Raw genomic sequence first — 55845 nt, forward strand, 5'->3', positions numbered from 1 at the left:
CGAATCATTCGACTCACGGTTCCGCAAACAAAAAAACACGCCAGATCACATAGATTCACAGCCTCTGAGGTGCGAGCGCAGCGAGCCTCGAAGGATGGGCAGCACCGGTGCTCGCAGCCATCCTTCGAGGCGCGCTGCGCGCGCACCTCAGGATGACGTCAGCGTATGTGGCTAGTTACCGTTAGGGCCCGCAACCCGATTGCTTCCGGACCCTGCAGCGGACAAAATAGCCGCCAATCGCTCCCCAAAAAAATACGGAGGACCCCATGGGAACCAGCATCACTTTCAAGCGTCCCGACGGCAAGGACGCGGCCGGCTATCTCGCCAATGCGGCGCGCGGCAACGCGCCGGGCGTGGTCGTGATCCAGGAATGGTGGGGGCTGCAGGACCAGATCAAGGGCATGTGCGACCGCTTCGCGGCGGCCGGCTTCGACGCGCTGGCGCCGGATCTCTACAAGGGCACGGTGGTGCCGTATCACGACACCGATGCCGCCGGCAAAGAGATGAACTCGCTGGATTTCATGGACGCGACGACGCAGACCGTGCGCGGCGCCGCGCAATATCTCGCAAAGAACGGCGCCAAGGTCGGCCTGACGGGCTTTTGTCTCGGCGGTGCTGTCACCATTATCGGCGCCACCAAGATTCCGGAACTCACGGCCGGTGTCGTGTTCTACGGCATCCCGCCGGAGCAGGCGGCGAAACCGGCGGATGTCAAAATTCCGCTGCAGGGCCATTTCGCCAACAAGGACGACTGGTGCACGCCGGCGCTGGTCGACGGTTTCGAAAAGGCGATGAAGGAAGCGGGCAAGTCGCTGGAGCTGTTCCGCTATGACGCCGAGCACGGCTTCGGCAATGAACAGCGCCTGTCGGTGCACGACCGGCAGTGCGCGGAACTCGCCTGGGGCCGCGCGACGGAGTTTTTCAGGAAGCATCTGGGGTAGGGTCGAGAGCGGCTTCCTCGTCATTGCCTGCGACAAACGCAGAGCGTTTGCGCGAGGGAGCGTAGCGACGAAGCAATCCATCTTGCGTCCCCAGACACTGGATTGCTTCGCGGAGCCTGTCATCGGGCGCGCATCCGCGCGACCCGTTGGCTCGCAATGACGGTGGAGTTGTAAATGAAAATCTTCTGCACAGGCGCGTCCGGTTATATCGGCGGATCGGTGGCCGCCCATCTCGTGGCCGCCGGACATCAGGTCACCGGCCTGGTTCGTTCCCCGGAAAAGGCCGATGCGGTGCGCGCCCGCGGCATCGAGCCGTTATCGGGAACGCTGGATGACGCGGAAATCCTCGCGCAGGCGGCGCGCGCCGCCGACGTCGTCATCAATGCGGCCAGCGCCGATCACACCAAGGCGGTGGACGCCCTGCTTGGCGCGCTCGCCGGAAGCGGCAAGCCGTTCATCCATACCTCGGGTTCGAGCATCATCGGCACGCAATCCAAGGGCCAGCGCTCCGATGCGGTATTCGATGAAGACACACCGTTTACGCCATCGCCTGCGCGTGCGGCGCGGGTCGCGCTGAACGAATTCATCCTCTCCTATCGCGACAAGGGCTGCCGTCCCGTCATCATTTGCCCGAGCCTGATCTACGGCATCGGCCATGGGGCGGGACGCGACAGCGTGCAGGTACCTTTCCTGATCAAGCTCGCGAAAAAACGCGGCAACGCGGCCCATGCCGGTCCCGGCGAGAATGTCTGGTCGAACGTTCATATCGACGATCTCGTGACGCTCTACGCGCTTGCGATCGAGAAGGCGCCGGCCGGCGCGTTCTACTTTGCCGAGAATGGCGAGGGTTCGATGCGTGAGGTTTGCGAAGCCATCAACCGCATGCTGGGTTTTGCTGGACCGCCATCGGCAATGTCGATGGAAGAGGCGGCCGCCGAATGGGGCGAGGGCACGGCTGAAAACACGATGGCTTCGAACAGCCGCGTGCGCGCCGTCCGCGCACGGCAGCTCGGCTGGAAGCCGCAGGCGCGGGGTTTGATCGAGGAGATTGAACAGGGCTGTTATCGGTAGCAGGCGAGCGGGTGTCGATCGGAGTGCGAATTCGAATGGTGCCAACTATCCAGCCAGACCAGGAACTGATCGCGGTCGGCGAAGGTGCGTTCGCCGTGCCGCAAGCGCATCGGTCGGCGGTGCTGGAAGGACTTGGCGAGGCCGAGCGCGGCGAATGCGTGAGTGACGAGGAGATCGCGGCACGTTGGAAGAAGTGTGGTGTAAAAAGACTATAGCACTGTCGTCCCTGCGAACGCAGGGACCCATACGCCGCGGCCTATCGTTTGGGAAAATGCTGTTCGACGACTTTGCGCGACGATTACTCCCTGTGGTTATGGGTCCCTGCGTTCGCAGGGACGACGCGGGTCGTTAGGCGACACTGCTGGCCGTTTAACCCTTCCCGCTCACCCCGTCCCACCACGCGCAGGTGCCCGACATCAGCTGGTAGTTACCCTCCATCACCTGCACCGGCGCGCGCAGGCCTTCGGTCGCGGCTTGCATTCGCATTTCGCGCGCGGTCTCGCGGTCTTTTGGCGGCAGCCAGACCCGCTCGTGTCCCCACAGGCTCGGGCCGTGATGCATTTCGACCGGCTGCCATGTCGCGGGATCGATCTCGCGGCCGCCCCAGCCGCATTCGATCATGAAGGCCGACGGTGTCTTGGCGTAGAACGAGGTCATGAAATCGTTGGTGTGGCGGCCGAGCGTGACGCCGACGCGGTCCGGCTGCATCATCGCGATGTCGTAGGATTGCCCGACATCGTCGAGCGAGAACAATTCCACCATCAGATGATGCATGCCGTTCTTGCCGGTCTCGATCAGCGCGAGCGAGTGATGCCGGGCGTTGACGTGAAAGAAATAGGCGCGGAACGGCTTTTCGATGTAGTCGGAAAGCCCGAAGCCGAGCACGTCGACATAGAACGCCATGACAGGATCGATGTGCTCGACGGTCAGTACGGCATGTCCGAGGCCGAGCGGACCGGTGCGAAAACCCGAGATCGAGCGGCCCGGACTGAACGGCGTCTCGTCGATCTCGGCGCCGTAAAACGCCTCGAGCCGGTTGCCGCCGGGATCGCGAAACGAGATCAGGCCGCGCACGCGCCGGGCATCGGCCAGCGTCGTTGGCTCGGCCGTGACGTTGACGCCGGCTTGTTCGAGCCGGGCTGCAAGCTGGTCCAATGCCGCAGCATCAGCGACTTCCCAGCCGAAGAAGCGCGCGCCTTCCCCCATCGCGCGGTCGATCACGATGCGCTGCTTGCGGTCGTCCATCCGGAAGGCCAGCAGCGAGTTGCCGCGCTCGACCGCCTGCAGGCCGACCAGGGAGGTTCCGAACTGGCGCCAGTCCTCCAGCGCATCCGACCCGAAGCCCGCATATCCCAGACCCAGCAATGCCATCCCTTGCCTCCGCCTGCCTGTTGTTTTCGGGCGTTGTTGCCGCCGCCGCTTGGGCCGGATGCTACGCGGATTTTGGCCGTTTCAAACCCCAAAAGATGGCCGGCGGGCTAGGCACGGGGAGGTCAGGGCGCCGGGGCCTCCCTTGACATCGCTCGCGGCGGATGGTGATTAAGCGCCATGAGCACCGCCGTCCGCCCATCCCGTCTTTGGTGGCGCACCTCTTAAAGAGGTGGCCGGTGCGATTTCATTTTAACAATCGTCGAAGGTCGCCATCGCAGTGCGACCGGCGGTTTGTTTATTTGCCCTTCGTTTGTCCTGTGTGGCGTTCCCTCACCAAGTTTCGTAAGAGGATCACATGAACAGGACCGTCTTCTCCCTGCCCGAGCACAGCGAATACCGGACCGCCAGCGGTCTTGCGATCTCGCGCACCGTCGAGCAATTTTCCGGCGACGCCAAGCGGCTCGATGACCTGATCGACCTGCTCGACCGCCGCCGTGGCGTGGTGCTGTCTTCGGGCACCACGGTGCCGGGCCGCTACGAGAGCTTTGACCTCGGTTTTTCTGATCCGCCGCTGGTGCTGGAAACCGAGGGGGCGAATTTCGCGCTTAGCGCGCTGAACGGGCGCGGCGAGGTGCTGATCGCCTTTCTCGGCGACGTCCTGCGCGAGCCTTGCGTCGTCGTCACCGAGCAGAGCGCGTCGCGGCTCGCCGGCCATATCATCCGGGGCCCCGCGCCTGTCGATGAAGACCAGCGTACCCGACGCGCCAGCGTGATGTCGCTGGTGCGCGATCTGGTCGCAAGCTTCACCGCCAATGACGATCCGCTGCTCGGCCTGTTCGGCGCCTTCGCCTACGACCTCGTATTCCAGATCGAGGACCTCGTGCAGAAGCGCGCCCGTGAGGCCGACCAGCGCGACATCGTACTGTATGTGCCGGATCGCCTGCTCGCCTATGACCGCGCCACCGGCCGCGGCGTGGTGCTGAGCTACGATTTCGCCTGGAACGGCAGATCCACCGCCGGCCTTTCGCGCGACACCGCCGAGAGCGTCTACGCCAAGACGCCGCGGCAGGGTTTTGCCGATCACGCGCCCGGCGAATATCAGGCGACGGTTGAGACCGCACGCGCCGCATTCGCGCGCGGCGATCTGTTCGAGGCGGTGCCCGGGCAGTTATTCGCCGAGCCGTGCGAGCGTTCGCCCGCCGAAGTGTTCCAGCGGCTCTGCCGCATCAACCCGTCGCCCTATGGCGCGCTGATGAATCTCGGCGAGGGTGAGTTTCTCGTCGCCGCCTCGCCGGAAATGTTCGTGCGCTCCGACGGACGGCGGGTCGAGACCTGCCCGATCTCGGGCACCATCGCGCGCGGTGTCGACGCGATCGGCGATGCCGAGCAGATCCGGCAATTGCTGAATTCGGAAAAAGACGAATTCGAACTCAACATGTGCACCGACGTCGACCGCAACGACAAGGCGCGCGTTTGCGTGCCGGGCACCATCAAGGTGCTGGCGCGGCGCCAGATCGAGACCTACTCAAAGCTGTTTCACACCGTCGACCATGTCGAAGGCATTTTGCGCCCCGGCTTCGACTCGCTCGATGCGTTCATGACCCATGCCTGGGCGGTGACGGTGACGGGCGCACCGAAATTATGGGCGATGCAGTTCGTCGAGGACAATGAGCGCTCGTCGCGGCGCTGGTATGCCGGCGCCATCGGTGCTGTGAATTTCGACGGCAGCATCAACACCGGGCTTACCATCCGCACCATCCGGATGAAGGATGGGCTCGCCGAAGTGCGCGTCGGCGCGACCTGCCTGTTCGATTCAGATCCCGCCGCCGAAGACCGGGAATGCCAGGTCAAGGCGGCCGCCCTGTTCCAGGCGCTGCGCGGCGATCCGCCAAAACCGCTGTCGGCGTTTGCGCCCGATGCGACCGGTTCGGGCAAGAAGGTGCTGCTGATCGATCACGACGACAGTTTTGTGCACATGCTGGCGGATTATTTCCGGCAGGTCGGCGCGTCCGTGACCGTGGTCCGGCACGTTCATGCGCAGCAGATGCTGAACCAGAAGAACTGGGATCTGCTGGTGCTGTCGCCGGGGCCGGGCCGGCCTGAGGATTTCGGGATATCGAAAACCATTGGAACGGCGCTGGAGAAGAAGCTGCCGATCTTCGGCGTCTGCCTCGGCGTGCAGGCGATCGGCGAATATTTCGGCGGCCAGCTCGGGCAACTCGGCCAGCCCGCGCACGGCCGGCCGTCGCGGGTCCAGGTGCGGGGCGGGCGGCTGATGCAGAACCTGCCCAATGAAATCGTGATCGGCCGCTATCACTCGCTCTACGTCGAGCGCGACAGCGTTCCCGACGTGCTCACGGTCACCGCGACCACCGAGGACGGGGTTGCGATGGCGATCGAACACAAGACCCTGCCGGTCGGCGGCGTGCAGTTTCACCCGGAATCGCTGATGTCGCTCGGCGGCGAGGTGGGTTTGCGTATTGTCGAAAACGCGTTCCGGCTGCATGTTACGAATTGAACGGGGACGTCATTGCGAGGAGCACTTGCGACGAAGCAATCCACCCCTTGGCCAGCCACGGATTGCGTCGCGGAGCCTGTCATCCGGCGGCGCTACGCGCCGACCGGGTGGCTCGCAATGACGAAGAGGAAAAGAGACACCGATGACGTTTGACCATGACTTGAAGGCCACCGTCCGCACCATTCCGGATTACCCGAAGAAGGGCATCCTGTTCCGCGACATCACCACGCTGCTCGCGGATGCGCGCGCGTTCCGCCGCTCGGTCGATGAACTGGTGCAGCCCTGGGCCGGTAGCAAAGTCGACAAGGTCGCCGGCATCGAGGCGAGGGGGTTTATCCTCGGCGGTGCGGTGGCGCATCAGGTCTCCGCCGGCTTCGTGCCGATCCGCAAGAAGGGCAAGCTGCCGCACACCACGGTGCGGATCGCCTATTCGCTGGAATACGGCCTCGATGAAATGGAGATGCATGCCGACGCCGTGCAGCCCGGCGAGCGCGTCATCCTGGTCGACGATCTCATCGCCACCGGCGGCACCGCGGAAGGTGCCGTAAAACTGCTGCGCCAGATCGGCGCCAATGTGGTCGCGGCCTGCTTCATCGTCGACCTGCCCGATCTGGGCGGCGCCGACAAGCTGCGGGCGATGGACGTGCCGGTGCGAACGCTGATGGCGTTCGAAGGGCACTGAGTTTCCCGTCGTCCCTGCGAACGCAGGGGACCCATACCGCGTTGCTCGCGCAATTGGCGCGAGACGGCTGACATCTTGCATAAACAATTACCGACGGTGGCTATGGGTCCCTGCGTTCGCAGGGACGACGGTGAGATCAAACCGCCTGGGCGCAAAGTTGCGTGCGCCAATGCTTCAGGCGCTCTTTCAACAGCGCGTCCCTGATGTAGGACGTCTCTTCCTCTTCCAGCCGCTCGCATTCCGCGAAGGTCAGATTTTCGGGCCCATGCGTGGTCCATGCCGCCTGCAGGCTGCGGCAGGTGTGGCTGCCTTGGCGCAGCGAAAACCAGATCCGGTTCTGGATTTTTTCGAGGTCAGGGGCCTGTCCGACCCATTGCTCGGCGGAAGCCTTACTGCGGATCATGAAAATCCCCGCGATGGTCTTCCGCTCCTTGTAGGCGGCGATGGCGGCTTTTCTGTCTGATGTCACCGGAGGCCTCGGACGGGGTTGCTGTCGGGGAAGGCGATAGCAGCCAGATGAGATCAGGTCAATATTACCCGGGTAATATTGTTGAGGCCAGCCTCACGACCTTTGCAGGATCAGGCTGAGTTCCAGCTCCCGAAAACTGGTGTAGTTCCTGCGGATCCATTGATGCAGTTCGGTCGAGGAATCCTTCTCCTGGCGCAGATAGCCGGTGAAGGAGAAGGTCAGCCGGTCGATATAGGTCTTCAGGAACACCGGCAGCGCCGATATCCGCAGCACGCGTCCCCGTTCCATCGCGGCGGGCAACTCGCCGCGCACCACGTGCTCATTGTCGATCGCGATCAGGGCATTCGCGGGAATTTGCTGTTTCAGCATCTGGTAGGCCGTGGCCGAGGCGCGGTCGGTATCGGCCACGAACAGGATCACCGGCGCGACGCCGCGGCGCACGGCTTCCTTCATGAAGCCGATCTCATCGGTCATCTTGAAGAACTCGTCGAAGGCGTGGAAACCGAGGTCGATCACCTTGGCGACGCTGTCATTGACGATCAGGCGGTCCATCAGCTGCATCTTGCCGAAGGTGTCGATGACGTCGGCCGTCTCGGTGGTGCGCGGCAGATATTCCAGCAGCGACGGCTCCTTCAGATTGATGTCGAAGGAGATCACCGTGCCGTTCTTCAACAGCAGGAATTCGCTGAGCAGCCGCGCGATCAGCGTCTTGCCGACCAGCGGGCGGGGCGAGCAGATGATGTAGACGGACGTGGGGCTCATCACGCGCTATATCAGGCGATTTTTCCGCCTAATCCAGCCCCATCGCGCGCCTGGCGCGATTATTTTTCGCCGCTGCGGGTGCTCGATTTGCCGCCGCCGCCGCCGACCAGGTCGGTCAGCTTGATGCGGTCGAACTCGCTCCAGACATTGGCGAGCCAGTGCCGGACATAGCCGCGCAGCACGAACGAATAGTTCGCGGCCTCGTCGTTGGTGCCCTTGTTGGCGACGAATTTGAGGAACGGCACCGAGGAGACCTCGACCTGCTCATAGGCCATTTCGTTGAGCTTGGGGATCGTCAGCTCGGTGGCATCCTTGATGCGGTGGAAATAGGAATTGTAGGTCGCCTGGTCCCACTGGAAGAACTGGGTATCGTTGATGAAGTTCTTCACCAGGTAGTATTTGGCGCCCTGCATGAAATTCGCGGTCTCGGCGATTTCGTCCAGCGAGGCGATCGAGGGGCCCAGGATATGGAACACGGCAAAGGTGATCTGGCCGGCCTTGGCGGCATCGAGGAAACCGATGTCGCGGAGCGAGGCCAGCGCCGGCGAGAGCAATCCGGCTCGGACGTCGATCACGGTCACCGAGGTTCCGGCATTGAGCGTGTCGAAGATCTTCATCTGGTCCGCAGTCGTCGTCATATCGACGATCTGGGTGATTTCGGGGTGGAAGCGCTTCAGCGTGCCGCGCGGCGACTCCGTATCGAACGCCCTTGTGGGCACGTTGTTGGCGCTGAAATAATCCAGGAGCGTTCGTGACACGGTCGTCTTGCCGACCCCGCCCTTGTCCGCGCCCACCACAATCACGACTGGCTTTGCCATGGAATTTCCTACTACGCGCCCCCGATCGCGGGGAGCGATCGGCAGGTCCCCATATACCTGTTTGGGCGCGAACATGGCAGAAACAAGGGAGAATTCAATTCCTTGAGCCCGCACCGGCTTTATTCGTAGGTAATTCGTTAATGTCGCCGTACCGAGGGCTCAGCTGTGCCGGCCCCAGGGTCCCCAGCCACGACCCTGTCGGGCGCCCGGCCGCTGACCTTGCGGCAGGCCCGCGGGCGCCGCGGCATCGCTCCACGGACCGTGGGTGACCGGGGGCGGCAGTTGATCCGCCGACTGCGGTTCCGCCTGATCCTCCGGCTCTTCGTCGGCCTCGTCAGGCAGGGCCAGCGGACCGGGATCGCGGCCACCGGCATACTGCACCAGCGCCTTGACCCGCGAATCCACCGACGGATGGGTCGCGAACAGATCGGCAAATCCCTCGCGGGGATTGTCGAAGCACAGTTCCATCACAGCCGAGGTGGCGCCGGGAAGCTCGCCGCGATTCTCGATCTTGCGCAGCGCCGTGATCATGGCGTCCGGATTCTTGGTCAGTTCGACCGAGCCGGCATCGGCCAGCAATTCGCGCGACCGCGACAGTGCCAGTTTGACCACCTGCGACAGCAGCCAGGCCAGCAGGATCAGCGCGACCGCGATGATGACGACGATGATCGCACCGCCGCCGGAGCTCTTGTTGTCGCTGTCCGAGGACGAGGAGGACGACGAACGCGAGGACGAGGATGACCAGGATCCGCCGGACGAATTCCACGACAAATTGGTGAACATCCGGAAGAACAATTCGCCGAAGAAGCCGACCACGCCGGCGATGATGACCGCGATCACCATCAGCTGCACGTCGCCGTTGCGGATATGGGTCAGCTCATGGCCCAGCACCGCCTCGATCTCCTGATCGTTCAGCGTCCGCAGCAGCCCTGTCGTGACGGTGATGGCGTATTGCCGGCGGTTGAGGCCGCTCGCGAAGGCGTTCAGCGCCGGGCTGTCCATCACCTTCAGTTTCGGCATCGGAAGGCCGCGCGAGATGCAGAGATTCTCCAGGAGATTATAGAGCCGCGGCTGCTGCTTGCGCGTCACGTCCTCGCCGCCGGTGACGGCGTCGATCATGTTCTGATGGAAGAAATAGGCGATCACGATCCAGAGCGCGGCGATGCCTGTCGCATAGGGAAAGGCCGTGACCAGATCGCGCCCCGCAGCCCGCAAATAGTAATCGACCGAGCGGTCGCTGCGGATCACGACTTCGGCGAGCAGCGCGCCGGCATAGACCAGCACGTAGATCAGCAGGAACAGGCCGGCGAGCAGCAGCATCGAACGAAACTTGTTCGATGCAATATGCGTGTAGAGCCCGTACGCGGCCATGATGTGCTGCTTCTCGCCGGAATGTTGCGGCCGTTAGAATTTTACGGTCGGCACGACCTCGACTTCGGTGCGGCTGGCGCCGAGGTCGAAGAATTCCTTTTTGGTGAAGCCGAACATGCCGGCGAACAGCGCGGCGGGCAGCTGCTGGATGCCGGTGTTGTATTCCTGAACCGCGTTGTTGAAGAAGCGGCGGCTCGAGGCGATCTTGTTTTCGAGGTCGGACAGTTCGCTGGCGAGCTGCTGGAAATTGGCGTTGGCCTTGAGGTCCGGATAGGCCTCCGACAGCGCGATCAGGCGGCCGAGCGCACCGCTCAGCTGGTTCTCGGCGGCGCCGATCTGCGCCGGCCCTTGCGCCGACATCGCGGAGTTGCGGGCCTTGATCACGTCGTCGAGCGTGCCGCGCTCGTGGCTGGCGTAGCCCTTTACGGTCTCGACCAGGTTCGGGATCAGGTCGTGGCGCTGCTTGAGCTGGACGTCGATGTCGGCAAAGGCCTGGCCGACACGCTGGCTTAGCGCGACCAGGCGGTTATACGCGCCGATGGCGAACAGCACGAGAATGACAATGACGCCGATAACGATCCAGCTCGTCGACATGGCAGACAACTCCTGATGTGGCGAAGAAAGTGTGGAACCTAGACGAAAACCGGGGCGTGCGGCAGCCCGCCGCGACGTGGGGGCTTTGTTTAGTCGAAACCAGGGCGGGATAAGTTCATGGCGTACGTGTCCCGGACGCGATGCGGTGCGCAGTACCGCTTCGCAGAGCCGGGACCGCGGGATGGACCCCGGATCAGCAGCGCACCACGCCAAGAGGCGCGCTGCGCAGCATCCGGGGAGCGGCCACTAAGTGTCTTGGACCACCGCATCGCCCCAGCGCCAGCGCCGGGCAATGGCATAATCCGCCTTCGCGCGTCGGGGCGTCCGGCTGAGGACGAGACCGGCCGGGGTGCAGAGCTTGGCGGTGACTTCGACCTTGGAGACGGTCGGCTGGGCCAGCACCCGGGCCGGCCGGACTTCCAGCGGCGCACGCGTCAGCGCCACGTAGGCAAATCGTTCGTCCTCAAATGGCAGCTCGGCGCCCTTGACCTGCTTGTGCGCGCGCGAGCGTTGCAGGCGTTGGGTGAAGTGACACCAGTCCGGGGCGGCAAGCGGACATGTTCCGTCGTGCGGGCAGGGGGCGGCGACATGCGCGCCGGCCGCAATCAGGCGTTCGCGCAGCGCGATGATCCGCGCATAGCCCGCCGGCGTGCCGGGCTCGACCACCAGCAGCGTGTCGCGGGTCTTTTCCCACATCAGCACAGCCAGCGCGTTCTGTTCGGCGGCGCTGAGTTCACCGATCATGTAGCTGGCGACGACGAGGTCGGCGGCATCCGCCTTGATCAGGGCGTTGCGGGCTTCGCCCCGCTCGTAATGGAGTTCGCGCAGGCGAAAACTCTCGCTGACCAGATCGAGCGCCAGCTTGCGCAACGCGTCGTTGGCGTCGAGCAGGGTGAAGTGTTGCAGCGAGGCAAATGCTTCCGCCGCCGCCCAGCTCGCTGTGCCCGGCCCGGCGCCGATATCGAGCAGGGTTTTGGGTGCAAAATCGGGGCGGATTTCACCGAGCGCATTCAGGCTGGCGGTCACCGCGGCATAGGTCGCCGGCATCCGCGCCAGCGCATAGGCCAGTGCATCGGTCTCGGACCGGATCGTGCCGGAGCCGCCGCCATCGCGGTAGTTTTTCGAGATCAACGCCGAGCGTTCCGCCGCGTCGCTCCGCGAAAAACCGCGCAGCTTGGCGTCAAGCGCGGCTTTCAGTTCGGCGGGGAGGTCGGGTGAGGTCATCGCTTTTGTCGTGCCCGCGAAGGCGGGCACCCAGTACGCCGGGAAGGTTGAGGGTCTTACAAACGGCGCGGCGTACTGGATCATCCGCCTTCGCGCATGATGACGTCAACCGGGTGGCGTGAGCGATCTCACGCCACGTGCTGGTCGAGGATCTTCACGGCATCGTCGAGGCCGACCGAGACCAGTTGCGAGACGCCGCGTTCGGCCATGGTGACGCCGAACAGCCGGTTCATCCGCGCCATCGTGATTGGATTGTGCGTGATGATGATGAAGCGGGTTTCGGTCGACGACGTCATCTCGTGCAACAGGTTGCAGAACCGCTCGACGTTGTGGTCGTCGAGCGGCGCGTCGACTTCGTCCAGCACGCAGATCGGCGACGGGTTGGTGAGGAACACCGCGAAGATCAGCGCGAGCGCGGTCAGCGCCTGCTCGCCGCCCGACAGCAGCGAGAGCGTCTGCGGCTTCTTGCCGGGCGGTTTGGCGATGATTTCGAGGCCGGCTTCCAGCGGATCTTCGCTCTCGATCAGGTGCAATGCGGCCTCGCCGCCGCCGAACAATTCGGTGAACAGCCGCTTGAAGTGCTCGTTGACGGTTTCGAACGAGGTCAAGAGCCGCTCGCGCGCCTCCTTGTTGAGGCTCTGGATGCCCTGGCGCAGCCGCTTGATGGCTTCCACGAGGTCGTCGCGTTCGGTGGTGAGTGCCGTATGCTGAGTCTCGACCTCACGCAGCTCTTCCTCGGCGCGCAGATTGACCGCACCGAGACGCTCGCGGTCGCGGCGCAGCTTTTCGAGGTTTTCCTCGATCTCGGCGAGCGGCGGCAATTCCGCGCCCGGCTCGATCTCGGCGAGACCCGCCACAGCATGCGGCTCGACTTCGAGCATGTCGTGGATTTCGCGCTCGATGTCGGAGAGACGGCGCCTGGTGCCGTCCATGCGTTCCTCGGCGCGCGCGCAAGCCTCGCGGGCGCTGGAGAGCGCTTCCAGCGAAGCCTTTGCCTCGCGGTCGGTCTCCGCCATCACGCTTTCGGCCGCAGCCAGCGCATCGGCGGCGACGCGGCGCGCGCTTTCGGCGGACTCGATCTCGCTGATCAGCGCGCGGCGCTTCTGGGCGAACAGCGCCGGAGCGTCTTCGAGCTCGGCACGCTCTGCGGTCACTTCGGTGACTCGGGCTTCGATGGTGGAAACCTGCGAAGCGGCGCTCTGCTTGCGGTTCTGCCATTCGTTACGCTCGGCAACGATCGCCTGCACGCGGCGGTCGGCAAGCTCAGCCTCGCGCGCCAGCGCCTGCGCTTCGGCGCGCACTTGCGCGGCGAGGCGGCGGTGGCCCTCGATGTCGGTGCGAACGGTGGAGAGCCTGGTTTCGGTCTCGACGCTCGGCGGCAGCTCGGCCAGCGCCGCATTGGCGTTCTCATGCGCGGCCTCGACCTCGGCGCGGTCGGCGGCAAGGCGCGTATGGGCCTCCGTCAGTGTCGCTTTGCGTGCGGCATGTCGGTTGATCTCGCGCTCGGTCGCGGCATGGCGTTCGCGCGCGGCGTCGGCCTCGCGCTGCGCGGCACGCCAGGCGTCGCGGGCGGCAGACTCGGCGCCCGATGCCACCTTCAATTCGCTCTCGGCGTCTTCCAGCGCCTGCCGCTTGGCGGCAGCATCGCTGCGGGCCTGCTCCAGTTCGTTTTCGATATCGACCAGGCGGGCGCGTTCGGCCAAGCGCCGTGCGGCGCCGGTCGGGGCGTGGGCGGCGGCGACAAAGCCGTCCCAGCGCCAGACGTCGCCTTCCAGCGACACCAGCCGCTGGCCGGTCTTCAGTTGCGACACCAGTTCCGCGCCGCGCTCCTTGGCGACGACGCCGATCTGCGCCAGACGCCGCGCCAGTTCGGACGGGGCTTCGACATGGGCGGCAAGCGCTTCGACGCCCGCGGGCAACGCCGGATCGTCGAAGGTTGCACCCGCATTGCTCCAGCGCATCGGCGCGGACGGATCGATCGGCGCGTCGAGGTCGTCGCCGAGCACGGCGCCAAGCGCCTTTTCATAGCCCTTGGTGACGGTGACGCCGTCGATGATCGGCGGCCACAGGTTCTTGGTCTCGCCATTGACGAGCTTCGAGATCGTGCGCGCTTCGGTCTCTAACCGTTGCACGCGCTTGTCGGCTTCCGCCAGCGGCGAACGGGACGCTTCCAGCCGCGCACGCGCGGCGACGTGGCCGGCCTCGTTGGCCTGCGCGGCGGCTTCGGAAGCGGCGAGCGTTTCCTGCGCGGTCTCCATCGCGCCGGCAAGCGCGTCGAGGTCGCCGAGATTGCCGGTTTCCTGCGCGAGCTTTTGCTCTTCGTTCTGGACGTTGGCGATTTCCTGGTCGAGCCGGGCGAGGCGGTCGCGATGGGTGCGCACGCCGGCCTCTAGCTGATTGCGCTTGGCGGTGAGGTCGGCCAGCACCGTCGTCAGTTCCGAGAACATGCGCTCGGCGGCCGCGAGCGTCGCTTCCGCTTCGGAGACGCGTTCATCGACGCCGCTGCGCTTCTCGACGCGCGACTTGATCTCTTCCTTGATTTCGGAATCTTCGGTGTCGAGCCGCTGCAATGCGACTTCGGCGTCCGAGGTTTGCTGCTGTTCGCGCGCGATGTCGGCGGTGAACTGGGTCAGGCGGCGGTCGAGTTCGGCGACGCGCTCCTTGGCGCGTTCTTCCTCGCGGTCGAGCAACTCGCGCGCATTGGTAAGGCGTTGCAGTCCGGCCGCGGCGCGGGCTTCGCCCTCGCGCAGCGCTGGCAGTTCGGAGGCACGGATCGCCTGGATACGGGCCGCTTCGGCCTGTTCACGGGTGCGTTCAGCCATCTCGCGAACGTTGAGGTCATGGGTGCGCGCGGCTTCCGCCACGTCGGTATTGGCCTCCAGCCAGCGCAGATGGAACAGCGTGGCCTCGGCCTTGCGCACCTTGGCGGCGACTTCGCGGAACCGGATCGCCTGCCGCGCCTGCTTCTTCAAGCCGTCGACCTGGCCGGAAAGCTGGCCGATCACGTCCTCGACGCGGGTGAGGTTGGTCTCGGCGGCCCGCAGCCGCAATTCGGCTTCATGGCGGCGGGCGTGCAGCCCGGCGACGCCGGCGGCGTCTTCCAGCACGCGGCGGCGCTGTTCGGGCTTGGCCTGAATGATTTCGCCGATCTTGCCCTGGTGAACCAGTGCCGGCGAACGCGCGCCGGTGGCGGCATCGGCAAACAGGATCTGCACGTCACGGGCGCGAACGTCGCGGCCGTTGATGCGATAGACCGAGCCGGCCTCGCGCTCGATGCGTCGGGAAATTTCCAGAATCTCGCGGTCGTTCATCGCCGCCGGCGCCGAGCGATCGGCATTGTCGATCGTCATCACCACTTCGGCGTGGTTGCGCGCCGGACGGTTGCCGGAACCGGCAAAGATCACCGCATCCATGTCGGCGGCGCGCAGCGATTTGTGCGAGGTCTCGCCCATCGCCCAGCGCAGTGCCTCGACCAGGTTGGATTTGCCGCAACCGTTCGGCCCGACGACACCGGTCAGGCCCGGCTCGATCATGAAGTCAGTGGGTTCAACGAACGACTTGAAACCATGAAGGCGGAGGCGCGTGAGTTTCATGAACACGATTCTCTGTTGGCCGGGCGCGAATCTCCCTGCCGTGACAATACCATGGAAGGCAATGTCGGTGTGTGGACGAGTCGCGCATTGCGGCTCTTATCGGCTGCGACAATGGCGAGGCCGGGGCCGAAGGGCAACGCCCGCGGAGGGCTTTTCCCAAGCCTTTTATCGAGGTTTTTGCAGGGCTTACAGGCCCGTATGAATCCGGTGGGCGAATCAGGTTTTCAACAGGGATTTGACGTCCGTAGAGCGTTTTCCAGCGAAGCATGCCCTCGGACTTGATCCGGGGGGTGGATCCCGGTTTCGCGTGAAGCAAACGCGTCAAAACAAAAATCGAGAGCCCCGTTCCGATTCCATCGGAACGGAAAAGGCTCCGGCGCGCCGGTCAGCTCTTGAGCATCGCATTGATGCGTTTGCTGAACTCTTCGAAGCTCTGCTCGCCCTTGATCATCTCGCCATTGATGAAGAAGGTCGGCGTCGACTGCACCTTCAGCACTTCGGCGGCGTATTTCTGGTCGGCGGCGATCTTGTCGAGCAGCTTCTGGTCCTTGAGACAATCTTCCACCGCCGCCTGCGTGAGGCCGGCCTGCTTGCCGATCCGGATCAGCGTCTCGGTGGTGTTCTTCAGCACCCAGTCGTTCTGCTGCTTGAACAGAAGGTCGACGACCGCGAAATATTTCGGGGCGTCGTCCTTGGCGATGCAGCGCGCCAGCATCGAACCGGCGGCGGCCTTGATGTCGAGCGGGAATTCGCGGAACACGAAACGGATTTTGCCGGTGTCGATGAATTCCGACTTGATCTTGGGAAAAACGTTTTCGGTAAACGCCGCGCAATGCGGGCAGGTCATCGAGGCGTATTCGGTGATGGTGACCGAGGCGTTCGCCGGGCCGAGCGCCATGTCGGGCAGCGATTGCGGCTTGGCGACGTCGGCGGCGCCCTGCGCCAGCGCGTCGTTGATCAGCCGCAGCGGCGAGAAGCCGGCGAGAACGGCAAGCCCGGTCAGCGAAAGGGCGGCAGTGAAGGCGCGGCGCGTGATGATCAAGGTCAGCTCCCGATTGGCGCGTTCACGCCCGAAGAAGTACGAAAAACGAGCCTTCGGGTAGCTTGAAACGATAATTGTGGCAATGGCAGGTTGCCGCGGGCCGGGCGCGCGGCAGGCTCAATTTCGCTTGATCGAAGCACCGAGCCGCGCCAGCGCCTCGCGCAATTCGTCGTCCTCGACCGAGGACAGGGTTTTGGCGATCTCGGCGACCGCCTTCGGGTCCGGCGCGCGGGACGGTTTTGGCCGGTCCCGGCGCGACAGCGGCGCCTGCCGCAGCGCCAGCCGTCCGACCGCGCTCCAGCCAAAGAAGCGGTTGACCCGCTCCAGGATGACATCAGAGGAATGCTGGATTTCCAGCGCCATCGGGCCCTCGACCCGCAGGATTAGCGTGGCCGGTTCCTGCGGCTGGCCCTCGACCGGGCGGGGCCATTGCATCTTCAGGGGCTCGGAATGGGCCGCGATTTCGCGCCCGGCAATCTCGGCCCAGCGCGTCACCAGTTCGCGTGCGGCGAACCCCTGCTTGGCATAGGCGTCGGAAAACACGTCGCCGAGCAGGACGGAAAGCGGTTTTGCGAAGATCGGGCCGGGTTTTGCCATGGGGGCTTATAGCATGCCGCGGCTCGCGACAGGAACGGTCAAAGAAAGACGTGGATGCCCGCGACAAGCGCGGGCATGACGTGGAGAGATTTGCACCCAGCCACTAGAGTGCTCGCATGAGTTCCCTGGCAGCCACCAAGACAAAACGACGAGACCCGCCCAAGGCGACTCCCGGCCGTCCCGCGCTGCTGCTTGATTGGTACGATCGCCATCGCCGCGTGCTGCCGTGGCGGCCGCCGGCGGGGGAGCGCGCGGACCCCTACCGGGTCTGGCTGTCCGAAATCATGCTGCAGCAGACCGGCGTCAAAACGGTCGGGCCGTATTTCCTGAAGTTTGTGACGCGCTGGCCCGATGTCGCGGCCTTGGGCCGGGCCTCGCTCGATGACGTGCTGCGGATGTGGGCAGGGCTCGGTTACTATTCGCGGGCGCGCAATCTTCACGCCTGCGCGGTGGCGGTGTTGCGCGACCATGGCGGGGTGTTTCCGGATACCGAGGAAGGTCTGCGCGCGCTGCCGGGGATCGGGCCGTACACGGCAGCGGCGATCTCGGCGATTGCGTTCGACCGGCGCACTATGCCGGTCGACGGCAATATCGAGCGCGTGGTGTCGCGGCTGTTTGCGGTCGAGGAACCGTTGCCGCAGGCCAAACCGCTGATCCAGCAATTGGCGGCGACCTTGTTGGGACCCGGCGACGAAAAGTCTCGCGCCGGCGATAGCGCGCAGGCGCTGATGGATCTTGGCTCCTCGATCTGCACGCCGAAGAAGCCGGCTTGCGTGCTGTGTCCTCTGAATGATGATTGCCTCACACTTACGCGCGGCGACCAGGAGACCTTTCCACGCAAGGCGCCGAAGAAGTCCGGTACGCTGCGCCGCGGCGCGGCCTTCATCGTCACGCGCGGCGATGAATTGCTGGTTCGCACCCGCGCAGAAAAAGGCCTGCTCGGCGGCATGACCGAAGTGCCGGGCTCGGACTGGCTCGCCGGCCACGACGACAAGGCGGCGTTGCAGCAGGCGCCTGCCCTCACGGGCATCGCCAAATGGCATCGCAAGGCGGGCGTGGTGACGCATGTCTTCACGCATTTTCCGCTCGAGCTGGTGATCTACACGGCGAAGGTGGCCGCACGGACGCGCCCGCCCGAGGGAATGCGCTGGGTGCCGATCGCGACGCTCGCGGGTGAAGCCTTGCCCAATGTTATGCGCAAGGCGATCGCGCATGGGCTGGATATTTAGGAGATTGTCTTTGTCTGCTGACACCATGCTGTCAGCAGGCCTCCGCTACAACGCTGCGATCAGGAGGATTTCATGATCGCAACCGCGCTCGACCGTCTTACGCCCCCGCCATCCTCAAAGCTGCTCGGCTGGCACCTGCTTGATGCGCGCCCCAACGAGGGCTGGATCCGGATCGGCTTCGACGGCCGCAAGGATTTCTGCAACCCGGCCGGCTTCGTTCAGGGCGGCATTCTTTCTGCGATGCTCGACGACACCATGGGGCCGGCGGTGTTCGCGATGACCGACGGAAAACTTTACACCGCGACCATCACCATGACGGTGAATTTTCTAACCCCGGCCAAGCCGGGCAAGATTGTTGGTGAAGCCAACGTCACGCAGCTCGGCAGGACCATCGCCTTTGTCGAGGGCAGGCTGATGTCTGAAGACGGCGCCGTCTTGGCAACGGCCACCACCAGCGCGCGGCTGGTCGAGACTTCGAAGCTATCAGGTCGTTAGCGCCCGAGCTGCACGATCGGCGGCTTGGCGTTGAGGCCTTCGACCTGAAAACCGGCGACGCGCTTGTAATTGGCGGCGATGTCTTCCAGCTCTTGCAGCGACAGCACGTCGGTGACGACCTCATAGCCGTCGGGCGCACGTTCCTCGACCATCTGCATCACCTGTTCCGGCCCGTTGCGCCGGTTCAGCATGACAAGATCAGTGGTCGCGGGCCGGCGCTCGGCCTCGTAGGCTGCGAGCGCGGCGTTGGTCGGGCCGTGCGCCAGGATTTCGCGGGTGATCACGCGGGCATCCAAAATCGCCTGCGAGGCGCCGTTGGAGCCGATCGGGTACATCGGATGCGCGGCGTCGCCCATCAATGTGACGCGGCCGAAGGTCCATTGCGGGATCGGATCGCGGTCGACCAGCGGATACTCATACGCATGCGGGCAATTGCGGATCAGGCCGGGCACGTCGAGCCAGTCGAACTTCCAGTCCTTGAACCAGGGCAGGAATTCGTTGAGGTCAGCGGTTCGGTTATAGTCCTCTCGGCGCCACTGATAGGTCGGCGGCATGTGCCGCTCGGCCACCCAGTTGATGTTGAACTTGCCTGAGGCGTCCGGCGCCTTCGAAATCGGATAGCAGACGAATTTCAGGATCTCGTGACCGGCCATGATCATGGTGCGGCCGGACAGGAATGCGTCCGAGGTCGTGATGCCGCGCCACAGGATGCGGCCGTTCCAGATCGGCGGGCCTTCCTGCGGATAAAGTCTTTCGCGGATCGCCGAATGAATGCCGTCGGCCGCGATCAGCAATACGCCGTCATGGTGGCCGGCAGCTTTTCCGGTTGCCTTGTCGATGAATTCGGCGCGGACGCCATCGGCGCTTTCCGTCCAGCCGGTGAGATGGTGGCTGGTGAGGATGTTCTCTTTTCCGAGCCGTTCGGTGGCCGCATCGAGCAGGATCTGCTGCAGCGTGCCGCGGTGGATCGAGAATTGCGGCCATTTGTAGCCGGCTTCGACGCCGCGCGGCTCGCTCCAGATCGGTTTGCCGTGCTTGGAAAAATACGCCAGTTCCTTGGTGCGGACGGCGGCTGCATCGAGCCGGTCGTGCAGGCCGAGCTCGATCAGCTCGCGCACCGCATGCGGCAGCACGTTGATACCGACGCCGAGCGGCCGCAACTCCGGCACGCTTTCAAATACGCGTGCGGGAACGCCGATCTGGTGCAGGCTGAGCGCCAGCGTCAGTCCGCCAATGCCACCGCCGGCGATGAGTACGGTCATGTCTACGCCCCTGTCATACAGGGGCGTCATGACATGAGGGGCGGCAGGGGGCAACTGCGAAAACCTGGCCGTTATCCCGTTCCCAACGCTTCACGCCAGCGCGGGCGGAGCGCCGAAGAAGCCGATGATCCTGACCAGCCGGCCGTCGGGGCCGACCTCGCCAAAATCGATCGAGACATCGCCGCAGCTGCCGTCCGCGCGCACCAGGCGCCAGAGGAAGCGGACCACGCTATGGTGCGCGTCGATGCCGCTCATGAACTCCAGCCGCGCGCCCGGCCGCGACGCCTGCATTGCGGCGATGTGGCGGGCGAGTTCGTCCCGTCCCGTCAGCGAGACCCTGGGATCGAGATAGACGCCGCCATCGCTCCAGCATCGCTCAAGCAGCGCCTGCCGGGCCGCAGCATCCGGCTCATTCCACGCCGCCATGTACTGGGTGACGACTTCCTTGATCGCGTTATCGTCCATGAGTGCTCTCCGGCTGACCTGCGTGCGAGCTTTGCAGGGAGCTATAGGCTTGTCACTTACATCGGAGGTAATTGCCGTTCTGACGTGATGGTCTAGATTGCGTCGCATGAGCGCGCCTACACCAAATTCCCACGATGTCGCGGCCAGCCAGTTCAGCAGCCTGCTGAAACATTGGCGAGGCGTACGCCGCCTCACCCAGATCGAGCTGGCCGTCGATGCCAACGTGTCGGCACGGCATGTCTGCTTCCTGGAAACCGGCCGGTCGCAGCCGAGCCGCGAGATGGTGCAACTGCTCGGCAGCGCGCTCGATCTGCCGCTCGAGGAGCGCAATGCCTTGCACGTCGCGGCGGGCTTCGTGCCGCCCTATGGCGACAAGGGGCTGGCGGCGGACAATCTGCAGCCGGTGCAGCAGGCGCTGGATTTCATGCTGCGGCAGCAGGAGCCGTATCCGGGGATCGTGGTCGATGGGCACTGGGACGTTCGGATGCGCAACCAGGGGTCCGCGCGCCTGCTCAAGACCTTTCGCGATTCATACCGGATGGAAGCCGGCGTTGCCGACAACGCCATGCACGTCGTTTTCCATCCAAAAGGCCTGCGGCAGTTCATCGTGAACTGGGAAGACTTCGCCGGCCAGATGATCCAGATACTGCACCGCGACGTCGCGCAGGGCAGCCGTGCGGCCGCGCGCCTGTTCGACGAGATCATGGCCTATCCCGAGCTGCCGGCCGAATGGCGGCTTCCGCGCCTTTCGCACGCCGCCTCGCCCGTGATGATCATGCAGCTCGCCAAAGGCGACTTCCGGCTCGCGTTCTTTTCCACCTTCACGACGCTCGCAATGCCGACGGACGCGGCGCTGCAACAGATCAAGATCGAATGCTTTTTCCCGGCTGACGATGCCACCGCAGAGATGGCGCGCACGATGGCGCTCTGACAAAAGCAGAGGAGATGACGATGCAACTCGCGACACGTAAGGATCAATCCGCCGAGACGATGGACGAATTGCGCGCGCTGAACGCCCGCTTCATCCATAATTTCATCACCAACGACGTGGCCTCGCACGACGCCATCCTGCACCCCGCCTTCATCAGCATCTGGCCGACCGGACAGCGCTGGGATCGCGCGACCTATCTGAAATACTGGGCGACCGCCTTCGATCCGAAACTGATCCCGTACTGGGACGTCCGCGACGAACTCATCACCGTCATCGGCGACGTCGCGTTGGTGCGCTCCACCAACAAGGCGATCCGCCGCCGCGACGGCAAGGATGTCACCGGGATGACAATGTACACGGATACCTACCTGTTCGAGAGCGGGGCGTGGAAGTGCATTCAGGCCCAGATCCAGGCGGTGGCGCCGGAGTTCTATCCCGCCGACGACACCATCGTCAGCGTCTACATCGGCAAGTTGCAGCCCCGCGCGGCGTGAGTGCCACTTCAGGGTTCGCCTGGGATAGACGGCACAGCAATGCGCCGCTAACCTGAGGCATCACCCGTGAGGACCAACATGCTCAAGCTCTATTTTGCCCCCGGCACCTGCGCGCTCGCCACCCACATCGCGCTGGCGGAAGCCGGCGCCGACTACACCGCCGAGCGGATCGACTTCAAGACCAACCAGCAGCAAAGTCCGGAATATTTGGCGATCAATCCGAAAGGCCGCGTGCCAGCGCTGGTCACCGATCGCGGCGTCCTGACCGAGAACGTGGCGATGCTGGCCTACATCGCGCAGACCTTTCCGAAAGCAAAACTGGCGCCGCTCGATGATCCCTTTGCGTTCGCGCAGGTGCAGGCCATCAACAGCTATTTGTCTTCGACGGTACACGTGGCGCATTCCCACAAGGGGCGTGGCTATCGTTGGGCCACGGAAGAATCCTCCTTTGCGGACATGAAGAAGACGCTTCCGAAAAGCATGGGTGCGGTCTTTGCGCTGCTCGAGCAGAAGATGCTCAAGGGGCCGTGGATGATGGGCGAGACCTACACGATCTGCGACCCCTATCTTTTCACGCTGACGGGATGGCTGGAAGGCGACGGCGTCGACATCGCGACGCTGCCGAAGGTTGCCGACCATTTCAAGCGCATGAAGGACCGGCCCGCCGTGCAGAAGGCGCTGGCAGAAGAGAAGGTGTGAGATCGTCGTAGGGTGGGCAAAGCGAAGCGTGCCCACCATCAAGAGCACGGCGGGAATGGTGGGCACGGCGCAAGGGCGCCTTTGCCCACCCTACAAAGTCACACCGCCTTCTTCCGGTCCCGCTCCATCTCGCGGCCGATGCCGAGCATGATGTTGCGCAGCCAGATCGAGCCGGGATCCACCTGGGCGCGGGTCGGGTAGAACATGAACTGCTCGTCGATTCCGGGATCGAACGGTGGCGCGATGGCTACGAGCGACAATTGCTTCGATAATGCGCCGATCAGGCGGTGCGGCACGAAGGCGACGAGGTCGGTTCGCGCGGTGACATGCAGCGCCTCGATATAGCCGGGCACGACCAGCGCGATTTTCCGTTCGATCCCCTTCGGCCGCAGCCACATGTCGATCAGATCCTCGTTCTGGCCGCGGATCACCACCGCGACATGCCGCGCGGCGAGAAAACCGTCGCGCTTCTTCAATTTGGCGGCGGCGGGATGGCCGCGCCGCACCGCCAGCGCATCGCTGTCGGTATAGAGAAGCTGGCGGTGGAAGCCGCGGAAGGCGTCGCCGATCGAGATCACCATATCGAGCGTGCGGGCGAATTCGGCGGTCATGATCGGAGAGCTCCGCCACGGCACCACGTCGATGCGCACGTTCGGCGCAGCCTTTGTGATCTTCTCCATCAGCGGCGGCATCAAGAGTTCGACGGCGAGGTCCGGCATCATCAGGCGAAAATGCCGTTCGCTGCGCGCGGCGTCGAAATCATCAGATATGAACAGGGAGCGCACCTGGTCGAGCGCCTGCGCCAGTGGCCCGCGCAACGCCAGCGCGCGCGGCGTCAGCTCCATGCGGGCGCCGTTGCGCACCAGCAGGGGATCGCCGATCAAATCGCGCAGCCGTTGCAGCGCGTGGCTGGTGGCCGGCTGCGACAACCCGATCCGCATCGCCGCCCGGCTGACATTGGCTTCCAGCAGCAGCGCGTCGAGCGCGACCAGCAGATTGAGGTCAAGCGAATTCAAATTCATTGAGTGAATATATATCATATCTTCTATCGATTGGAAGAATGTCGCGCGGCGCGCGATGATCTGAAACATCAGATCACGGAGAAAACCCGCTATGAGCGCCGCCGAAAACAAGAAGCTGATGGAGAGAATCGTCGCCGACGTTGCCGCCGGCGACCGCACGTCGTTCGCCGATGCCCTGGCCGATGACGTAACCATGACCGTCACCGGCCAGTACTCCTGGTCGCAGACCTTTCACGGCAAGGAATCCGTGATGCGTGACCTCCACGGCTATGTCTCTTCCCTGTTGAAGCATCGCCGCACCGTTCCGTTCCGGTTCATTGCGGACGACGAATGGGTCGTGGTGGAAGCCCGCGGCGATATGGTGACCCACGCCGGAGAGCGCTACGACAATCATTATTGCCTGCTCTATCGGATCGAGAACGGCAAGATCCGCGAAATTCGGGAGTACCAGGACTCGACCTTGTGCGAGCGGGTTCTGGGACCGTTTCCCAAAGAAAGCGTGAAGGCGCGGAAACTTGCGGGTTGACGCGTTGAGCAGCGTTTGCGGCGGCAGCCGGCAACGCCAGCAGGTGCGCAGTCGCCTCAGTTCGACGCGCGCGGTCATCGCGGCTATCATCGCTCTCGTCCGGGTCTGGCGGGAGCGCCGCCGTTCCCGGCGTCAACTCTCTGTCATGAGCGCGCGCGAACTAGAGGATATCGGACTCTGCCCGCCCGAGATGGGCTGCGAAGTCGGCAAGCCGTTCTGGCGGAAATAATAAAGGGAGATCGATATGAGCAAGGAAATCTTCAGCCCGGCGACGCTGCCGCCGCCGACCGGCTATTCGCACGTCGCCAAGGTCAACAAGGGCACGCTGGTCTATGTGGCGGGTCAGGTTTCGGCCGACGCATCCGGCAAGATGGTCGGCGAAGGCAATTTCGAGGCGCAGGTCGAGCAGGTGTTCAAGAACCTCAAACTCGCGCTGGAAGCGGCCGGCGCCACCATGGCCGACATCGTCAAGCTGAACACCTATCTCGTTGCCGAGGTCAGCCAGGACGACCTGCCGAAAATGCGGGCGATACGCGACCGCTACCTGAACAAGGAAAAGCCGCCTGCGAGCACGCTCGTGGTCGTCAGCCGCCTGGCGCGGCCGGGCTGGCTGATCGAAATCGAGGTGGTGGCGGCGATCGACTAATTGTCAGTTCGTAGGGTGGGCAAAGCGCAAGCGTGCCCACCAATCCTTGCTCGATGAAGATGGTGGGCACGGCGCTAACGCGCCTTTGCCCACCCTACGTGCGGGCCGGATCAGGCCGCCTTGGTAGAGAGGTGCTTGAACATGTTGCCGCGCGCCTCGTCGTCCATCTCGGCCTTGAAGGTGAACTTGTCTTTCAGCGCGATCGCCTTGGCCGCCGCGGGACGCGCCGATATCTCGTCGACCAGTCGCTTGACGTTGGCGTATTTCGCGGCGGCTTCGTCGCTCATCACGAAGGCGGCCATCCGCGCCCAGCCCCACAGCGCCATGTCGGCAATGGTGTAGGTGTCGCCGACCATATACTTCTTGCCGGCGAGGTGATCGTTCAGCACGGCGTAGTGGCGCTGCGCCTCGAACTGGTAGCGGTTATGGGCATAGTCGTGGTTCTGTTCCTTCGGCGCAAAGTGCTTGAAGTGCACCGCCTGGCCCGAATAGGGCCCGATGCCGGTCGCGACGAACATCAGCCATGAGAGCAGCTGCGCGCGGTTCTGCGGCGTGTTCGATGGCAGGAATTTGCCGGTCTTCTCGGCGAGGTAGAGCAGGATGGCGTTGCTGTCGAAGACGAGCACGCCGTCGTCGTCGATCGCCGGCACCTTGGCATTGGGATTGATCTTCAAAAATTCCGGCTTGAACTGATCGCCCTTGCGGGTGTCGACCGCGACCGGCTCGAATGGCTGACCCAGTTCCTCGAGGAAGAGCGCGACTTTGGTCGGGTTGGGCGAGCCGTTGAAATAGAATTTGAGCATTTTTGGAAAACTCCCTTTGCTTCTTGCCTGCCAGCGTTGCGAGCCGGGCGCGGGTGACCCTACCGCAGCGCGGCATGTCCATGCTCAAATTTTCGGAAGGAGCGCAACCGACGAGTCCGTGAGGCAGGGCGCCGGCGCGGCAAAGGTGCCCACCGCGCCGCTCAGCTTAGGCAGAAGCCGATCAGCCGAGGTAGAAAAAGCCGACCAGCCCGACGATGATCAATCCCGCACCCGCCAGGTCGACGATGGTCGCGAAACGAATGGCCGAGTGCAGGTTCGACGCCTGGATCATCCGCTCCGACCGGCGCGCATAGCCGTGGACGATGATCTGCTGGTTGAAATCGCTGTTCGCTTCCAGCCGCTCGGTCAGGCCGACGCAAATCAGGAGCACGCCGAGTATGACGAAGCCGGCAAAGCCCAGCAAGGTGAACAGCAGGATCGGGGGCACGCCGATCAGGAAGATCGGCAGCAGGGGCAACACGAGTAATGAATCGGATTGGGAGCGCATCGGACGGCTCGCTGTGGCCGCAAATGACGGCCTGTATGGGTCTAAGGAAGCAATCAATATAGCTACGAATCGCGGCAAAACAGGGGGCGGCAGACTGCGAAAATCACAGGGCTGGTATCTCGGAGCGGCTTTCTGGTCGCATGTTGGCGGTGAGCAGGGCGCACAGCGAGCAGCCATGACGACGCTGCGCTCGTCAGGGTGAATAAAGCGCGAAGCGGGGATCAGCCCGCCGCCATCCCGGAGCGGATCTCGGCGCGCAGCTCGTCGATCAGCCGCAAGCCCTTCTTGGTCTCGACGTGCCAGAAGGTCCAGCCGTTGCAGGCGCCGGAGCCCTGGGCCACCGCGCCGATGCGGTGGATCGAGCCGACCTTGTCGCCGAGCATGATGGCGCCGTCGGCGCGGACCAGGGCGCCGTGGCGCTTCTTGGAATCGACCAGTTTGGTGCCGGGCGAGATCATGCCGCGCTCGATCAGTTCGGAGAACGCCACACGGGGTGCGTCGCGCGCGGTCATGAAGGGCGCCAGCGTCGCTTCTGGCAGCGGTTCGATCGCCGCGATGCGGGCTTCGGCCGCGCTCGCATAGGTCTTGTCGCGCTCGAAGCCGATGTAGCGGCGGCCGAGACGTTTTGCCACGGCGCCTGTCGTGCCGGTGCCGTTGAAGGGATCGATCACGAGATCGCCGGGCTTTGACGACGACAGCAGCACGCGCGCCAGAAGGCCCTCGGGCTTCTGGGTCGGATGCACTTTCTTGCCGTCGTCGCCCTTGAGGCGCTCGTCGCCGGTGCAAAGCGGAATCAGCCAGTCGGAACGCGCCTGCACGTCCTCGTTGGCGGCCTTCAGGGCTTCATAGTTGAAGGTATAGCCTTTTGCTTTCTCGTCGCGCGCCGCCCAGATCATGGTCTCGTGCGCATTGGTAAAGCGGCGGCCGCGGAAATTCGGCATCGGATTGGTCTTGCGCCAGACGATGTCGTTGAGGACCCAGAAGCCGAGGTCCTGCATGATCGAGCCGACGCGGAAAATGTTGTGGTAGGAGCCGATCACCCAGAGCGTCGCCGACGGCTTCATGACGCGGCGGCAGGCCAGCAGCCAGGCGCGGGTGAAATCGTCATAGGCGGCAAAGGATGAAAACTTGTCCCAGTCGTTGTTGACGGCATCGACATGCGATTCGTCGGGACGCTTGAGATCGCCCTTGAGCTGCAGATTGTACGGCGGATCTGCGAACACCAGATCGACGGAGCCTGCCGGAAGCTTCGACATCTCGGCGACGCAATCGCCTACGACGATACGAACACTCTCTTCGGACTCGAATTTAGTGCGGGGCGCCCTTGCAGACGCCCCGCGACGCGACTCTACCATGACTCAATTACTCTGACTCAGGCGACGCTGTCGGCGACGCGGGACTAAACAACCGACTGGCGATACATTGACCGGGCAAAGTAAAAATCGACTTAATCAGTATTGCTGCTCGGACAGATTTGCCGGGGCTGATTAGCGTTTAAGCGCACCAAAGCGTTTTCCAGCGAAGCTTGACCCGCACTTGATGCGGGATGGATGCCGGTGCGCGTCAAGAAAAGGTGTCAAATCAAGAATCTGGCGGCCCGTCCGATTCAATCGGAATGGAAACGGCGCTAGGCAATAATTGCCGGGCGGGTTATTGATTAACGGAATGGAAATTTTACGTCTGTGCTGCGTTGGGTAATTAAGGGCAATCCGCCGGGATGAGGAATTTGCGCCATGCGTTACGATGACTTCCGCCGCAGCGACTCGATCGACGACCGTCGCGACGACAGCGGTGGTGGTGGTGGTGGCGGCTTCGGCATTCCGATGGGCGGCGGTGGCGGGCTCGGCATCGGCACCATCCTCGTGCTCGGGATTCTCGGCTATGCCTTCGGCATCGATCCCCGCATCCTGATCGGCGGTGCCGAAATCCTCACCGGTGGCCAACAGCAGGCCCCGAGTTACCAGACCGATCGCCAGAACTCGGGCCCGGCAAGGACCGGCGCGCCCAAGGACGAGATGGGCAGCATGATTGCCGGCGTGCTCGGCGAGATCGACGACCGCTGGAACGAGATCTTCCAGGCCAGCGGGCAAACCTACAAGGGGCCGCGCATCGTGCTGTTCCGTGGCGCCACCAATGGCGGGCGCTGCGGCATGGCGCAATCGGCGATGGGGCCGTTCTATTGCCCGCCGGACAAGCAGATCTTCCTCGACACCCAGTTCTTCCGCGAGGTCGAGACCAAGTTTCGCGGCTGTTCGGGCAGCTCCTGCAAATTCACCACCGCCTATATCATCGCGCATGAGGCCGGCCATCACATCCAGAACCTGCTCGGCATTCTGCCGCGCGTGCAGCGGATGCAGGAGCAGGCCGGCAGCAAGGCAGAAGCCAACGCGCTGCAGGTCAAGGTCGAATTGCAGGCGGATTGCCTGTCCGGCGTCTGGGTCAACCGCGAGGAGAAGAAACGTCCGGGCTTCGTCGAACCCGGCGACATCGAAGCTGCACTGGCCACCGCCACCGCGATCGGCGACGACACGCTGCAGCGCAAGGCGACGGGCAGGGTGGTGCCTGATTCATTCACCCACGGCTCCGCCGCCCAGCGCAAGCAATGGTTCATGACCGGCTACAAGCAGGGCACCGTGCAGTCTTGCAATACGTTTGCCGCGGGGGCGTTGTAGAATAGGTGCACGTGCCCCGGACGCTGCGCAGCACGAAGTGATGCGCTGCAGAGCCGGGGCCCATGCCACCACACACACATGGGTCCCGGCTCTGCGGAGCAGCGTTGCACGCTGCACCGCGTCCGGGACACGGGATCGAGTAATATGTCCTCCATCGACGAAACCAAGCAATTCGTACCGCTCAATATCGCCGTGTTGACGATCTCGGACACGCGCGCGCTTGCCGATGACAAGTCGGGGGCGACGCTGGCGGACCGGCTGGTCGCCGCTGGCCATCATCTGGCGGCGCGCGAGATCATCGTCGACGACGTCGATGCGATCCGCGTCATCATCCGCCGATGGATCGCCGATCCTGGCGTCGATGCCATCATCACGACAGGCGGCACCGGCTTCACCGGCCGCGACGTCACGCCGGAAGCGGTCGAGCCGCTGTTCGAAAAGCGGATGGACGGTTTCTCCACCGCCTTCCACATGCTGAGCTACGCCAAGATCGGCGCCTCGACGGTGCAGAGCCGCGCCACCGCTGGCGTTGCCGGCGCGACCTTCATCTTCTGCCTGCCGGGCTCGCCCGGCGCCTGCCGCGACGGCTGGGACGGCATCCTCGCCGCCCAGCTCGATTACCGCACCCGCCCGTGCAATTTCGTCGAGATCATGCCGCGGCTCGACGAACATCTGCGCCGCCCGAAAGCCAAGGGCGCGTCGGTGTAATTCGTCATTCCGGGGCGCGCGTAGCGCGAGCCCGGAATCCATTAGGCGGCAAGTTGCGTGGATGAATGGATTCCGGGCCTGCGCCAAGAGGCGCATCCTCAGATGTGCAATTGCACATCGGGGAATGACGGAGCAGAGAGTCACAATTCCATTTCCCACGTCTCGCCAACAAGGCTTTGACCAAAACTTCGATGCGGCTCGGTCGCGACCAGCACAAAGCCGGCGTCCTGATAGATCTTGCGGGCGGCGACCAGGATGCTCTGGGTCCACAATGTCATCCTCCGATAGCCGGTCGCCCGCGCGAAGGCGACGCATTCGGCGACCAGCCGCTGGCCCAATCGCTGGCCGCGTCCGGCCGGATCGACCAGCAGCAGACGCAGCTTGGCGACATCGTCGCTATGCTTGACTACAAAGACCGACCCGACCGGGGCGCCATCAAGCTCGGCAATCCAGCAGCGCTCGCGCGAGGCATCGAACGAGGTCAGGAATTTCGCCGCGATCTCCGCCACCAGCGCTTCAAACGAGGAGTCAAAACCATATTCGCTGGCGTAGAACGCGCCGTGGCTCTGCACCACCCAGCCCATGTCGCCGGGACGGTGCGTGCGCAGGATCGCGGGCGATGCTGCGGCGCTCTTTTCACCGAGCAGCCGCTCAATCTCGGCCATCGCGCCGACGAGCTTTTGGCTGCCGCCGCGCGGCAACGCGGCCAGCATTGCGCCGATGTCGTCCTGCATGCTGCGCTCGAGCTTGGCGAAGGTCTGGCGTCCCTTGGCCGTCAGGGCGAGCTGGAATTGCCGCCGATCCGCCGGCAGCGCCTTGCGGGTCAGCAATCCATTCTCGTCGAAGTTTTGCACGATCCGGCTGAGATAGCCGGCGTCGAGCCCGAGTTCGGCGCCGATCTCCTTGGCCGAGAGGTCTTCGCGATAGGCGAGTTCGTACAGCACCCGCGCCTCGCTGAGCGAGAATGGGCTCTTCATGAGTTGCTGGTCGAGCACGCCGAGCTTGCGGGTGTAGAAGCGGTTGAAGGCGCGGACCGCCGCGACCTCTTCGCCGGAATTGCTTTGGGACATGGCGCACCTCAATACTTGCCATTGTCAGATAATTATTTGACTTTGGCAAGTATATTCTGGTGCGAACCGGAGCCCGTTCTATCTTTGCATGGGGTTGTTTTCGCGATTTTGTGTCTGGCCTTGGGAGGGGCGCCTAGGCCACCACCATGATCCGGCTGCGCAGCATGGTGCGGGAGCGCCGGCCGAGCTGGCGCAGCAGGCGGGCTTCGGAGCGGCGGACGTCCGGCCGGTAGCCGCCAAGCCGGTCGTAATGATCGTGCGCGATGAGCAGGCCCTGTTCCGCCGAGGGTCCCGTGACCATGCGGGCGATGAATTTGAGGCCATCGCGCAAGCCGGCGTCGGCGTAAGGCGAGCGGGCATAGCGGAAGATCCCGGCGCGAGGCCGGCCGCTGCTCGATACGCTCTGGATGAATTGCGCGGTCTCTTCGATCCAGCCCGAGTCGAGCACGGCGCCGGCGTGCAGGAACATCAGCCATGGCGAGCGCGCCTGGCGGGCGCCGGCGGCGAGTGCCGCAGCGCGGGTTCCCTCGAAGGCCATGAAGCGGCAGCCGGCTACGTCGGCGACCCGCTCGATCACGCTGCTTGCGGAACGGTCGACCAGCACTACTTCGCGGATCAAACCGGCAGCGGCGCCCGGCACCAGCGCCGCCAGGGTGGCGACGGCGGGCTGTTCGACACCTTCAGTGGGGATGATCACGCTCAGCATAATGAGGCTTCGTTGGCTCAAACGGTGAAAAACGCCGCTTGTTATCACCTTGTCACATTCAAAACATCCGTTGGCATGCGGATTTTTGCGGCAGCCCTCGTGTGGATTTATCGATCGATGTTCTTGCTTTGTTCTAAAGACGTGTTACGTTCCAAGCATGAGCCGAGCATCCTCTCATGCCCTCAAGCACCCGCCGGTCACGGCGCCCTCCGAACCGGCGGGTGCTACTCCTTTTCCTGAGCTTGATGTCGCGATCGAGCGCGAGCGGCGGCGTGGCCGCGGCGCCCAGTCCAACGACAGCGGCCGCTTCGAGGCCGAGGCCCGCGTCGCCTTCGACGACGGCTGGCAGAGCCTCGAAGACCTGCCGGCGTTCAAGACCACGGTCGGGCTCGACACCTCGCGCAAGGTCATCACCCGCAACGACTCGCCCGATATCGGCTTCGACCGCTCGATCAACCCCTATCGCGGCTGCGAGCATGGCTGCGTCTACTGCTTCGCGCGGCCGACCCACGCCTATCTCGGGCTGTCGCCCGGACTTGATTTTGAAACCCAGCTGCTCGCCAAACCCGATGCGCCGGAGCTGCTGGAAAAGGAACTGGCGGCGGCGGGCTACGAACCGCGCATGATTGCGATCGGCACCAATACCGATCCCTATCAACCGATCGAGCGCAAATACAAGATCATGCGCGGCATTCTCGAAGTGCTGGAGCGTGCCGGCCATCCGGTCGGCATCGTCACCAAATCGGCGCTGGTAACGCGAGACATCGACATCCTCCAGCGGATGGCAAAACGCAATCTGGTCAAGGTCGCCCTGTCAGTGACGACGCTCGACCCGAAACTCGCGCGCACCATGGAGCCGCGCGCCTCGACTCCGCCGAAGCGGCTGGAAGCGATAAAGCAACTGGCGGAGGCCGGCATTCCGGCAACCGTGATGGTCGCCCCCGTGATCCCCGCGCTGAACGATTCCGAGATCGAGCGCATTTTGGATGCCGCGGCGCATGCCGGCGCGAAAGAGGCGAGTTACGTGCTGCTGCGGCTGCCGCTGGAAGTGCGCGATCTCTTCCGCGAGTGGCTGATGGCGAATTATCCCGACCGTTATCGCCACGTCTTCACGCTGATCCGCGACATGCGCGGCGGCCGCGACTACGACTCGCAATGGGGAACCCGGATGAAGGGAACCGGGCCGATGGCCTGGATGATTGGACGCCGCTTCGAAATCGCCTGCGAGAAGCTCGGGCTGAACAAGCGGCGCCTGAAACTGACCACCGACCATTTCGTCAAGCCGAAGCGAAACGGACAGCAGTTGAGTTTGTTTTAGGTTCGTCATTGCCTGCGACAAACGCGAAGCGTTTGCGCAAGGGAGCGAGGCGACGAAGCAGTCCATAGTTCTTGCGCGGAAGCATGGATTGCTTCGCTTCGCTAGCAATGACCGAAGGGAAAGTAGCATGAGTAAGAATCCACCCATCCCACGCCTCACCGTCATCACGCTCGGCGTAACCAACATGCGCACCAGCATCGCCTTTTATGAAGCACTGGGTTTTGCGCGAAGAATTCGCTCGACCGGCGAGGCGGTCGCCTTCTTCGACACCGGCGGCCCGGTGATCGCCTTGTTTCCGTGGGGTCAGCTCGCACAGGACGCGACGCTGCCGGACCATCCGCGGCCCACGACCTTCCGCGGCGTGACGCTGGCGTGGAATTGCGCCTCACGCGAGGAAGTGGATACCGTGCTGGATTTTGCGATCGCCAAGGGCGCCTCGCTGCTCAAACCCGCGCATGAAACGAGCTATGGCGGCTACTCCGGATATTTCGCCGATCCCGACAATCATCCCTGGGAAGTCGTGGTCGCCCCCGGCATCGAGGTTGGCGAGGACCGGCGGGTTCATTTGGCGGATTAGGGGTCGGTACCAACCTGTCGTGACTGAATAACGGGAATTGCACCCGGTTCCCGGTTGCGCCGTGGCGCGTGCTTGCCCACCATCCCGGCATGATTCGGGATAAATCTGCCAAGAAACCAGCGGCCAAAAAGGCAAAACTGCCGAAGGGCGTGGTCGCGGTGGCGCCGCCGAGCTTTCGCCGCGAGCGCGCGCTGATCAAGCGCGGCGTCTGGCCGATTGCCGGTTGCGACGAGGCCGGGCGTGGTCCGCTGGCTGGCCCGGTGGTGGCCGCTGCCGTGATTCTCGATCCCAAACGAATTCCCAAAGGCATCGATGATTCGAAGCGGCTGACGGCGGAGCGCCGTGAGGAACTGTTCGAAGAGATTTGCGCGACCTCGTCGTTTGCGGTCGCCTTTGCCTCGCCGGCGCGTATAGATCGCGACAATATCCTGCGCGCCTCGCTGTGGGCGCTGACGCGCGCCGTGCACGCGTTGCCGGAAACCCCCAGACATGTGTTCGTCGATGGCCGCGACCGGATCGAGGCGCCATGCGACTGCGACGCCGTGATCGGCGGTGATGGCATTGTGATGTCGATCGCGGCTGCTTCGATCATCGCCAAGGTGACGCGCGACCGCCTGATGTGCGCGCTGGCGCTGGATTGCCCGGGCTACGGCTTCGAGACCCACAAGGGCTACGCCGTGCCGGAACATCGCGAGGCGCTCGACCGCTTGGGTCCCAGCGTCCACCACCGCCGTTTTTTCGCGCCCGTCATCGCCGCGCGCGAAAAACATCAGCCCGGCACCATCGAGCCCGATCTGTTCACGGTCGAAACGCAAATCGACGCGGATGTCTCGGCGGCTCTCTAACGCACCTTGCATTGACGCGTTTCCTGACGCGCGCCGGTATCCACCTCGCTTGAAAACGCGATAGTTGCCTCGGCGGCTGGCGCGCTCTATCAAATGGTCTCGAATAGGCCGGACCGATGGGATCGGCTGGGGCATTTCGGACGTTCCATGCGTTTCACCTCCCTGGTTGTCGAACTGATCCGCGCCCGGCCGCGGCTGGTGGTCTGGCTCGTGGTGCTGCTGCAGGCGGCAATGTGGCTGATCCTGCCGATGCTGCTCTATCGCAGCCCGCCCGGCGATATCGCCACCGTTCTGGCATTCGGCAGGGAATATCAGGTCGGGACCTGGTTCGGCCCGCCGCTGGCGTTCTGGCTTGCCGACATCGCCTTCCGCGCGGCCGGCAATCATGTGTTCGGTGTCTATCTGCTCGCGCAGATCTGTGCGGTCGTCACTTTCTGGGGCTTCTATCAGCTCGCGCGCGCCATTGTCGGCGGTCAGCAGGCGGTGCTCGCGGTGCTCTTGAGCATGACGGTGGTGGCCTTCAGCTCGCCCGGCGTCGAATTCGGCCCGCTGGTGCTGGCGCGGCCGCTGTGGGCGCTGCTGTTGCTGCATTCCTGGCGATTGATCGGCCAGAACCGGCGCAGCGCCTGGTTCGCCTGGTCGATCGAAGCGGGCCTGTTGCTGCTGACGACGTCGGCCGCGCTCGGGCTGTTGCTGCTGATCGCCGGATTTGCCGTCGCCACCGCGCGCGGACGGCGCACCTTGATGTCGCTCGATCCGCTGTACGCGCTACTGGTGATCGTGGTACTCGTGCTGCCCTATCTGATCTGGGTCGTTCGCGCCGACGTGCTGGCGATGCCGCCTTTGCCTGCCATCGATGATCTCTCGGGCAGGGCGATGCACTGGGGCGGGCTGCTCGGCGGCCTGTTGCTGGCGACGGCCGGCATCGTGCTGCTGGTGATCCTCAACTCCGGCGCGTTTGTCCGCAAGGCCGAGGAAGCGCCGATCATCTACCGGCCGCAGATCGATCCGCTGGCGCGCCAGTTCGTCTATACGTTCGCCATCGGCCCGGCGCTGTTTGGCAGCCTGATCGCCGGCGTGTTCAATCTCGAGCGCGTTACCGGCGGCGCCGGCGTTGCCTTGCTGATGTCGGGGCTGGCCGTGATCGTGGCGACCGGCGATCTCGTGTATCTGCGGCGCCAGCGGCTGCTCCGCACGGTCTGGGCTGCGGCAATCGCCGCCCCGGCTTTCGTGGCCATCGCGGCCACGCTGTTCCTGCCCTGGACCAGCGGCGCCGAAGTGCCGACCTCGTTGCCGGCGCGGACCATCGCGCATTTCTTCGGTGACAGTTTTGAGCGGCGCACCAACCAGCGGCTGCGCGCGGTGGCCGGCGATCCGCAGCTCGCGAGCTTCGTTGCGATGGATAAAGGGCGGCCGCATCTGCTGCTCGACGCCACGCCGGAACGCACGCCGTGGCTTTCGCTCGCGAAGTTCAATGAAACCGGCGGCGTCGTGGTCTGGCGTGCCTCGGACACATCAGGCGCGCCGCCTCCCGAGATCGCACTGCGCTTTCCGGGCCTCGTGCCGGAAGTGCCGCGCGCGTTCGAATGGATGGTGAATGGAAGGCAGCCGCTGCTGCGCGTCGGCTGGGCGATCGTGCGGCCGAAAGCGCCGTAGGCAGTCCCTCATGGTGAGGAGCGCGTCTTCGCGCGTCTCGAACCACGCTTTGCCCTTCGGGCTACGCGTGGCGCAGCCAATCACCGGAAGGACAAGGCGTGCCCGGCGAAGCCCAACGGGCGAAGACGGGCTCCTCAGGATGAGGAAACCTTCTCCAATTCCTTCGCGATCGCGCGCAGGTCCTGCCACGACATCCGCTTGTAGGACGGTGAGCGCAACAAATACGCCGGGTGGAACGTCGCGATGGCGCGGATGGAGCGGGTGCCGGTGTCGTAGTCGAACCATTTGCCGCGGGTCTTCATGATGCCCTCGCGGGTCGACAGCAGCGTCTGCGTCGAGGGATTGCCGAGCGTCACCAGCACGTCCGGATTGACCAGTTCGATCTGCCGCTGAATGAACGGCAGGCAGATTTGCGTCTCCTGCGGCGTCGGCGTGCGGTTGCCCGGCGGCCGCCACGGTATCACGTTGGCGATGTAGGCCTTGCTGCGGTCGAGGCCGATCGCCGCGATCATGCGGTCGAGCAATTTGCCGGAACGGCCGACGAACGGCAGTCCCTCGATATCCTCGTCGCGTCCGGGGGCTTCGCCGACGAACATGATTCGCGCTTTCGGATTGTCGTCGCAGAACACCAGCCGTGTCGCGGTGTGCTTGAGCGCGCAGCCGTCGAAATTCTCTAGAAGCGCGCGCAGCGCCTCCAGCGACGGCGCGGTTCGGGCCGCTTCCCGCGCCGAGGCGATCGCGGCTTCCGGCGCCGGCGCTATTTCGCTGCGCGAAACTGCCGGCGCCGCGGCGGGCATTTCCCGCACCAGTCTTTGCGGCGTGGTTTCGCGCGGCGCGGCAATGGTAGCGCTGTCGGGCTCGGCAAGCCGGTCGATCGGGTCATCGGCCAACGCGCAATCGACCCCGGCCTCGAGATAAAAGGCCAGCAATTGCTGAACGGTAGGGGAGGGTTCGGGCGCGATGGACATCGTTCCAATCTAGGATGTATTCGGGGGCAGCGAAATGCCTGAGATTTCATTTCGATGGTTGTTCTCGGCGCAAAAATCGGAAACAAACGAACCTTAGAGCCGTTCTCAATTGGGCTGAGACCAGAACATGAGCACCGAAGAACTTCCGCCGCGTGAGTCCATGGAATTTGACGTCGTGATCGTCGGCGCCGGGCCGTCTGGCCTCGCGGCTGCGATCCGTCTCAAGCAACTCAACGCCGATCTCAACATCGTCGTGGTGGAGAAGGGCTCCGAAGTCGGCGCGCATATTCTGTCGGGTGCGGTGATCGATCCGGTCTCGCTCGACAAACTGATTCCGGACTGGCGCGAGGACGCCGATTGCCCGCTGAAGACGCAGGTCAAGGACGATCGCTTCTACTGGATGACGGGCGGCGGCGCGATCCGGCTGCCGGGATTCGCGATGCCGAAGCTGATGGACAATCATCACTGCTATATCGGCTCGCTCGGCGATGTCTGCCGCTGGCTGGCGCCGAAAGCCGAAGCGCTCGGCGTCGAGATCTATCCGGGGTTTGCCGCGGCCGAAGTGCTCTATGACGAACAAGGCGCGGTGCGCGGCATTGCGACCGGCGACATGGGCATCGCCAGGGACGGCAGCCACAAGGATTCGTTCACCCGCGGCATGGAACTGCTCGGCAAATACACGCTGTTCGCCGAAGGCGCGCGCGGCAGCCTCTCCAAGCAGTTGATCGCGAAATTCTCGCTCGACGCGAGCAGCGAGCCGCCGAAATTCGGCATCGGGCTGAAGGAAGTCTGGGAGATCGATCCCGCCAAACACCAGAAGGGCCTGATCCAGCATTCGTTCGGCTGGCCGCTGAACAATTCGACCGGCGGCGGCTCGTTCCTCTATCACTACGACGACAACAAGGTCGCGGTCGGCTTCGTCGTGCATCTCAATTACGACGACCCCTATCTGTCGCCGTTCGACGAGTTCCAGCGTTTCAAGACCCATCCCTCGATCCGCACCGTGTTCGAAGGTGGCAAGCGGCTGTCCTATGGCGCGCGCGCGATCACCGAGGGCGGCTACCAGTCGGTGCCACGCTTAAGCTTTCCGGGCGGCGCGCTGATCGGTTGCGCGGCAGGCTTTGTCAACGTGCCGCGCATCAAGGGCGTGCACAACGCGATGGGCAGCGGCATGCTCGCCGCCGAACACCTTGTGGCCGCGCTCGCCGCCGGCCGCGCCAATGATGAACTGGCCGAATACGAAAATGCGTGGCGCGGTTCGCAGGTCGGCAAGGACCTCTACCCGATCCGCAACGTCAAACCGCTGTGGTCTAAGTTCGGCACCCTGATCGGCGTACCGCTCGGCGGCCTCGACATGTGGACCAACACGCTGTTCGGCTTCTCGCTGTTCGGAACCCTGTCGCACGCCAAGCCGGATCGCAAGACGCTGGATCCGGCCAGGACGCACACACCGATCGCGCCGGTGAAGCCGGACGGCAAGCTGACCTTCGACAAGCTGTCGTCGGTATTCCTGTCCAACACCAACCATGAGGAAGACCAGCCGATCCACCTCAAGGTCGCCGACATGAACCTGCAGAAGACTTCCGAGCACGACGTCTTTGCCGGTCCTTCCAACCGTTATTGCCCGGCCGGCGTCTACGAATGGGTCGAGGAGGCCTCCGGTCCGCGCTTCCAGATCAACGCCCAGAATTGCGTCCACTGCAAAACCTGCGACGTCAAAGACCCGAACGGCAATATCACCTGGGTTCCGCCGGAAGGTGGCGGCGGGCCCAATTACCAGGGGATGTGACCACGATTACGTGAGTTTAATGGCGGACGGCCGCAGGTGTCCGGGTAACCCCGGTACCGGCCACGATACCGCCACAGTACAAGCGTCTTCCGGGGCTGCGGGCCGAATGGGTGGAATTGGCGGCGGACGGGGACATCCTGGGGACCCTGCTGCCGATCGATTCGCCACCCCGTATCCTTGCGGTTGAACGCCAAAAGCGGCATTGTCGCTGGGCCTTGATGCCGCCGCGTATGTCCGCATTCGAGAGCGCTCGAAAAGATTCCGCCATAAATCCTGGAGCTAGGCGAACCGTGATGCTTTCCACTCGTTTCAATCGCTGGACCATCGCCGCTGTCACCGTCGCCGCGCTTGCCGCGCCCGGCTCGCTGCTGGCGCAGACGCCCGAGCATACCGGCGACAATTCGGCGCAGTTTCCGAGCAAGAGCGATCTGAAGTCGCTGACCACGTCCGGCAGCTATCTGGCCGCGCGTCATGCCAGCGTCGAACGCGACGCCAGCTCGGCCGCGGCGTTCTACCGTTCGGCGCTGCGCACCGATCCCAAGAACAACGAGCTGCTCGACCGCGCCTTCATCTCCTCGCTCGCGGATGGCGACATCGACGAGGCCGTCAAGCTCGCCGACCGCATTCTGACGCAGGACAAATCCAACCGCGTGGCCCGGCTGGTCGTCGGCGTCCGCGACCTGAAGCAGAAGAAATACGCGACTGCGCAGATCAACATCAATCAGTCGATCCGCGGACCGATCACCGATCTGGTCGCGACGCTGTTGTCGGGCTGGGCCAGCTTCGGGGCGGGCGATTCCAAGGCGGCGGTCGCCAACATCGACAAGCTGACCGGGCCGGAGTGGTATCCGATCTTCAAGGATCTGCACACCGGCATGATCCTTGAACTCGCCAACAAGGAAAAGGACGCCGGTGCCCGCTTCGAGCGCGCCTACAAGCTCGACGATTCCATGCTGCGCGTGTCCGACGCCTATGGGCGCTGGCTGTCGCGCAACAAGGACTCGGCGGCGGCGATCGGCATCTACGAGGCGTTCGACAAGAAGCTGCCCCGGCATCCCCTGGTGCAGGAGGCGCTGCGCGAGACCCGGGCCGGCAAGAAGATGCCGCCGCTGATCGAATCGGCGCAGGCAGGTGCGGCCGAGGCGCTGTACGGCATCGGGGCCACGCTGACCCGCCGCGGCGGCGAGGATCTGGCGCTGGTCTATCTGCAGCTGTCGCTTTACCTGCAGCCCAACCATCCGCTGGCGCTGCTCTCGCTGGCCGATCTCTATGAGTCGGTGAAGAAGCCGCCGATGGCGATCAAGGTCTACGAGCGCATGCCGGCGAGTTCGCCGCTGAAGCGCAACGCGCAGATTCAGCTCGCCACCAATCTCGACGCCGCCGATCGCAGCGAGCAGGCGATCAAGATCCTCAAGGACGTCACCGCCGAAGACCCCAAGGACATCGAAGCCATCATGGCGCTCGGCAATATCGAGCGCGGCCGCAAGAAGTTCGCCGATTGCGCGACGACCTATTCCAGGGCGATCGACGTGATGCCCGGCGTGACCGACAAGAACACCTGGGTCACCTATTACTATCGCGGCATTTGCCAGGAGCGCTCCAAGCAGTGGAGCAAGGCCGAGGCCGACATGCGCAAGGCGCTCGAGCTGCAGCCCGAACAGCCGCATGTGCTGAACTATCTCGGCTATTCCTGGATCGATCAGGGCATCAATCTCGACGAAGGCATGAAGATGATCCGGCGCGCCGTCGATCAGCGTCCCGACGACGGCTATATCGTGGACTCGCTGGGCTGGGCGTTCTACCGCATCGGCAATTTCGAGGACGCGGTGAAGAACCTCGAGCGCGCGATCGATCTCAAGCCCGAGGATCCGACCATCAATGACCACCTCGGTGACGCCTATTGGCGCGTCGGCCGCACACTGGAAGCCAAGTTCCAGTGGGCGCACGCCCGCGACCTGAAGCCCGAGGCGGAAGAACTGCCGAAAATCGAGGCCAAGATCGCCAATGGTCTGCCCGAGGACACGTCGTCTGCGGCTTCGGCCGACAAGAAAAAAGAAGACGGCAAGGGCGGCTAGATCGAAGGCTTGGGGGGCTTGTTCGGCAATGCCGGCGTTGATTGATGAGGGGCGTGCCAAGGTCAACCTGACCTTGAGGGTGGTTGGCCGCCGCACCGACGGCTTTCATGACCTGGAAAGCGTGGTGGCGTTTGCCGACTGCGCCGATCGGCTGACGCTGACGCCGGGTTCCGATCTGACATTGCAGATGTCCGGTCCGCTGGCGCAGGCCTGCGGCGAGACATCGGACAATCTAGTGCTGAAGGCGACGCGCCTGCTGGCAGAGCGGGTGCCGGGCCTGAAGTCCGGCACTTTCACGCTCGACAAGGTGCTGCCGGTCGCGGCGGGCATCGGCGGTGGTTCGGCGGATGCGGCTGCCGCGCTTCGGCTGCTGGCAAAATTGAACGGGCTGTCGCTCGATGACGAGCGGCTGCGCGAGGTAGCACTTGCGACCGGCGCCGACGTGCCGGTCTGCCTGGCCTCGCGTGCCTGCGACATGACCGGGGTCGGCGATACCCTGACGCCGCTCAGCCTGCCGATCATGCCGTGCGTGATGATCAACCCCTGCGTTCCCGTTCCGACCAAGGACGTGTTCAAGGCACTTGGCCTGCGTAGCGGCGAATTGCTGGTCGGCGTCACCGACGTTTTCCGGGGCGTCGACTGGCCGGAAGCCGGCGCCTCGGTCGAAGATTGGGTCGAAGTCCTGGCGGCCAGCGCCAACGATCTGGAAGCCCCGGCGATGCGCATCCAGCCGGTGATCGGTGAAGTGATCGCCGCGCTCAACGCCACCAATGGTGCCTGGCTGGCGCGGATGTCGGGCTCGGGCGCGACCTGTTTTGCGATCTATGAAAACACCGCCGACGCCGGCCGCGCCGCGGAGAAGATCCGGCGTGAGCATCCCGGCTGGTGGGTGCACGCGGGAACGTTGAGCTAGCCATAACGAACGGTTTCGTAGGGTGGGCAAAGCGAAGCGTGCCCACCATTTTCGATCGACGCAATCGATGGGTATCGCTTCGCTCCACCCATCCTACAGGCTAATTCGCCGGCCGCCGCACCAGCGCTAGCGAAACGCCAAGCCCGGCGATGAACAGCCCCGAACCCTGTCGCAGGCGTTGAATGAGACGCGGCCGCCGCACCAGGCCCGCGCGCGCGGTCGCGGCCATCATCACCACGACGACATCAGCGAGCGTGTTCAGCAATACCGAGATCAGGCCGAGCGCGATGAACTGCAGCGCAGGGTGAGCGCCGGCGGGATCGATGAACTGCGGAATGAACGCCAGAAAGAACGCCGCAGTTTTCGGGTTCAGGGCTTCGACCAGCACGCCTTCGCGAAACGCCTGTCGTGCGTCGGCCGGGCTGATCGCCTCCACCATCGCCTGTTGGCCCTCGCGAAACGTCCGGATGCCAAGCCAGACCAGATAGAGCGCACCGGCGAGTTTGAGCACCGTGAAAAGTTCGGCGCTGGCCAGGATGATCGCCGACACCCCAAGCGCGCCTGCGATCACATGCACCAGCCCGCCAAGCGCGGTCCCCAATGTCGAGGCGATGCCGGTCTTCCGGCCGCCCGACAGTGTCCTGGCGGCGACATAGAAGATCCCGGGACCAGGCACGAAGGCGATGATCAGCGCTGCGGCCAGAAAGAGCGAAAATTGTGTGCCGCTCATGCAACCCCTTCGTAGGGTGGGCAAAGCGCAAGCGTGCCCACCATTCAAAATGACGGTTTGGATCGATGGTGGGCACGGCGCAAGCGCGCCTTTGCCCACCCTACGAAGCCATCAATGCGAGCGGGCCAGGCAGAACGCCACGACCTGCTCGAGCGCGGTCTTCATCGGCGAGGCCGGAAACAGCGCCAGCGCATCGACGGCCATCGCACCGTAATGATGGGCGCGGCTGATCGTGTCTTCCAGCGCGCGATGCTTGGTCATCAACCCGATGGCGTGATCGAGATCATTGGCGCCGATCTCGCCGCGCTCCAGCGCCTTGACCCAGAACGCGCGTTCAGAGGCGTTGCCGCGGCGGAACGCCAGCACCACCGGCAGCGTGATCTTGCCCTCGCGGAAATCGTCGCCGACGTTCTTGCCGAGCTTTGCCGATTTGCCGCCGTAGTCCAGCACGTCGTCCACCAGCTGGAACGCGATGCCGAGATTCATGCCGACCGAGCGGCACGCGGTCTGCTCGGGCTTCGGCCGGTTGGCGATGACGGGACCAACCTCGCAGGCAGCTGCGAACAATTCCGCGGTCTTGCCGCGGATCACAGCGAGATATTCGTCCTCGGTGGTCGCGGTGTTTTTTGCCGCCGCAAGCTGCATCACCTCGCCCTCGGCGATGGTGGCGGCCGCCGACGACAGGATGTCGAGCGCCCGCAACGACCCGACCTCGACCATCATGCGAAAAGCCTGGCCGAGCAGGAAGTCGCCGACCAGCACGCTCGCTTCGTTGCCCCACAGCATCCGCGCGGACAATTTGCCGCGCCGCAATTCGCTCTCGTCGACCACGTCGTCATGGAGCAGCGTCGCGGTATGCATGAACTCGACCGAGGCCGCGAGCTTGATATGGCCGTCGCCGGAATAGCCGGTGAGACCGGCCATCGCCAGCGTCAGCATCGGGCGCAGCCGTTTTCCCCCGGAGGAGATCAGATGGTTGGCGACCTCGGGAATCATGGTCACTTCGGAACCGGTCCGCGACAGGATCGTGGCGTTGACCCGCTCCATGTCGGCGGCGACGAGCCCGACCAGCTCATCGATCGAAGCGTTTGGGCTTTCGAAGGGTACAATAACCGCCACGCGGGTCTCCAAATCTGGCCAATTCGCACTATCCTTACTTACAATAGAAAGTGCAGGCTGAAGCGGCAAGGGCACGTAGTGGTTGACAGGTACCGGCCGGCCTCGGACCGGGCCGGCCTAAGGAGGGCGCAAATTGCGGGAATTGGTTCGGACCAACGATATTGTGCTGGTTTCCGCGGTCGGCGCGCTGCTCGACGGCGCCAATATCCATCATCTGGTGCTGGACCAGAACATGAGCATCATCGAGGGATCGCTGGGCGTGCTGCCACGCCGCATCCTGGTCCATGAGGACGACAACCGCGAGGCGCGCCAGCTTCTGACCGATGCCGGGCTTGCCCATGAATTGCGGGCGGATGAGTAAGGCATAGCGTTTTCGAGCGAAGTGGGAACCGGTTCGCGTGATGAAAACGCGTCAAGACAATGATCTGGATGTCACCGAGGATGCGTTTCTCGGTGGGGCCTTGCGTTTGCGGCAACTGAGATCGGGGCATCGCGCCGGTCACGATGCCATGCTGCTGGCGGCGGCGACGCCGGCACGTTCAAGTAATCGTGTGGCCGATCTTGGCTCCGGTGTTGGTGCGGCAGGGCTGGCGGTGGCCAGGCGCGTCGGGGATATCGATCTCGTGCTGGTCGAGATCGATGCCGATCTCGCAGGCCTCGCGCGCGCCAATGCCGAGGCGAATGCGCTTGCCGCCGAGATCATCGTGCTCGATGTCGAGGCGGCCGCCGACGCGTTTGCCGCGGTCAATTTGTACCCTGATAGCGTCGATGTCGTTTTGATGAATCCGCCGTTCAACGATTCTGTGAGGCATCGGGTCTCGCCGGACCGCGCGCGCGGGATCGCGCATGTCGCGACGTCCACCACGCTTTCGAACTGGATTCACGCAGCTCGCCGCATCCTCAAATCCAGGGGCATGCTGACGCTGATCTGGCGCGCCGACGGGATTGCCGAGGTGCTGGCGGCGCTCGATCACGGTTTTGGCAGTCTGGAAATTTTGCCTATTCACGGCGATGTGAAGGCGCCGGCGAATCGAATCGTGGTTCGCGCCACCAAGGGCGGTCGCGCGCCGACGAGAATTCATGCCGGACTGATGCTCAATGATGAGCGAGGGGTGCCCAATAAAGAGGTGCAGGAGATTTTGGCGGGGAGGGGGATATTGCCGTTGGCCACCCCCTAGAGGTGGCCGAGGAACTGATGTCTCGAACGCGAGCCGAAGCGGAAAAGCCTATTGCGGAAGGGTTTCCGACTGCCGTTTCGGAGTGTTGGTGAAGTGAACCGCGGTCAGGATGGTGCCGATCAACAATATCAGCAGGTAGATTTTCATGTCACTCTCCGCTGCGCCATTGCAGCCGTAACGGCCACGTTGCACAAGGCATTCCTGCCTAATTCGTTCCAAGCCTTCCAATGACAGTGGCGTGATAAAAAATGGTTAATTCGAGGTAACGGCATGAGTGAACAAATAAGTGATCGTGTGGGATTGCCGGGCCTTATCGAGCGGCTGAAGGGATTGGTCCCGGCCAAATTCCGGCGCGGGGCCGCGGTGGTGCCGGTGGTGCGGTTGTCCGGCGTGATCGGCGCGGTAACGCCGCTGCGGCCGGGCATGTCGCTCGCCGGTGTCGCCAAGATGCTGGAGCGCGCTTTCGGTACCAAGAATGCCAAGGCGGTTGCGCTCGTGATCAATTCGCCCGGCGGCTCGCCGGTGCAATCGCGCCAGATCTATTTGCGGATCAGGCAACTCGCCGCCGAAAAGAATTTGCCGGTGCTGGTGTTCGTCGAGGACGTCGCCGCATCCGGCGGCTACATGATCGCCTGTGCCGGCGACGAGATCTTCTGCGATCCGTCCTCGATCCTCGGTTCGATCGGCGTGGTCGGCGGCACTTTCGGCTTCCAGGAGCTGATCAAGAAAATCGGCGTCGAGCGGCGGCTCTATACGGCGGGCGTCCACAAGGCGACGCTCGATCCGTTCCTCCCCGAAAACCCCGATGATGTGGCGCGCATCAAGGCGCTCCAGCGCGAGATCCACGCCATCTTCATTGCATTGGTCAAACAGAGCCGCGGCAGCCGCCTCAAGGGCGCCGACGACACGCTGTTCACCGGCGAATATTGGGCCGGCGAAACCTCGGTGTCGCTGGGTCTTGCGGATGCGGTCGGCGATCTGCGTTCGACGCTGCGGACCCGCTACGGCGACAAGGTGCTGACCCCCGTGATCGCGCCCGCCAGCGGGATGCTGTCCGGCCTGCTCGGGCGGCGGTCGCCGGGGGCGGGCTCCATGGGCGCGCTCGACGGTTTTGGGGGCCTGCCGGATGAGCTGATCTCCGCGCTCGAAACTAGGGCAATTTGGGCCAAATTCGGGTTCTAGGGCTGGGCGCCGCCGCGCCATTTAGTCCTAAAGGCGGGAATTGCGGCGCAGCCCGGCTTGCGCGAGAATGCAGCTATTGGGGGCGTGACCGACGTGAACGACAAGGATCGACCGATGCCACCGTTGATCGCATTCGCAGGGGCCCTGGGTGGGCTCGCTGTGGTCCGCTGGGCTTACAAGACTGCCGTCCGGATCAACCGGGAGCTGGAAGAAGCGCGGCTGGCCCGCGTCTCGGAATCTGCTCAAACCAGCGAAATTCCGACCCTGCGCCGGGATCCCGTCACCGGGGCCTATCGGCCGGGTTAAACTGATTTTCGTCATGCCCGGGCTTGTCCCGGGCATCCACGACTAAGCTTTCTCCAGCCAAGAAAGACGTAGATGGCCGGGACAAGCCCGGCCATGACGGCGGTCATTGGCTCCCCATCGCCTTGATTCCCCTCGCCACCGCCGATACGGTCCCGCGCGCCCAAAACCCCCTCGCGAGACCGATTCTGCCGATGGACGAATTGCCTGCCCACATGCGCCCGGAACGTTCGTTCCAGGGCTTTATCCTCGCTCTGCAGCGGTTCTGGGCCGAACAGGGCTGCGTGATCCTGCAGCCCTACGACATGGAAATGGGTGCGGGCACCTTTCATCCGGCGACGACCTTGCGCGCGCTGGGACCGAAGCCGTGGCGGGCCGCCTATGTGCAGCCCTCGCGCCGGCCCAAGGACGGCCGCTACGGCGAAAACCCCAACCGGCTGCAGCATTATTACCAGTATCAGGTGATCATGAAGCCATCGCCGCCGAACCTTCAGGAATTGTACCTGAAGTCGCTCGCCGCGATCGGCATCGATTCCAGCCTGCATGACATCCGCTTTGTCGAGGACGATTGGGAAAGCCCGACGCTGGGCGCATGGGGCCTCGGCTGGGAGTGCTGGTGCGACGGCATGGAAGTGTCACAATTCACTTACTTCCAGCAGGTCGCGGGCGTCGAATGCGCGCCTGTCGCCGGTGAGCTCACCTACGGGCTGGAGCGGCTCGCCTGCTATCTGCAGGGCGTCGACCGCATCATGGATCTCAACTTCAACGGCCGCGAGGGCGCCGACAAGGTGACCTATGGCGACGTGTTCCTGCAGGCCGAGCAGGAATATTCCCGGCACAATTTCGAGCACTCCGATTCCGAAATGCTGTTCAAGCAGTTCGTGATGGCCGAGGAGGCCTGCAAGAAATATCTCGCGGCGGGATGGAAATCCGGCAGCAACCAGAAAGAACATCTGATGGCGCTGCCGGCCTATGACCAGTGCATCAAGGCGAGCCATGTCTTCAACCTGCTCGATGCCCGCGGCGTGATCTCGGTGACCGAACGGCAAAGCTACATCGGGCGCGTGCGCGAGCTTGCAAAAGCCTGCGGCGACGCCTGGGTTCACACCGAAGCGGGCAGGGCATCCTGATGCCTGATCTTTTGCTCGAATTGTTTTCCGAAGAAATTCCCGCGCGCATGCAGGCGAAGGCGGCGGACGATCTGCGCCGCATGGTCACCGACAAGCTCGTCGCCGAGGGGCTGGTCTATGAGGGCGCAAAGGCGTTCGTGACGCCGCGGCGGCTGGCGCTGACGGTTCACGGCATTCCGGCGCGGCAGCCCGATCTCAAGACCGAACGCAAGGGTCCGAAAATCGGCGCGCCCGATGCGGCCGTGCAGGGCTTTCTGAAAGCGACCGGCCTTAATTCGCTCGACGAGGCCAAGATCCAGCGCGACCCCAAGGGCGACTTTTATATCGCGCTGCTCGAAAAGCCCGGCCGCGCCGCGATCGACGTGATCGCGGAAATTCTACCCGTGATCGTGCGCACCTTCCCGTGGCCGAAGTCCATGCGCTGGGGTGAGCGCTCGGCGAAATCAGGCGCGCTGACCTGGGTGCGGCCGCTGCATTCGATCATCGCGACCTTCGGTCCGGAGACCGAAGACCCCGAGGTGGTGAAATTTTCGATCGACGGCATCGACGCCGGCCAGACCACTTTTGGGCATCGCTTCCTGGCGCCGGCGGCGATCTCCGTGCGCCGCTTCGAGGATTACGAAGCAAAACTGAAGGCCGCCAAGGTCGTGCTCGACCCGCAGGCACGCAAGGACATCATTCTGGCCGATGCCAAGCAGTTGGCGTTCGCGCAGGGCTATGAGCTGCTCGAGGATCAGGTGCTGCTCGACGAGGTGTCTGGCCTCGTCGAATGGCCTGTCGTGCTGATGGGATCGTTCGACCAGGAATTTTTGTCGATCCCCGGCGAAGTGATCCGCGCCACCATCCGCAACAACCAGAAATGCTTTGTGGTCAGCGCTCCCAAAACGGGGAAGCTCACCAACAAGTTCATCCTCACCGCCAACATCGAGGCCACCGACGGCGGCAAGGCCATCATCGCCGGCAACGAGCGTGTGATCCGCGCGCGGCTGAGCGATGCGAAGTTTTTCTATGAGAGCGACCTGAAGACGAAGCTCGAAGAGCGCCTGCCGAAATTCGAGAACATCGTGTTCCACGAGAAGCTCGGCACGCAGGGCGAACGCATCAAGCGGATCGAGCGGCTGGCCGCGGAGATTGCGCCGCTGGTCGGCGCCGATGTCGAGAAGACCAAGCGCGCCGCGCATCTGGCGAAGGCGGATTTGCTGACCGAAGTGGTCGGCGAATTCCCGGAACTGCAGGGCTTGATGGGCAAGTACTACGCGCTCGCGCAGGGAGAGGATGCTTCGGTCGCCGCGGCGAGCGAGGAGCATTACAAGCCGCAGGGGCCAGCCGATCGGGTGCCGACCGATCGCCTGAGCGTCGCCGTCGCATTGGCTGACAAGTTGGATACACTGGTTGGTTTCTGGGCGATCGACGAGAAGCCGACTGGAAGCAAGGATCCGTATGCGCTGCGAAGGGCGGCGCTCGGAGTCATCAGGCTGATCGTCGAGAACACGATCAGGCTTCCAATCCTGAAAGCTGCAAAATCGGCTATTCTCGGTCTCCCCGAAAAGGGAGCCAAGTATCCGGCTGCCGATGCACAAAAGCTTCCGGGCGATCTCCTCTCCTTCTTCGCCGATCGCCTGAAAGTCCAACTCCGCGACCAGGGCGCACGTCACGATCTCGTCGATGCCGTGTTTGCGCTCGGAGGCCAGGACGATCTCCTGATGGTCGTCCGCCGCGTCGAGGCGCTCGGCAAATTCCTCGATACCGATGACGGCAAGAACCTGCTCGCGGGGACAAAACGCGCCAGCAACATTCTCTCGATCGAGGAGAAGAAGGACAAGCGCAGCTTCGACGGCGCGCCGGACGTCTCGCTCTACAAGCTCGACGAAGAGAAGGCGCTGGCCAAGGCGATCGATCAGGTCAAGAGCGAGGCCGGTGCTGCGGTGGCCAAGGAAGACTTTGCCGCCGCGATGAGCGCGATGGCGAAGCTGCGGCCGGCCGTGGACGCGTTCTTTGACAAGGTCAAGGTCAACGACGATGAACCAAACGTGCGTGAGAACAGACTGAAGCTCTTGAACGAAATCCGCGCGGCGACGCGCGCGGTGGCGGACTTTTCGAAGATCGAGGGCTGACACGTGGATCAGAAGACGCTGGCCGCTTACGATTCGGATGCGGCGGCGTTCGCCAAGGACTGGCTCGAGCAGCCGGCGCCCGTTGATTTGCACGAAATCGTCGAGCGCTTCTTCGTGCGCGGCGGCAATTCGGCCGATATCGGCTGCGGCTGCGGCCGCGAGGTGGCTTGGCTCAACGCCAACGGCTTTTCCGCCGCTGGTTTCGACGCCTCGGAAGGCCTGCTGGCGGAGGCGCGGCAGCGTTATCCCGGTTTTAAGTTCGCGCATGCCGAACTGCCCGACTTGAAGGGCATCGGCACCTACGACAACGTGCTGTGCGAGACCGTGATCATGCATCTGGAGCGCGCGCAGATCGCCCTTGCGGTCCGCCGGCTGCTCAACGCCGTCAAGCCCAGTGGCATTCTCTATCTGAGCTGGCGGATCACCGACAATGCCGACCTGCGCGATTCGCAGGGGCGGCTTTACTGTGCGTTCGATACCGCGCTGGTGCTGGCGGAATTGAAGTCGACGTCGCTGTTGCTCGATGAAGAGGTCGTCAGCGCCTCCTCGGGCAAGAAGATTCACCGCCTCGTCGCCAAGAAGGCGGGCCTGGAGATCAGGGAATAGGGCTCGTCGTCATTCCGGGATGCGCCTCTTGGCGCAGGCCCGGAATCCATTCATCGACGTAGCTTGCCGCCTGATGGATTCCGGGCTCGCGCTACGCGCGCCCCGGAATGACCGATAAACGAAAAGCCCCGCCCAGGGGGAAGCCGGGCGGGGCTTTCTTGTCCGGTCGTATCTCGCGCACATCCGCTTGCGCGGCGCCCGGACTATCGTTCAGGCTGGCGGGATTAGTCGACCACCTGAACGATGCGACGCGAACGCGGCTCGACCAGGACCGTCTGGCCGTTCACCACGGTGTAGCGATAGGGCGTTGCCGCATAGGTCTGCGGCACGTCGTAATAGGTGATGCCGGCTTCAGGCAGCACGCCGCCGACGGTCACGCGATCCGGAACGGTGAAAGTCGGCACGCGCTCACGCACGACATATTCCCGGAACGCCGGGCGTTGTTCGATGGTGATGCCCTCATGCTCGCCGACGACCACGCTGCCGCCGCCAACGACACCCACGGTGCCGCTCTGCGCCTGTGCTGCGATCGGGGCAGCCATCACGCCGGCGATAGCTGCGATGGCAAGTAGTCTGTTCTGCATAGTGTACTCCCTCGTGCAGAAGAACGCCGGCTAGCCAGCGTACAATGCGATCCAATTCATCGCGCGCGGCATAGTTCCGGAAAAATGGCTGCCTCAAACGCGGCAATTTCGGGCAATTTTTGCGAACGCCGGAACCCGTTGAGGCGACAGGCGTCTCCTATTCCGGAACCGCGCCAGCGGTTAAGTTGCCGCCCTCGATTCGAGCTTCCCCTCATCATCAGGAGAAATTTCAAATGACCATCACCGCCGCGCATATTTCCCCGATCGTCGCCCTGATTGCGGGAGTCCTGATCCTGATCATGCCGCGGTTCCTGAATTTCATCGTCGCGATCTACCTGATCATCGTCGGTCTCGCCGGGCTCGGCGTGTTCAAGATGCTGCGCTTCTAGTCAGGCAAGCGGGGTTTCGCGGCTTGCGCGGAACCCCTCAAAGTGGTGTAAGGCGCGCATCTTCTCCTCTCTTTTCGGATTGTCATCTGCCATGGCCAAAGCGGTTGCGAAGTCCAAGAAAAACCTTGTGAAAATCGTAGCGAAATCAAAGTCATCGGCGCCGGGCAAAGCCGCGCCGGCGGCCTCCGCGCGCAAGACGCTAACGAAGGCTCCGGCACCCAAGGCAGTTGCGAAGCCAGCGCCCAAGGCGGTTACGAAGCCAATTGCCAAGCCGGTTGCCAAGGCCGCTGTGAAGGCTCCGAGCAAGCCTGCCAGCAAGATGGCGAAGAAGGTGAGCAAGCCGGCCGTCGAAGCGGTAAAATCCGGCAAGTGGGTCTACACGTTTGGTGACGGCAAGGCCGAGGGTAAAGCCGGCTTGCGCGATCTGCTCGGCGGCAAGGGCGCCAATCTCGCCGAAATGGCCAATCTCGGCCTGCCGGTGCCTCCGGGCTTCACGATTCCGACCTCGGTCTGCACTTACTTCTACGCCCACGACAAATCCTATCCGGCCGCGCTGAAGGCGCAGGTCGAGAAGGCGCTGGAGCATGTCGGCAAGCTCGCCGGCAAATCGTTCGGCGATCCCAAGAATCCGCTGCTGGTGTCGGTGCGCTCCGGCGGCCGCGCCTCGATGCCGGGCATGATGGACACCGTGCTCAATCTCGGCCTCAACGACCAGACCGTCGAAGCGCTCGCCGAATTGTCCGGCGACCGCCGCTTTGCCTATGACAGCTATCGCCGTTTCATCACGATGTATTCGGATGTCGTGCTCGGCTTCGAGCATCATCATTTCGAGGACATCCTCGACACCTTCAAGGACGGCCAGGGCTATACGCTCGACACCGATCTGACCGGCGACGACTGGGTCGAACTGGTCGGCCGTTACAAGGATGCGGTGGCGCGCGAGACCGGCCATGATTTCCCGCAGGATCCGCACGCGCAATTGTGGGGCGCGATCGGCGCGGTGTTTTCATCCTGGATGAACGCGCGCGCGGTGACGTACCGCCGCCTGCACGACATTCCGGAATCCTGGGGCACCGCCGTCAACATTCAGGCCATGGTGTTCGGCAATATGGGCGAGACCTCGGCGACCGGCGTCGCGTTCACGCGCAACCCCTCGACCGGCGAGAGCAAGCTGTACGGCGAATTCCTGATCAACGCGCAGGGCGAAGACGTGGTGGCGGGTATCCGCACGCCGCAGGACATCACCGAATATGCGCGCCAGGAATCCGGCTCCGACAAGACGTCCATGGAAGTCGCGATGCCCGACGCGTTCAAGGAACTGACGCGGATCTACACGCTGCTCGAAAAGCACTACCGCGACATGCAGGACATGGAGTTTACGGTCGAGCAGGGCAAATTGTGGATGCTGCAGACCCGCGGCGGCAAGCGCACCGCCAAGGCGGCGCTGCGTATCGCGGTCGAACTCGCCAATGAAGGCCTGATCTCGAAAAAGGACGCAGTGATGCGGATCGATCCCGCTTCGCTCGACCAGTTGCTGCACCCGACCATCGATCCCTCCGCCAAGCGCGACGTTATCGCCACCGGCCTGCCGGCCTCGCCGGGCGCCGCCTCCGGCGAAATCGTATTCTCGTCCGATGAAGCGGCCAAACTGCAGGCCGATGGCCGCAAGGTCATTCTGGTGCGGGTCGAGACCAGCCCGGAAGATATTCACGGCATGCATGCCGCTGAAGGCATTCTCACCACCCGTGGCGGCATGACCTCGCACGCCGCCGTGGTGGCGCGCGGCATGGGCAAGCCCTGCGTCTCCGGCTGCGGCACCATCCGCGTCGATTACGGCCGCGGTACCATGAGCATCGGCACCCGCACCTTCAAGACCGGCGACGTCATCACCATCGACGGCTCGGTCGGCCAGGTGCTGGCCGGACGGATGCCGATGATCGAGCCGAAACTGTCGGGCGAATTCGGCACGCTGATGGGCTGGGCCGATGCCGTTCGCAAGCTCGGTGTCCGCGTCAACGCCGACACGCCGGAAGACGCGCGCACCGCGATCAAGTTCGGCGGCGAGGGCATCGGCCTTTGCCGTACCGAGCACATGTTCTTCGAAGAGACCCGCATCCGCACCGTGCGCGAGATGATCCTTTCCGAGGACGAACAGTCACGCCGCGCGGCGCTGTCGAAGCTGCTGCCGATGCAGCGCGCGGATTTCGTCGAGCTGTTCGAGATCATGAAGGGGCTTCCCGTCACGATCCGTCTGCTCGATCCGCCGCTGCACGAGTTCCTGCCGCACACCCAGGCCGAGATCGAGGAAGTCGCGCGGGCGATGAACACCGATCCGCGCAAGCTCGCGGACCGTGCCAGGGATCTTGCCGAGTTCAACCCGATGCTGGGCTTCCGCGGCTGCCGTCTTGCGATCGCCTATCCTGAAATCGCCGAGATGCAGGCGCGCGCGATCTTCGAAGCCGCGGTCGAAGCCGAGAAGCGCACCAGCAAGGCCGTCGGCCTCGAGGTGATGGTGCCGCTGATCGCGACCAAGGCCGAGTTCGACCTGGTCAAGGCGCGGATCGACGCCACCGCGCAGTCGGTGATGAAGGAGACCGGCAAGAAACTCGTCTATCAGGTCGGCACCATGATCGAGTTGCCGCGCGCGTGCCTGATGGCCGGCGACGTGGCACAGACCGCGGAGTTCTTCTCCTTCGGCACCAACGACCTCACGCAAACCACCTACGGCATCAGCCGCGACGACGCCGCGAGCTTCCTCGGCACCTATGTGGCGAAGGGCATCCTCGAGATCGATCCGTTCATCTCGGTTGATCGTGACGGCGTCGGCGAACTCGTCAAGATCGGCGTCGCGCGCGGCCGCAAGACGCGGCCCGATCTCAAGGTCGGGATTTGCGGCGAGCATGGCGGCGATCCCGCCTCGGTGGCATTCTGCCACGAGATCGGCCTCGACTACGTCTCGTGCTCGCCCTATCGCGTGCCGATCGCGCGGCTCGCCGCGGCGCAAGCCGCGCTTGGCAAGACGGTCGCGAGCCAGGCGTAAGCGACAACAGAGTGTTGAATTGAAATGGCCGGGATTTTCCCGGCCATTTTGTTGCATCTGCTCTTGGTTCTAGTTCGTCATTCCGGGATGGTGCGTTAGCACCAGACCTCAGGTGCGCAATTGCGCACCGGGGAATCTCGAGATTCCGGGTTCGATGCTTTGCATCGCCCCTGAATGACGGCGTGATGCTGCGATCACTGCTCCGTAGCAACACGGGAGCCCGCAACGTTTTCTTCATCATCTTCGTTGACGGGATGTTTACCACTTTTATCGCGCTGGCGTTTACCAAGCTCTCTCAATCGCCACAGCAAATGCGCGCGATGTCTTGCGTGGTGCACGCAGGCCACGCCGATTAACTCCCCGGCAACCTAAATTCGATACCAACAATAAAGATCGAATTGCACGGATGTACTGAGTTCGGTCGTTTTTTGTAAGCGTTGCGTAGAGCGTATCGATGAATGTGTTGCGTAACCAGCCGAAGGGCGCGCGGTTCGCGTCCTTCGGTCTCGGTCTTTGCATCTTCGCATTGATGCCGACCGAGATCGGATATCAGGATATCGCGTCACTGCTGGCCCGGCAGCCGGGCGTCGCCGAACGCTGGCAGAAGCGTGTGTTCTCCAGTGCCGGCAATATCCACGTCGCGACCTTCAGCTTTGGTCGTCCGATCGGAACCGCTTCGCCGCAGACCGCAACCTTTCGGCTCGCCAGCCTCGACAATCAGGGCATCGACATCACCGGCGCAGTGACGCGCAACCCGATCATAGCCCCGCCGCCGCGTTATCATGCCGCCGATTTCCCCAAGGTCGATCGCACCATGAAGGGCGATCGCCTTGTCATCGCGCCGTCCGCGCCTGCGGAGAGTTCAATCCCCGCCGGCAGCGCGCCCGCCATCGAAGATCCTTCGTCTTCAAACGCCTCCGTCAAAGGCCAGAAGACCGCGGCCACGCCGCCTTCAGGTGAGCCCGCGCTGCTCGATGCCGAACTTCAGGCCGCGCTGCGCGCGCCGCCGCTGCCGCAATTCGATGTGTCGATGTCACTCGAGGCCAAACCGCTCGACGACAAGCCGCTTGTTGCGCCAAAGGACGTCTCGGCAGCACCGGAAGTGGCGCTCGCGCCCGCGCCGCCGCGCGACAATTTCGCCTTCAAGACCTCGAGCCTGTTTTTTGGCTCGTCGCTCGGCTCGCCCGAAACCATGGAGCGCTGGCGGCCGGGCGAAGAGCCCATCATCATGCTGCCGAGCGCGGTGGTTGCCGATCCCGACATGAAGATCATGGCCTCGCTGCCGGTCGATGCCGACGGCCCGGTCAAGGCCGGCGAGATGGGCGTCAGCGTCGCGCCGAAGGGCGAGGTCAATTCCGACAACCAGCGCGCCAAGACCCCGGCCGAGCGGCTCGGCCTGTTCGACGACAAGTCGCGCGCCAAGTCGGAAAAATGTCTGACTGAAGTTGTCTATTTCGAAGCCCGCGGCGAAGCGGTGCGCGGCCAGATCGCGGTGGCGCAAGTGGTGTTGAACCGCGCCTTCTCCGGCAAATATCCGGATACGGTGTGCGGCGTGGTCTACCAGAACAAGCACCGCCATCTGGCCTGCCAGTTCACCTTCGCCTGCGACAACAACAAGGACGTCGTCAAAGAGCCCGACATGTGGGATCGCGCGCAACGGATCGCAAAGGCGATGCTGGACGGCCAGCTCTGGTTGCCCGAGGTCGACAAGTCGACGCACTACCATGCCTATTGGGTGCGTCCGTCCTGGGTCAGCGAGATGAAGAAGATGTACAAGACCGGCGTGCACACCTTCTACCGGCCCCGCAACTGGGGCGACGGCAGCGACGCGCCAAGCTGGGGCACCGCGGCGGAGACGGCGCAAATTTCCGCCAAGCTCGCCGAAGCTGCAAAGAGCTCAGCCGAGCAGGCGAGTTTCAGAAGGTAGGCGGTGCGCTCCCTCGCCCCGCTCTTCGCGGGGAGAGGGTTGGGGTGAGGGGCTCTCACCGCGACGTCGGTCTAAATTGTTCGACCTGTACCCCCTCACCCGACGCTTCGCGT

55 protein-coding genes are annotated in these 55845 nt (G+C 63.8%); 32 read left to right on the plus strand and 23 right to left on the minus strand.

Going from position 1 to position 55845, the window contains the following annotated elements; genetic code table 11:
• The first annotated feature begins 266 nt into the window (after window positions 1–266).
• The 3 genes from JQ641_RS27560 (at window position 267) to JQ641_RS27570 (ending at window position 2227) form a co-directional block, all read left to right on the plus strand.
• Window positions 267–941 carry a dienelactone hydrolase family protein gene (locus tag JQ641_RS27560; RefSeq protein WP_211999025.1) on the plus strand — a complete coding sequence of 225 codons (675 nt, stop codon included), beginning with the start codon at window positions 267–269 and terminating at the stop codon, window positions 939–941.
• 174 nt (window positions 942–1115) lie between these two features.
• The gene (locus JQ641_RS27565) at window positions 1116–2012 is read left to right on the plus strand and encodes an NAD-dependent epimerase/dehydratase family protein (RefSeq protein WP_211999026.1); all 897 of its coding nucleotides are present in this window, start codon (window positions 1116–1118) and stop codon (window positions 2010–2012) included.
• A 35-nt stretch (window positions 2013–2047) separates the two neighbouring features.
• Window positions 2048–2227 (plus strand): hypothetical protein, encoded by a 180-nt coding sequence (locus tag JQ641_RS27570; protein ID WP_211999027.1) that lies wholly within the window; start codon window positions 2048–2050, stop codon window positions 2225–2227.
• Window positions 2228–2381: 154 nt separating this feature from the next.
• Here the strand turns inward: JQ641_RS27570 and JQ641_RS27575 are convergent, their stop codons facing one another.
• Window positions 2382–3383: a VOC family protein gene (locus tag JQ641_RS27575; RefSeq protein ID WP_211999028.1), complete on the minus strand. Its 1002-nt coding sequence runs from the start codon at window positions 3381–3383 to the stop codon at window positions 2382–2384.
• A 355-nt stretch (window positions 3384–3738) separates the two neighbouring features.
• Between JQ641_RS27575 and JQ641_RS27580 the strand changes: the two genes are divergently transcribed.
• The gene (locus tag JQ641_RS27580) at window positions 3739–5901 is read left to right on the plus strand and encodes an anthranilate synthase component I (protein WP_211999029.1); all 2163 of its coding nucleotides are present in this window, start codon (window positions 3739–3741) and stop codon (window positions 5899–5901) included.
• 142 nt (window positions 5902–6043) lie between these two features.
• Window positions 6044–6583, plus strand: coding sequence for an adenine phosphoribosyltransferase (locus tag JQ641_RS27585; RefSeq protein ID WP_192738562.1), 540 nt, complete (start codon window positions 6044–6046; stop codon window positions 6581–6583).
• 136 nt (window positions 6584–6719) lie between these two features.
• On the opposite strand, the gene JQ641_RS27590 is transcribed toward JQ641_RS27585, so the two are convergent.
• The 9 genes from JQ641_RS27590 to JQ641_RS27630 form a co-directional block, all read right to left on the minus strand.
• Window positions 6720–7052, minus strand: a complete 333-nt coding sequence (locus JQ641_RS27590; RefSeq protein ID WP_211999030.1) for a GIY-YIG nuclease family protein — start codon at window positions 7050–7052, stop codon at window positions 6720–6722.
• A gap of 93 nt (window positions 7053–7145) precedes the next feature.
• Window positions 7146–7814: a P-loop NTPase family protein gene (locus JQ641_RS27595; protein ID WP_211999031.1), complete on the minus strand. Its 669-nt coding sequence runs from the start codon at window positions 7812–7814 to the stop codon at window positions 7146–7148.
• A 59-nt stretch (window positions 7815–7873) separates the two neighbouring features.
• Window positions 7874–8632, minus strand: coding sequence for a P-loop NTPase family protein (locus tag JQ641_RS27600; RefSeq protein ID WP_211999032.1), 759 nt, complete (start codon window positions 8630–8632; stop codon window positions 7874–7876).
• Between the two features lie 159 nt (window positions 8633–8791).
• Window positions 8792–10003, minus strand: a complete 1212-nt coding sequence (locus JQ641_RS27605; RefSeq protein WP_211999033.1) for a M48 family metallopeptidase — start codon at window positions 10001–10003, stop codon at window positions 8792–8794.
• Window positions 10004–10036: 33 nt separating this feature from the next.
• On the minus strand, window positions 10037–10597 hold the full coding sequence (locus JQ641_RS27610; protein WP_211999034.1) for a LemA family protein: 561 nt from the start codon (window positions 10595–10597) through the stop codon (window positions 10037–10039).
• 246 nt (window positions 10598–10843) lie between these two features.
• Window positions 10844–11821, minus strand: coding sequence for a small ribosomal subunit Rsm22 family protein (locus JQ641_RS27615; RefSeq protein ID WP_211999035.1), 978 nt, complete (start codon window positions 11819–11821; stop codon window positions 10844–10846).
• 128 nt (window positions 11822–11949) lie between these two features.
• Window positions 11950–15414, minus strand: coding sequence for a chromosome segregation protein SMC (smc, locus tag JQ641_RS27620; RefSeq protein ID WP_211999036.1), 3465 nt, complete (start codon window positions 15412–15414; stop codon window positions 11950–11952).
• Between the two features lie 385 nt (window positions 15415–15799).
• Complete coding sequence (locus tag JQ641_RS27625; RefSeq protein ID WP_211999037.1) at window positions 15800–16456, minus strand: DsbA family protein; 657 nt, start codon at window positions 16454–16456, stop codon at window positions 15800–15802.
• 117 nt (window positions 16457–16573) lie between these two features.
• The gene (locus JQ641_RS27630) at window positions 16574–17053 is read right to left on the minus strand and encodes a DUF721 domain-containing protein (RefSeq protein WP_211999038.1); all 480 of its coding nucleotides are present in this window, start codon (window positions 17051–17053) and stop codon (window positions 16574–16576) included.
• Window positions 17054–17169: 116 nt separating this feature from the next.
• Here JQ641_RS27630 and JQ641_RS27635 point away from each other — a divergent pair, with 116 nt between their 5' ends.
• Together JQ641_RS27635 and JQ641_RS27640 are read left to right on the plus strand one after the other, a co-directional pair.
• Entirely contained in the window at window positions 17170–18282 is a 1113-nt protein-coding gene (locus tag JQ641_RS27635; protein WP_211999039.1) for an A/G-specific adenine glycosylase, read from the plus strand.
• Window positions 18283–18354: 72 nt separating this feature from the next.
• Window positions 18355–18777, plus strand: a complete 423-nt coding sequence (locus tag JQ641_RS27640) for a PaaI family thioesterase (protein WP_211999040.1) — start codon at window positions 18355–18357, stop codon at window positions 18775–18777.
• On the opposite strand, the gene JQ641_RS27645 is transcribed toward JQ641_RS27640, so the two are convergent.
• Together JQ641_RS27645 and JQ641_RS27650 are read right to left on the minus strand one after the other, a co-directional pair.
• Complete coding sequence (locus JQ641_RS27645; RefSeq protein WP_211999041.1) at window positions 18774–20039, minus strand: flavin-dependent oxidoreductase; 1266 nt, start codon at window positions 20037–20039, stop codon at window positions 18774–18776. The genes JQ641_RS27640 and JQ641_RS27645 overlap by 4 nt on opposite strands.
• Window positions 20040–20129: 90 nt before the next feature.
• Window positions 20130–20504, minus strand: a complete 375-nt coding sequence (locus JQ641_RS27650; RefSeq protein ID WP_211999042.1) for a Cif family virulence factor — start codon at window positions 20502–20504, stop codon at window positions 20130–20132.
• A 106-nt stretch (window positions 20505–20610) separates the two neighbouring features.
• Here JQ641_RS27650 and JQ641_RS27655 point away from each other — a divergent pair, with 106 nt between their 5' ends.
• The 3 genes from JQ641_RS27655 (at window position 20611) to JQ641_RS27665 (ending at window position 22628) form a co-directional block, all read left to right on the plus strand.
• Window positions 20611–21435, plus strand: a complete 825-nt coding sequence (locus tag JQ641_RS27655; RefSeq protein WP_211999043.1) for a helix-turn-helix domain-containing protein — start codon at window positions 20611–20613, stop codon at window positions 21433–21435.
• Window positions 21436–21455: 20 nt separating this feature from the next.
• Window positions 21456–21929, plus strand: a complete 474-nt coding sequence (locus JQ641_RS27660; RefSeq protein WP_211999044.1) for a nuclear transport factor 2 family protein — start codon at window positions 21456–21458, stop codon at window positions 21927–21929.
• Between the two features lie 78 nt (window positions 21930–22007).
• Window positions 22008–22628: a glutathione S-transferase family protein gene (locus JQ641_RS27665; RefSeq protein WP_211999045.1), complete on the plus strand. Its 621-nt coding sequence runs from the start codon at window positions 22008–22010 to the stop codon at window positions 22626–22628.
• Between the two features lie 98 nt (window positions 22629–22726).
• Here the strand turns inward: JQ641_RS27665 and JQ641_RS27670 are convergent, their stop codons facing one another.
• On the minus strand, window positions 22727–23650 hold the full coding sequence (locus tag JQ641_RS27670) for a LysR family transcriptional regulator (protein WP_211999046.1): 924 nt from the start codon (window positions 23648–23650) through the stop codon (window positions 22727–22729).
• 91 nt (window positions 23651–23741) lie between these two features.
• On the opposite strand from JQ641_RS27670, the gene JQ641_RS27675 reads away from it, so the two are divergent.
• Genes JQ641_RS27675 through JQ641_RS27685 form a run of 3 tightly spaced genes read left to right on the plus strand, consistent with a single transcriptional unit; the run spans window position 23742 to window position 24822 of the window.
• Complete coding sequence (locus JQ641_RS27675) at window positions 23742–24176, plus strand: nuclear transport factor 2 family protein (protein WP_211999047.1); 435 nt, start codon at window positions 23742–23744, stop codon at window positions 24174–24176.
• 43 nt (window positions 24177–24219) lie between these two features.
• Entirely contained in the window at window positions 24220–24405 is a 186-nt protein-coding gene (locus JQ641_RS38915; RefSeq protein WP_502755005.1) for a DUF1127 domain-containing protein, read from the plus strand.
• 15 nt (window positions 24406–24420) lie between these two features.
• Complete coding sequence (locus JQ641_RS27685; protein WP_211999049.1) at window positions 24421–24822, plus strand: RidA family protein; 402 nt, start codon at window positions 24421–24423, stop codon at window positions 24820–24822.
• Window positions 24823–24932: 110 nt separating this feature from the next.
• Here the strand turns inward: JQ641_RS27685 and JQ641_RS27690 are convergent, their stop codons facing one another.
• The 3 genes from JQ641_RS27690 to JQ641_RS27700 all read right to left on the minus strand — a co-directional run bounded on the left by JQ641_RS27690 (window position 24933) and on the right by JQ641_RS27700 (window position 27488).
• The gene (locus JQ641_RS27690) at window positions 24933–25625 is read right to left on the minus strand and encodes a glutathione S-transferase family protein (protein WP_211999050.1); all 693 of its coding nucleotides are present in this window, start codon (window positions 25623–25625) and stop codon (window positions 24933–24935) included.
• A 181-nt stretch (window positions 25626–25806) separates the two neighbouring features.
• Window positions 25807–26133 carry a hypothetical protein gene (locus tag JQ641_RS27695; protein ID WP_211999051.1) on the minus strand — a complete coding sequence of 109 codons (327 nt, stop codon included), beginning with the start codon at window positions 26131–26133 and terminating at the stop codon, window positions 25807–25809.
• Between the two features lie 221 nt (window positions 26134–26354).
• Window positions 26355–27488 carry a site-specific DNA-methyltransferase gene (locus JQ641_RS27700; protein WP_211999052.1) on the minus strand — a complete coding sequence of 378 codons (1134 nt, stop codon included), beginning with the start codon at window positions 27486–27488 and terminating at the stop codon, window positions 26355–26357.
• Between the two features lie 378 nt (window positions 27489–27866).
• On the opposite strand from JQ641_RS27700, the gene ypfJ reads away from it, so the two are divergent.
• Together ypfJ and moaB are read left to right on the plus strand one after the other, a co-directional pair.
• Window positions 27867–28805, plus strand: a complete 939-nt coding sequence (gene ypfJ / locus JQ641_RS27705) for a KPN_02809 family neutral zinc metallopeptidase (RefSeq protein WP_211999053.1) — start codon at window positions 27867–27869, stop codon at window positions 28803–28805.
• A 144-nt stretch (window positions 28806–28949) separates the two neighbouring features.
• Entirely contained in the window at window positions 28950–29513 is a 564-nt protein-coding gene (gene moaB / locus JQ641_RS27710; protein WP_192738587.1) for a molybdenum cofactor biosynthesis protein B, read from the plus strand.
• A gap of 140 nt (window positions 29514–29653) precedes the next feature.
• Here the strand turns inward: moaB and JQ641_RS27715 are convergent, their stop codons facing one another.
• Both JQ641_RS27715 and JQ641_RS27720 read right to left on the minus strand, forming a co-directional pair.
• A complete protein-coding gene (locus JQ641_RS27715) occupies window positions 29654–30583 on the minus strand; it encodes a bifunctional helix-turn-helix transcriptional regulator/GNAT family N-acetyltransferase (protein WP_211999054.1) in 930 nt (309 codons plus the stop codon).
• A 133-nt stretch (window positions 30584–30716) separates the two neighbouring features.
• Window positions 30717–31289: a glycosyltransferase gene (locus tag JQ641_RS27720; RefSeq protein WP_211999055.1), complete on the minus strand. Its 573-nt coding sequence runs from the start codon at window positions 31287–31289 to the stop codon at window positions 30717–30719.
• 157 nt (window positions 31290–31446) lie between these two features.
• Here JQ641_RS27720 and JQ641_RS27725 point away from each other — a divergent pair, with 157 nt between their 5' ends.
• The 4 genes from JQ641_RS27725 to JQ641_RS27740 all read left to right on the plus strand — a co-directional run bounded on the left by JQ641_RS27725 (window position 31447) and on the right by JQ641_RS27740 (window position 35685).
• Window positions 31447–32607, plus strand: a complete 1161-nt coding sequence (locus JQ641_RS27725) for a PA0069 family radical SAM protein (protein WP_211999056.1) — start codon at window positions 31447–31449, stop codon at window positions 32605–32607.
• Between the two features lie 127 nt (window positions 32608–32734).
• Complete coding sequence (locus tag JQ641_RS27730) at window positions 32735–33184, plus strand: VOC family protein (protein ID WP_211999057.1); 450 nt, start codon at window positions 32735–32737, stop codon at window positions 33182–33184.
• 89 nt (window positions 33185–33273) lie between these two features.
• The gene (gene rnhB / locus JQ641_RS27735) at window positions 33274–34029 is read left to right on the plus strand and encodes a ribonuclease HII (RefSeq protein ID WP_211999058.1); all 756 of its coding nucleotides are present in this window, start codon (window positions 33274–33276) and stop codon (window positions 34027–34029) included.
• A gap of 147 nt (window positions 34030–34176) precedes the next feature.
• On the plus strand, window positions 34177–35685 hold the full coding sequence (locus JQ641_RS27740) for a glycosyltransferase family 39 protein (protein ID WP_211999059.1): 1509 nt from the start codon (window positions 34177–34179) through the stop codon (window positions 35683–35685).
• Between the two features lie 134 nt (window positions 35686–35819).
• On the opposite strand, the gene JQ641_RS27745 is transcribed toward JQ641_RS27740, so the two are convergent.
• Window positions 35820–36647: a uracil-DNA glycosylase gene (locus JQ641_RS27745; RefSeq protein ID WP_211999165.1), complete on the minus strand. Its 828-nt coding sequence runs from the start codon at window positions 36645–36647 to the stop codon at window positions 35820–35822.
• 133 nt (window positions 36648–36780) lie between these two features.
• Here JQ641_RS27745 and JQ641_RS27750 point away from each other — a divergent pair, with 133 nt between their 5' ends.
• The 3 genes from JQ641_RS27750 to JQ641_RS27760 all read left to right on the plus strand — a co-directional run bounded on the left by JQ641_RS27750 (window position 36781) and on the right by JQ641_RS27760 (window position 41430).
• Window positions 36781–38442 carry an electron transfer flavoprotein-ubiquinone oxidoreductase gene (locus tag JQ641_RS27750; protein ID WP_211999060.1) on the plus strand — a complete coding sequence of 554 codons (1662 nt, stop codon included), beginning with the start codon at window positions 36781–36783 and terminating at the stop codon, window positions 38440–38442.
• Window positions 38443–38735: 293 nt separating this feature from the next.
• A complete protein-coding gene (locus JQ641_RS27755) occupies window positions 38736–40517 on the plus strand; it encodes a tetratricopeptide repeat protein (protein WP_211999061.1) in 1782 nt (593 codons plus the stop codon).
• A gap of 28 nt (window positions 40518–40545) precedes the next feature.
• Window positions 40546–41430 (plus strand): 4-(cytidine 5'-diphospho)-2-C-methyl-D-erythritol kinase, encoded by an 885-nt coding sequence (locus tag JQ641_RS27760; RefSeq protein ID WP_211999062.1) that lies wholly within the window; start codon window positions 40546–40548, stop codon window positions 41428–41430.
• A gap of 100 nt (window positions 41431–41530) precedes the next feature.
• On the opposite strand, the gene JQ641_RS27765 is transcribed toward JQ641_RS27760, so the two are convergent.
• Both JQ641_RS27765 and JQ641_RS27770 read right to left on the minus strand, forming a co-directional pair.
• On the minus strand, window positions 41531–42160 hold the full coding sequence (locus JQ641_RS27765; RefSeq protein WP_211999063.1) for a LysE family translocator: 630 nt from the start codon (window positions 42158–42160) through the stop codon (window positions 41531–41533).
• Between the two features lie 111 nt (window positions 42161–42271).
• Window positions 42272–43279 carry a polyprenyl synthetase family protein gene (locus tag JQ641_RS27770; RefSeq protein WP_211999064.1) on the minus strand — a complete coding sequence of 336 codons (1008 nt, stop codon included), beginning with the start codon at window positions 43277–43279 and terminating at the stop codon, window positions 42272–42274.
• 133 nt (window positions 43280–43412) lie between these two features.
• Here JQ641_RS27770 and JQ641_RS27775 point away from each other — a divergent pair, with 133 nt between their 5' ends.
• From JQ641_RS27775 to JQ641_RS27805, 7 genes are all read left to right on the plus strand, one after another.
• The gene (locus JQ641_RS27775; RefSeq protein WP_044540085.1) at window positions 43413–43640 is read left to right on the plus strand and encodes a putative signal transducing protein; all 228 of its coding nucleotides are present in this window, start codon (window positions 43413–43415) and stop codon (window positions 43638–43640) included.
• Between the two features lie 40 nt (window positions 43641–43680).
• Window positions 43681–44457 carry a tRNA1(Val) (adenine(37)-N6)-methyltransferase gene (locus JQ641_RS27780; protein WP_211999065.1) on the plus strand — a complete coding sequence of 259 codons (777 nt, stop codon included), beginning with the start codon at window positions 43681–43683 and terminating at the stop codon, window positions 44455–44457.
• Window positions 44458–44727: 270 nt separating this feature from the next.
• Window positions 44728–45639, plus strand: coding sequence for a S49 family peptidase (locus tag JQ641_RS27785; RefSeq protein WP_211999066.1), 912 nt, complete (start codon window positions 44728–44730; stop codon window positions 45637–45639).
• Window positions 45640–45753: 114 nt separating this feature from the next.
• Window positions 45754–45945, plus strand: a complete 192-nt coding sequence (locus tag JQ641_RS27790; protein WP_192735211.1) for a hypothetical protein — start codon at window positions 45754–45756, stop codon at window positions 45943–45945.
• 191 nt (window positions 45946–46136) lie between these two features.
• A complete protein-coding gene (locus JQ641_RS27795) occupies window positions 46137–47072 on the plus strand; it encodes a glycine--tRNA ligase subunit alpha (protein WP_211999067.1) in 936 nt (311 codons plus the stop codon).
• Window positions 47072–49186, plus strand: a complete 2115-nt coding sequence (gene glyS / locus JQ641_RS27800) for a glycine--tRNA ligase subunit beta (RefSeq protein WP_211999068.1) — start codon at window positions 47072–47074, stop codon at window positions 49184–49186. Before JQ641_RS27795 ends, glyS begins: the two co-directional genes overlap by 1 nt.
• 3 nt (window positions 49187–49189) lie before the next feature.
• Complete coding sequence (locus JQ641_RS27805; RefSeq protein WP_211999069.1) at window positions 49190–49792, plus strand: class I SAM-dependent methyltransferase; 603 nt, start codon at window positions 49190–49192, stop codon at window positions 49790–49792.
• Between the two features lie 224 nt (window positions 49793–50016).
• On the opposite strand, the gene JQ641_RS27810 is transcribed toward JQ641_RS27805, so the two are convergent.
• Window positions 50017–50376, minus strand: a complete 360-nt coding sequence (locus tag JQ641_RS27810) for a DUF1236 domain-containing protein (RefSeq protein ID WP_211999070.1) — start codon at window positions 50374–50376, stop codon at window positions 50017–50019.
• Window positions 50377–50609: 233 nt separating this feature from the next.
• On the opposite strand from JQ641_RS27810, the gene JQ641_RS27815 reads away from it, so the two are divergent.
• A complete protein-coding gene (locus JQ641_RS27815) occupies window positions 50610–50765 on the plus strand; it encodes a DUF3096 domain-containing protein (RefSeq protein WP_192735205.1) in 156 nt (51 codons plus the stop codon).
• Here JQ641_RS27815 and JQ641_RS38130 read toward each other — a convergent pair whose 3' ends face one another.
• Window positions 50766–51104 carry a hypothetical protein gene (locus tag JQ641_RS38130; RefSeq protein ID WP_249150762.1) on the minus strand — a complete coding sequence of 113 codons (339 nt, stop codon included), beginning with the start codon at window positions 51102–51104 and terminating at the stop codon, window positions 50766–50768.
• Here JQ641_RS38130 and ppdK point away from each other — a divergent pair.
• Window positions 51097–53805 (plus strand): pyruvate, phosphate dikinase, encoded by a 2709-nt coding sequence (ppdK, locus tag JQ641_RS27820; protein WP_349628632.1) that lies wholly within the window; start codon window positions 51097–51099, stop codon window positions 53803–53805. The two genes, JQ641_RS38130 and ppdK, sit on opposite strands and share 8 nt — an antisense overlap.
• A 454-nt stretch (window positions 53806–54259) precedes the next feature.
• Window positions 54260–55732 (plus strand): cell wall hydrolase, encoded by a 1473-nt coding sequence (locus JQ641_RS27825; RefSeq protein ID WP_211999072.1) that lies wholly within the window; start codon window positions 54260–54262, stop codon window positions 55730–55732.
• Window positions 55733–55845 lie beyond the last annotated feature (113 nt).

The sequence above is a fragment of the Bradyrhizobium sp. JYMT SZCCT0180 genome, assembly GCF_018130165.1.
Classification (GTDB): domain Bacteria; phylum Pseudomonadota; class Alphaproteobacteria; order Rhizobiales; family Xanthobacteraceae; genus Bradyrhizobium.

What these genes read in the sequence shown, in the direction of transcription:
- JQ641_RS27560 (WP_211999025.1), top strand. Translation starts at nt 267, where the DNA reads ATGGGAACCAGCATCACTTTCAAGCGTCCCGACGGCAAGGACGCGGCC.
- JQ641_RS27565 (WP_211999026.1), top strand. Translation starts at nt 1,116, where the DNA reads ATGAAAATCTTCTGCACAGGCGCGTCCGGTTATATCGGCGGATCGGTG.
- JQ641_RS27570 (WP_211999027.1), top strand. Translation starts at nt 2,048, where the DNA reads ATGGTGCCAACTATCCAGCCAGACCAGGAACTGATCGCGGTCGGCGAA.
- JQ641_RS27575 (WP_211999028.1), bottom strand. Translation starts at nt 3,383, where the DNA reads ATGGCATTGCTGGGTCTGGGATATGCGGGCTTCGGGTCGGATGCGCTG.
- JQ641_RS27580 (WP_211999029.1), top strand. Translation starts at nt 3,739, where the DNA reads ATGAACAGGACCGTCTTCTCCCTGCCCGAGCACAGCGAATACCGGACC.
- JQ641_RS27585 (WP_192738562.1), top strand. Translation starts at nt 6,044, where the DNA reads ATGACGTTTGACCATGACTTGAAGGCCACCGTCCGCACCATTCCGGAT.
- JQ641_RS27595 (WP_211999031.1), bottom strand. Translation starts at nt 7,814, where the DNA reads ATGAGCCCCACGTCCGTCTACATCATCTGCTCGCCCCGCCCGCTGGTC.
- JQ641_RS27600 (WP_211999032.1), bottom strand. Translation starts at nt 8,632, where the DNA reads ATGGCAAAGCCAGTCGTGATTGTGGTGGGCGCGGACAAGGGCGGGGTC.
- JQ641_RS27605 (WP_211999033.1), bottom strand. Translation starts at nt 10,003, where the DNA reads ATGGCCGCGTACGGGCTCTACACGCATATTGCATCGAACAAGTTTCGT.
- JQ641_RS27610 (WP_211999034.1), bottom strand. Translation starts at nt 10,597, where the DNA reads ATGTCGACGAGCTGGATCGTTATCGGCGTCATTGTCATTCTCGTGCTG.
- JQ641_RS27615 (WP_211999035.1), bottom strand. Translation starts at nt 11,821, where the DNA reads ATGACCTCACCCGACCTCCCCGCCGAACTGAAAGCCGCGCTTGACGCC.
- smc (WP_211999036.1), bottom strand. Translation starts at nt 15,414, where the DNA reads ATGAAACTCACGCGCCTCCGCCTTCATGGTTTCAAGTCGTTCGTTGAA.
- JQ641_RS27630 (WP_211999038.1), bottom strand. Translation starts at nt 17,053, where the DNA reads ATGGCAAAACCCGGCCCGATCTTCGCAAAACCGCTTTCCGTCCTGCTC.
- JQ641_RS27635 (WP_211999039.1), top strand. Translation starts at nt 17,170, where the DNA reads ATGAGTTCCCTGGCAGCCACCAAGACAAAACGACGAGACCCGCCCAAG.
- JQ641_RS27640 (WP_211999040.1), top strand. Translation starts at nt 18,355, where the DNA reads ATGATCGCAACCGCGCTCGACCGTCTTACGCCCCCGCCATCCTCAAAG.
- JQ641_RS27645 (WP_211999041.1), bottom strand. Translation starts at nt 20,039, where the DNA reads ATGACCGTACTCATCGCCGGCGGTGGCATTGGCGGACTGACGCTGGCG.
- JQ641_RS27650 (WP_211999042.1), bottom strand. Translation starts at nt 20,504, where the DNA reads ATGGACGATAACGCGATCAAGGAAGTCGTCACCCAGTACATGGCGGCG.
- JQ641_RS27655 (WP_211999043.1), top strand. Translation starts at nt 20,611, where the DNA reads ATGAGCGCGCCTACACCAAATTCCCACGATGTCGCGGCCAGCCAGTTC.
- JQ641_RS27660 (WP_211999044.1), top strand. Translation starts at nt 21,456, where the DNA reads ATGCAACTCGCGACACGTAAGGATCAATCCGCCGAGACGATGGACGAA.
- JQ641_RS27665 (WP_211999045.1), top strand. Translation starts at nt 22,008, where the DNA reads ATGCTCAAGCTCTATTTTGCCCCCGGCACCTGCGCGCTCGCCACCCAC.
- JQ641_RS27670 (WP_211999046.1), bottom strand. Translation starts at nt 23,650, where the DNA reads ATGAATTTGAATTCGCTTGACCTCAATCTGCTGGTCGCGCTCGACGCG.
- JQ641_RS27675 (WP_211999047.1), top strand. Translation starts at nt 23,742, where the DNA reads ATGAGCGCCGCCGAAAACAAGAAGCTGATGGAGAGAATCGTCGCCGAC.
- JQ641_RS27685 (WP_211999049.1), top strand. Translation starts at nt 24,421, where the DNA reads ATGAGCAAGGAAATCTTCAGCCCGGCGACGCTGCCGCCGCCGACCGGC.
- JQ641_RS27690 (WP_211999050.1), bottom strand. Translation starts at nt 25,625, where the DNA reads ATGCTCAAATTCTATTTCAACGGCTCGCCCAACCCGACCAAAGTCGCG.
- JQ641_RS27695 (WP_211999051.1), bottom strand. Translation starts at nt 26,133, where the DNA reads ATGCGCTCCCAATCCGATTCATTACTCGTGTTGCCCCTGCTGCCGATC.
- JQ641_RS27700 (WP_211999052.1), bottom strand. Translation starts at nt 27,488, where the DNA reads ATGGTAGAGTCGCGTCGCGGGGCGTCTGCAAGGGCGCCCCGCACTAAA.
- ypfJ (WP_211999053.1), top strand. Translation starts at nt 27,867, where the DNA reads ATGCGTTACGATGACTTCCGCCGCAGCGACTCGATCGACGACCGTCGC.
- moaB (WP_192738587.1), top strand. Translation starts at nt 28,950, where the DNA reads ATGTCCTCCATCGACGAAACCAAGCAATTCGTACCGCTCAATATCGCC.
- JQ641_RS27715 (WP_211999054.1), bottom strand. Translation starts at nt 30,583, where the DNA reads ATGTCCCAAAGCAATTCCGGCGAAGAGGTCGCGGCGGTCCGCGCCTTC.
- JQ641_RS27720 (WP_211999055.1), bottom strand. Translation starts at nt 31,289, where the DNA reads ATGCTGAGCGTGATCATCCCCACTGAAGGTGTCGAACAGCCCGCCGTC.
- JQ641_RS27725 (WP_211999056.1), top strand. Translation starts at nt 31,447, where the DNA reads ATGAGCCGAGCATCCTCTCATGCCCTCAAGCACCCGCCGGTCACGGCG.
- JQ641_RS27730 (WP_211999057.1), top strand. Translation starts at nt 32,735, where the DNA reads ATGAGTAAGAATCCACCCATCCCACGCCTCACCGTCATCACGCTCGGC.
- rnhB (WP_211999058.1), top strand. Translation starts at nt 33,274, where the DNA reads ATGATTCGGGATAAATCTGCCAAGAAACCAGCGGCCAAAAAGGCAAAA.
- JQ641_RS27740 (WP_211999059.1), top strand. Translation starts at nt 34,177, where the DNA reads ATGCGTTTCACCTCCCTGGTTGTCGAACTGATCCGCGCCCGGCCGCGG.
- JQ641_RS27750 (WP_211999060.1), top strand. Translation starts at nt 36,781, where the DNA reads ATGAGCACCGAAGAACTTCCGCCGCGTGAGTCCATGGAATTTGACGTC.
- JQ641_RS27755 (WP_211999061.1), top strand. Translation starts at nt 38,736, where the DNA reads ATGCTTTCCACTCGTTTCAATCGCTGGACCATCGCCGCTGTCACCGTC.
- JQ641_RS27760 (WP_211999062.1), top strand. Translation starts at nt 40,546, where the DNA reads ATGCCGGCGTTGATTGATGAGGGGCGTGCCAAGGTCAACCTGACCTTG.
- JQ641_RS27765 (WP_211999063.1), bottom strand. Translation starts at nt 42,160, where the DNA reads ATGAGCGGCACACAATTTTCGCTCTTTCTGGCCGCAGCGCTGATCATC.
- JQ641_RS27780 (WP_211999065.1), top strand. Translation starts at nt 43,681, where the DNA reads ATGAAAACGCGTCAAGACAATGATCTGGATGTCACCGAGGATGCGTTT.
- JQ641_RS27785 (WP_211999066.1), top strand. Translation starts at nt 44,728, where the DNA reads ATGAGTGAACAAATAAGTGATCGTGTGGGATTGCCGGGCCTTATCGAG.
- JQ641_RS27790 (WP_192735211.1), top strand. Translation starts at nt 45,754, where the DNA reads ATGCCACCGTTGATCGCATTCGCAGGGGCCCTGGGTGGGCTCGCTGTG.
- JQ641_RS27795 (WP_211999067.1), top strand. Translation starts at nt 46,137, where the DNA reads ATGGACGAATTGCCTGCCCACATGCGCCCGGAACGTTCGTTCCAGGGC.
- glyS (WP_211999068.1), top strand. Translation starts at nt 47,072, where the DNA reads ATGCCTGATCTTTTGCTCGAATTGTTTTCCGAAGAAATTCCCGCGCGC.
- JQ641_RS27810 (WP_211999070.1), bottom strand. Translation starts at nt 50,376, where the DNA reads ATGCAGAACAGACTACTTGCCATCGCAGCTATCGCCGGCGTGATGGCT.
- JQ641_RS27815 (WP_192735205.1), top strand. Translation starts at nt 50,610, where the DNA reads ATGACCATCACCGCCGCGCATATTTCCCCGATCGTCGCCCTGATTGCG.
- JQ641_RS27825 (WP_211999072.1), top strand. Translation starts at nt 54,260, where the DNA reads ATGAATGTGTTGCGTAACCAGCCGAAGGGCGCGCGGTTCGCGTCCTTC.